The following is a 55,568-nucleotide window of genomic DNA, read 5'->3' on the forward strand; positions in this document are numbered from 1 at the left end:
GTGGAATTCCAACCCGTCCACTGGGCAACGGCCGGATTCGTGTCAATCATGATCCAGAACCAGCCGGTCCCGTCATCGAGTCCGCTGGGGCTGTTCGCCGCCGCCTCCAGGCGAAAGTAGTAGTAAGTATCGTCGTGGGCGATGGTAATCTGCTTGAAATCGCGATCGCCGTCGCCCGTCGGATCGTCCGGGTAGGGCGCGACGCTCGCCCATTCCGACAGATCGCCGTTGATGGTGATGGCGCCGGAGGCCACCGGGTTGGAGAACGACTCCACCATCCCGGTCGGCCGGCTTTCCGGCGGTATTGCCCCGGTGGTCGAGTAGTGGAAGTAGTCCGTACCGCCCGCATAGCCCCCGTCGGGGTAAATGTCCGTGAACGTGCCGCCCGTGTAGCCGTAGCACACGAAGCGAAACTCCGTCGCAGGCGGCGCGGCGGCGTTGGTGTAGTCGGTAGTCAGCGCGGAGCGCAGAACACGGGCCTCGAAGACCGACGGCGACTGCACCGAGGTGGCGACGAACGCGAAGCCGCCCAGGCCGGAGGTGCAGGTGGATGCCCCCGGCGGCCACCGATTGACGCTCACGGCGCTGTTTGAAGTGAACTCGCCGCCGACCGAAAGACTCAGGCTCCCAAGGAGGTTCCTGCCGGTGGCGATGTTCTCGTCGGTGTCCAGGATGACGCGATAGCCGGCGTCAGTCAGCGGCAGGCTGCCCGCCGCCCGCTCGAACCGGAAGAAGAGGTGAGTGTCGTCGTGAGCCATCCAGGCCTGGACCCAGTCATTGGAGCCGGCGACGGCGTCGCCCGCCGGATCGGGAGAAAACGGCACGACCTCCGCCCAGTCGGTGAACGCCCCGTCAATGACGATCGAATCATCGGGAACCGGGTTCGACCGCTGTTCGAGTTCCCCGGCGTACGACCACAGTGCCGGGCAGGCCGCGGCCAGTGTGACGACAGCCAAAGCCACCCAAGAGTTCTTTCCAGACATGTTCAATCCTCCTCAATGGCCAGTGATGACGGACAGACGCTATCCGCTACGCTAACTCGAAGCCCGAATCACCAGCTGGGGCGGGATCACGACCGCCCGGCGATTTGCGGGCACGGTACCCTTATCCAGCATTTCAAACAGCAGTGAGGTCATTGCTCGAGCCAGTTCCTCCACGCGAAGGTCAATTGTCGTCAGGGGCGGATCCACCAGCGTGCTGATGTCCAGATTGTCACAACCCACGACGGCGACGTCCTCGGGCACGCGCCGGCCGCGATGGCGCAGGGCGGCCATGATACGAGCAGCGTAGGCGTCGTTGACGGCTACAATTCCGTCCACTTTCTGGTCGAGGACAAGGTGGTCCACGGCCGCCTGGGCCAGGTCGGGGGTAAACGGATCCATCCATCCGGCAGCGGTTCGCTCGCCGAGCACCCACACCAGCCGCTCATCGTAGTCAAGTCCTCCCGCAGCCAGCGACTCCCGGTAGGATTCGTGCCGCTGGACGGCGTAGGGAAACACCAGGTTGCTCATGACCAGGCCGATGCGCCGGCGGCCCCTTTCAAGCAGGTGCCTGACGCCCGCTCGACCCACTTCTCGGAAATCCGCCTCCACATAACAGGCCCGTTCTGCCTGGGTTCGCTTGAGCACTCCGGGTTTCTCGTAATACACGACGTTCCCGAACCGGGCCAGGGCGGGCTGGACGAATGCGGCGTAGTCCGGGTGGTTGTGGAAGATGCTGATCACGCCGTCCACGCCGCGGGCCCGAAAATCGTCAAGGTAGTCGCGAACGCGCTCGCGCGATCCAATGGCGTGACCGACAATGAAGCGGATCCCGCGGTCGGCCGCCCGTCGTTCCATCCACTGAATGATGCGAACGTCAACCACCGCCTCGGTATTGATGAGCACGCCCACGGCGTTGCTTCGTTTGCCGGCCAGCTGCCGGGCGATGGGGTTTGGGCGGTAGTTCATCCTGCGGGCGGTCGCCAGCACGCGCCGCGCGGTCCGGTCCGAAATGCGATGAGCCTGCCCCCGGCCGTTGAGCACCAGCGAAACGGTGGTCGGGGAGAGCTTCAGCTTGCTGGCAATCTGCTCAGAAGTGACGGACTTGGAATCAGGGTTCCGCACGCCAGGACTCACTTCCCGTCATCGGTTAGCCTTGAAGATGAGCACGGCATTCTGCTAAACCGCTTTTGCATTAAGATATCAGGCGATTGCGAACCTGTCAACAGGTTTTTGCCGTGATCTTGGCGGCGCCTGCCGGCCGGTCCGTGCCGCACGCTAAGTGGCGGAGTATCCATCGCTTATGCCATCGGGGATACGCCGGGGCCATCCACGCGGGTGACTGAATCGACGAGCCGCGTATTCGACGTGGGGTCTCTCCAGGCATGGCGACGGCGAGGCCGGGCCGGGCATCAAGGCGAGTCGTTGGGGAACTAGCTGCGAGCCGGTGCAGCATAGAGGGAAGAGGCGGTAGCCATACGAAAGCCAGGGCGTGGATTCAGGCGTCGGGGAGCTTCTCGTGACGCGTCAGGATGTGGCTGGCCGCCGTCATCCGGCAGTCCACCGGCGGAGTGGCAGTCCAGGCAGCCACTCTCTAAAATGGAGTTCAGCAGGTCTCATCTGGCAGGGTACCATCATGTGCAAGCCCTTCCCCGGAAGCCGCATCGTCCCGAGAAGCCGATTGGATCACGCGAGGTCGCGACGCACATGGGCTGCATGTGGGTTGTTGATCGTACTGACTACCGCCTGCCGGGAGCAGTCCGATCCGTCTCGATCCCGTTCAAGAGCCTCAACATCCACGGCGGCCGGTTCTGCTCACGACACGGCTCCGGCCTTCGATCATGGGGCCACGGCTCGAAAGCCGCCGCCGGGATCGGCCGAGCGGGTCCGCGAGCGGGCCGAGATGGTGGAAACGCAGTTGCGGCAGCCCGTTGACGGTCGAGAAGCCATTCGCGATGAGCGAGTGTTGGAGGCGATGGCGATCGTCCCTCGCCATCTGTTTATCCCCGAACGGATGCGTCGGTCCGCCTATCATGATGGGCCCTTGCCCATCGGCCATGACCAGACCATCTCGCAACCTTATATCGTTGCCTTGATGACGGAAGCCATCGGGTTGCGCTCAGGCGAACGTGTTCTGGAAGTCGGCACGGGTTCGGGCTATCAGGCGGCCGTCTTGGCTCACCTCACATCGGAGGTCTACACGATCGAGATTGTTGAGCCTTTGGCCGAGAGAGCTCGGCGAACACTGCTCGAACAGGGCTACGAAGAAGTCAAATGCCGCGCGGGGGACGGGTACAAGGGCTGGCTCGAAGCGGCACCGTTTGACGCGATTACGATCACCTGTGCCGCGCCGGAGGTGCCCGCTCCGCTCTGGCAACAGCTCAAGACGGGAGGTCGTCTGGTGATGCCCTTGGGCGAAGCCGGCCATGTCCAGCAACTGATCCTTCTGACCAAGCGGGCCGATGGCGGCCGTCACGAGCAGCGGATCATCCCGGTTTCGTTCGTACCCATGACCCGTGAGCGGGGGGCACGCTGATCCCCCGCGGTCTCCCGGTGGTGCTCTGGACCTGGTGTACTTGGGGCTGGGGGCGAGGTGGTCGAGCGGCGACCGGGCTTGTTTTCGGGTCAGCGGGGCGGACCGGTGCTTGGGTTACAGGGACGTTTACCCTGCTACGTGCCGGTCTCGAGTCAGTTCGACCTTCGCTCTCCTGGAAACAACGAGGCATCCGGTCTGTGACGTGGCCGCGGCAGCCAATTGCGGCGGGCCGTGTTTCAGCCCGCGGCGTCGGGTTGGCGGTCTGCGCAGCATGGTGCCGAGGTGCATTGGATTGACGATGTCGGTAGGCTGGTGACCTGGGATGGGGGGAGGTCCGTCTGCCGCGGGATGTGCCACCTCGGGTGGCGACTCTGGCTTTGAAGGACGGTGGGCGAGGAGACGCCTCGCGTGAGGTGACCGCCGGATCACACCGTCGCTCGTGGGCACGCCACAGGTCATGGCAGCATCGAGCAGCAACTCAGCGAAGGTGTTGGCCGAGAACCGCGGCTTCGTGCGGCGTGACGGCCTGCATTTCCTGCTCAACGGGCAGCGGATTCATGTCGCCGGTGCCAACAGCTACTACCAGATGATCCATCGCCGGACCGGTCATGCTGGGGCGGACGAGATACTCGATGAGATGCAGGCTCGCTCGATGACCGTGCTGCGGACCTGGGCGTTCCAGGACGAGGTTGAGCAGGGTGGGTGCCTGCAGTGTGCGCCCCATCGGCGGCTTGGTCGTAGGGAGCGCCCGATCGACTTCATTGACTCGGCCACGCTGATGGCTCTGGATCAGACCCTGGCGGCCGCCGATGCCCGCGGCATCCGGGTGGTGCTCACGCTGGTCAACAACTGGGATGACTACGGCGGTATGAACCGCTACACAGTCTGGCGGTACGGCTCGGTTCGCCACGACGCGTTCTACACGGATTCGACCATCCGCGGCTGGTTCAAGGACTTCATCGCCCTCCTTGTTCATCGTGTGAACACGGTCAACGGCCGGATGTACCGCGACGAACCGACGATCTTCGCATGGCAATTGGCGAACGAGGCCCGTTCGAGTTGGAACCTGGCCGGAGCCCTCAACGACTGGATCGGCGAGATGAGCGCGTACATCAAGAGCGTCGATCCGAACCACATGGTGAGTACTGGCATCGAGGGCTTCTACAACACAGGCCATGCCGAATGCAATACGGACCTTTGGATGTGCGCTTGCGGACAGGACTTCATCGACAACCATCTGCATCCCTCTGTGGACTATGCCAGCTGTCACATCTGGCCCCTGAACTGGGGCTGGGATCCGATCGGCCACACGACATGGGCGATGGCCAAGGCCCGGCAGTTTCTCCAGCAGCGCATCGACCATGCCCACGATGTGCTGGGCAAGCCGCTGATGGTTGACGAGTATGGCGTTCCGCGCGACAACCACGGCACAGGCCCCTCCGGAGGGCCGACCACCGTTCGCGAACGGTTTTTCCAGGATCTCTACTACGCTTCGTGTGAAGCGTCGGCGAGCAGCGGCGGACCATTGGCGGGCACCGCCCTGTGGATGATCCTCGATGACGCTACGGCTTCATGGGATGACGGCAACGGCGTGTTCCTGCCGCAGGATGTCGCTCTGGACGCCATCATCAGCGCTCATGCCCGACGCCTATCCGGGGTGGTGGACCTGGAGTGCGTTTGAACACTCTCGTGAGAGGGCTCTGCGGAACATCCATTTGGCCGAGGCCGGCCGGGTCGGCGAGATGGATCTGCTCAACCCGGCGGTGATCCGAGGGAGGTGATCGTGAAGAACAAGCTGCGTCAGGCGTTGCTCGAGCGCAAGCTGTGTCTTGGAGCATGGATGCAGATTGGCCATCCAGCCTGTGCCGAGGTCTTTGCCCGGGCCGGATTTGACTGGGTCTGCGTTGACCTGGAGCACGGTGCGATCGATTTGGAGACGACGGCGGACATCTTCCGTACTCTTGATGGTTTCGACTGTGTGCCGGTGGCGAGGTTGCCGCTCAATGATCCGGTGTGGATCCATCGCACGCTGGATGCCGGAGCCCGCGGGATCATCATCCCGATGGTCAAGACCGCCGGGGAAGCCGAGGCCGCCATTCGCGAGAGCAAGTACCCGCCCCGCGGGGCCCGCGGTTACGGATACAGCCGGGCCAACATGCATGGAATGGAATTTGTTGAGTACATCGCCTCGGCCAACGATGAGATCGCCATGGTGATGCAGATCGAGCACAGGGACGCGATTGCGAACATCGATGCGATCCTCGGAGTGCCCGGCGTTGACGGGGTATTCATCGGGCCGCTCGATTTAAGCGGTTCGATGGGGATCACCGGCCAGGTCGATCATCCGCAGATGGTCGCCGCGCTGGACACTTACCGTGCCGCCTGCAGGAGTCACCGGATGGCTGCCGGCATGCATATTGTCCGGCCGAACGAGCAGAACGTCCGCAAGGCGATTGATGAGGGTTACACGCTGATCGCCCTCGGCTTGGATAACGTGTTTCTCGATGAAGGCGCGAGGGCAAGCCTGGCGGCTGCGGGAAGGTGAACACGATGCCTGCCGAGTGTTCGCTGGCGAGGGACGAGGTGCCGCGTGGGGCGCCGGTTCTGCCGATCGAGGATCGTGTTGATCGGTTTCGCCGGTTCTACGCCCGGGCGAACGACCGGCCGTTGTTCGGTTTCTTCGTTGGCAGCGAGTATCCCCTCCTTCGTTACTCGGCGGCGCGGTTCCTGCCCGGCGGCCGGCCGCTGACGCCGGAGGACGTCGACGTCGGGCCGTATCTCCATGACTGCGAGCGGCTATATGCCGAACATGAGGCTTGCGGGGGCGACTTCATCTGGAGTGCCACTGCTTATTGGGGCATCCCGTGGCTGGAGGCCGCCATGGGCTGCCCGATTATCGCCGATCACAGCACGGGTTCGATCCGGTCCGAGCCGCCGGCGGGCTTCAACGGGCCGGACAGCGTCCCCCGGTTCGATGCCTCCGCTCCCTGGATGCGCAAGGTTGTGGAGTTCATCGATCGCTTGGCCGCGCGGAGCGCCGGGCGATGGCCGATTGGTACCACGCGGATGAGAGGCATTGCCGATCTGCTCTCGGCCCTCTACGGCGGGGCTGCTTTCATTTACGCCATGATGGATCGTCCGGATGAGATCATCGAGATCGGCCGCCGGCTGACCGATTTCTGGATTGCCTGTGGCCGAATGCAACTCGAGCATGTGCCGCCGTTTCATGGTGGTGTCGGGTCCTTTTATTACCACATGTGGGCTCCTGAAGGTACCATATGGCACCAGGAGGACTCGGCCGCCCTGCTGTCCCCTGGTTTGTACGGCCGATTTATCCGCCAGCACGATCAGCGGATCGCCGAGTCCTTCACCGGCTGTATCATGCACCAGCACCCGACCGCGTTCGTGCCGACGGATTCCTACCTCGACATGCCCTTCACGGCCCTGGAATTGCACGTGGACGAGGGCGGGCCGGATGTCGCGGCACTGGAGCCGGTGCACCGCAGAATCCTCGCTCGCAAGCCGCTCTTGATCTGGGGGCACCTCAGCGACAACGAGCTGGACCGGATCTTCACCCGGCTGCCGAAGGAGGGACTGGCGGTGATGACTTGTGTGGATGGACCGGAGGAGGCTGGACGGTTGTGGCGGCGGTATGTCGGGTGAGGGCGGAGGCCTCGCCCTCTAGGAACTCTGGGCGCGGCCCCGAGATGGAGCTGGCGCGTTGAGGCCTCTCGCAGGAGACTCGCGATGGATGATCGATCGGACCAGGGGATGGACGGATTGCCCAGGCTGGCGTGGTATCAGGGGGTCACTCCGTATCAGTGGTGGGTCTTTGTGGTTGGAGCGATGGCCTGGTTGTTCGACTGCATGGACCAGCGGCTGTTTACCATGGTTCGATCGCCCGCGTTGTCGCAACTGCTCAACTTGCCGGAGAAGAATGCCCTGGTGGTCGACTACGGCACCTATGCCACCGCGGCCACCATGATCGGCTGGGCGGTCGGCGGTTTGTTCTTCGGCGTGGTAGGCGACCGCTGGGGGCGCGTCAGAACGTTGTCGGCGTCGATCCTGGTCTATTCCCTGTTCACCGGTCTTTGCGGCCTTGCGACGACGGGGTGGGATTTCTGTCTCTACCGATTCCTGATGGGCAGCGGCATTGGTGGAGCGTTTGCGGCCGCCGCCACGCTGATTGCTGAAACCATGCCTGATCACTCCCGCTCCACCTGCCTGGGGCTGTTCTCGGCGCTGTCGGTGCTGGGGAACATGATCGGCCTGGCGATCGGCTCGCGGGTCTTCGATCCAGGCAGACTGTATCTGGCCGGACTGTCCGGCAGCGGGGGCATACCTGGCTGGAGACTGGCGTTCTTCGTCGGGGCGCTGCCGGCCCTGCTGGTGGTCTTGGTTCTGCAGACGCTTAAGGAATCCGAGAGGTGGCAAAAAGCCCGACGGACGGCCGCAGAGAACCTGGAACGTCAGCTTGGTGACCTGGGCAGCCTGTTCCGCGATCGCCGGTGGCGGACGAACACGATTGTCGCGGTGAGCATGGCCACGGCGGGTATCGTGGGTGTCTGGGGCGTCGCGTTCTGGTCGCCTGAACTGATCACGTATGCCCTGATGCCCGCGGGAGGCATCGAGAATCTGCCCGCCGCCGAGCGGGCGGCCATGACGGCGAGAATCGGCCAGACCAGGTTCCTGGGCAACCTGTTCCAGGATATCGGTGGCTTTCTGGGTATTCTGAGCTTTGCCCCGGTCGCCAATCGCATCGGCCGGCGGAAGACCTTTGGGGGGGCGTTCATCATCTCATTTGTTCTGATCACCTACGTCTTTCTGACCCTCGACTCGGGCTTGAAGGCTTACATCGTGCTACCGATCATGGGCTTCTTTAGCCTGAGCATCATGGGCGGCTTCGTGGTCTACTTTCCTGAGATCTTTCCCACGCGCCTGCGCTCGACGGGTACCGCCTTCGGGTACAACGTTGCCCGCCTGTCGGCGGCGATCGTGATGCTATCGAGCAACCAGATTCGCGAATGGCTGGCCGCGCTGCAGTTCGAGCATCCCTTCCGCGTTGGTGCCGTGGTTGTGAGCACCGTTTACTTCGCTGGACTGGTGGTGCTGATCTGGGCTCCCGAGACCAAGGGCCAACGCCTGCCGGAGGAGTAGCGGCTATTGGATCGGATGGACCGGTCGGTCAATCCTTTTCGCCGCGCCCTCCCCCGCAGGCACTTCATGGCCCACCTGGAGATGGCGTGCGTCCGGGCGACATCGCCGGGTGACCGACTGCGGGCGGGTATGTCCGAGCCGGCTCTGCAGCGTCAGCGACACCACGCGCGCCTGCCCCACGTGCTGCACGGCGTGATCTCGCCGGGTCGAACAGAAGACCGCTGAGTTCTCCTAACGCCTTGTCCGGCAACAAGTTCAGCTGATTCTGTCTTTCAGACGACGGTTCCGGATGTGGTGACGTGCTGCCGCTGGTGGCACTCCCTTGTGAGCTTGTCGGTGCTTGATCCGAACCAAGATGAGGACGACGCTGGGTTTCTCTGGTCGACAGGTCTCGCGTGGCGGCGGGCCGCTTGCTCGCATGTCGCTCACTGGTGTCCACGCTTGCTTGGCACATGCGCTTTCCCGGCCGGCCTGTGGTAGTATTCGCGTCGTGGTTGGTGGATTGGGGCGACGATCGGCTGACCGCGACGTTCGCTGCGGAGATGTACTGCCCGGAAAGGGAGAAGAGACTCGATGGCGGCGGCTCGGCAGACGCCGGGCGGAGACATTACCCTGACAGGAGTGGCCATGGATTACCGGAAGTTCGTTGAGGATAGGGTCAGTGAGATCAAGGCAACCGTAGGCTCGGCGATTGCGATCAACGCTTTGAGCGGCGGTGTGGACAGTTCCGTCGTTACGGCGCTGGGGCATCGGGCGCTGGGCAATCGGCTGAAGACCGTCTTCGTCGATAACGCCCTCATGCGTCAAGGCGAGCCTGAACGAGTCCTCAAGACCTTTCGGAATATCGGAGTTCCCGTCGAGTCCGTGAACGCCCGTGAGGAGTTCCTGGGAGCCCTGGCGGGCCTCGCGGACCCGGAGGCGAAGCGTGAGGCCATCACGAGCACTTTCTACTCCAAGGTGTTTTCCCGCCTCGTCAAGGAATCGGGGGCGAAATTCCTGTTGCACGGCACGATTCTCACGGACATTGAAGAAACCGTGGCGGGCATCAAACGCCAACACAACATTCTCGAACAGCTCGGGATTTCCACGGAGCGGGCCTATGGATACGCGGTGCTGGAACCACTCAAGACACTCCGGAAGGACGACGTTCGCGAGGTGGCCAAGGTCCTGGGTCTTCCGCCGGAGATCTGGCAACGGATGCCGTTTCCCGGCCCTGCGCTGGCAGCGCGAATCGTGGGAGAGGTTACACGCGAACGCCTGGACGTCGTGCAAGCGGCGACGGCCATCGTGGAAGAGGAGCTTGGCGAATGCGGAGCGTTTCAGTACCTGGCCGTCCTGCTGAACGATCGAGCGACGGGCATCCGTAACAACAAGAGGGAGTACGGGCACATCGTCGTGGTGCGATGCGTGGAGAGCAAGGACGCGCGCGAAGCGGCGGTGACGCGTCTTGGCTGGGAGAAGTTGACACGGATCTGCGAGCGTATTACGGCCATCCCGGGAGTGAACCGCTGCCTGTATGACCTCACGCCGAAACCTCCGGCAACTATCGAGTACGTGTAGTCAACGGCCGCGCGTCGCGACCAGGGAGAAGGTATGCCCTCATTCTCCCTCGCAGTGTGGCTCTGCCCGTATCCTCTTCGCGGATGATCTCGTGGGACGTGCTGGGTCGCTCGGAGGGTGTGAGGGCCGATGTCGACGTGAGCCAGGTGGCCCGGCTGGCAAGCATGAGGCCGAGAACGGACGCAAACCGCTCTGCGGAGCACCATCCACTTCAGGAGGCCACGGGATTGCCCCGGGTGCGCGCGTGGCCGCCGGGTGGCGCCTCGAGCTGGGTGTCCGGCTCGGTGTGTACCTCTGGAGGAGGGGAGAGGGGCTCTCAAACCATCTTGGCATGGCAAAACAGGGGCGTGCGGCCGCACTCACGGGCTCTTGACGTCGCCGACCAGAACGATAGCTTGTGTGTACCCGGTGGTTCGTGGTGGTGGGGACCGGGGAGGAGAAGGCACGTGGCCAGGATTACCCGCCGCATCAGGATCCACAACGACCTTGCCGAGCTGGTTTTCGATCCGGATCTGCCGGGTCGCGGACAGACCCTGTTGCGGATTCACGGGCATACGTACGGCCCGTGTGATCCGGTTGGCCGGGTTCCCGCGTGGGAGCTCGTGGCCTTTGCCGTTCCGGCCGAGGAGCTCTGCACCGGGCGCCGGCCGTACGAGGAGCTGACCGAGCAGGCCGTGTTCTTTGGTGAGGCTCCACCTCCCGCGCCCGCTACGCCTGCAGACTACGCGGACTGGGCAGCCCGCAAGGTGGAGGCCTGGCGGTTCATTGCTCAGTTTCTGGCCCCCATCGATGCCCGTGCCATCGAACGGCTGCGCGCCCAGAGTCGACGCCGGCCTAACGGACGACGCACTGAATCACGTTCAGGATCAGCGAAACGCCGCCAACCATGACCACCACCAGGAACCACATGAGCGGGATTGAGGAAGGCGAGGTTTCCTGGTCCTGACCGGCGGCCGGACGGTTGTCGGGGGCCCGCTCGCCTGTCTCATCTAGCCGGGTCAGCAACTTGGATTTGTCGTGGGTTTGCGCGTGCACGGGAGGGTCGCCTCGAGCCAGGGCCTCGAGATCTTGAATCAAGGCACCCAGCGTGGCGTATCGGTCCGCTCGATCCTTGGCCATCATCGTCTCTATGACTTCTCCGACTCCCGTGGACAGGGAAGGTCGCACGTGATCTGGCGGCACCAATCGCGCGTGGAGGTGCTTGCGCATGATTGTGGCGGGTACAGGCCCATCAAAAGGCACGCGTCCGGTGATCATGTGGTAGAAGGTCCCGCCTAGGCAGTAGATGTCTGCGCGGAAATCGATGTCGCTGTTCGCGCGTATCTGCTCCGGGCTGATGTAGTCGGGCGTACCGTAGACTCGGCCCAGTTCGGCCGTTGCCGCCTTGACATCCGTCGTGCGCCGGGCAAGGCCGAGATCCGCCAGCTTGGCCGTGCGGTCCTTCGTCAGCATGATGTTCGACGGCTTGACGTCCCGGTGGACGAAACCACGAGCCGCGGCATGCTCCAGGGCGCGGGCCACCTGGACGACGATCTCGAGGGCCTCCTTCTCCGCATAGACCTTCCCTGCCGACAACTCCTCTCCCACCGATTTGCCATCAATGTACTCCAGAACAAGGTAATGGTACCCTTCCGTGGTGTCGACATCGATGACCTGCACGATGTTCGGGTGGCTCAGCTTGGCCGCCGCGCGTCCCTCCTCGTGGAAACGCTCAACGAACTCCGGCTTGTCGGCCAGCTTTCGGGTCAGGACCTTAATCGCCACGATGCGATCGAGGCTCAACTGTCTGGCTTTGAATACTCTGGCGGTGGCCCCGGCTCCGAGCTTGGCGAGAACCTGGTAGCCGGGAAAGAACCGTGATTCGTCCGCGATCGGTTCCTCCTGCTCCATACCCAGACGCTGCAATTGACGACGGGTCAGCAGTCCAGCCTTGAGCATTACCTCCGCCAGGCTGACATGGGTAGCACCGCGGGCAAGCTCGTGCTGCTTTTGCAGGCAGGCGTCAAGCTCCCGTTGAGTCATGAGTCTTCGGGTCACGGCCAGCCGGCCGATCTGGGTCTCGCTCATTCGATCTGTCATGATGACTGCTCTCGATCTACGGCCGTCATCGTTGAGGTCGCAGGGAGGGTGTGGCTTCCTGTCGTCCTCCCTGGCCCGCCTAATCTTCGGGCAATCGCGGGGTCGCCTCTTCGGCCGCCGCGCCCGACAGTGCGGTGAGCTCGTCGACCAGTCTCCTCATGCGTTTCGCGGCTTCGATTCCCCGGGTGAGGACAGTTTTGGCCTCCGGGGTCAGCTGTCCTCGGTACCGGGACTGCAGGTCGTGCAGAGTTTCTGTGATCTCCTGGAGCGGAGCCCGGAACTCGACGGCTGCCACGTCCGCAAACTCCCTGATCGTCGCGTTCGTATAGGCGAGTTCCTTCGCCCGATTGGCCAGAACGGCTTCGGTCTGCTTGCGGTCGATCGCGTAACGTATCGATCGTTCGAGGAGGGCCGGGTCAACACGGCCCTTTTCCAGGTAGTCGACGGCCCCGGCCTCCATCGCCTTCATGTCGATGAGCAGATCGCCCTGGCCGGTCAGCAGGATCATCGGCGTCTGGCAGCCCCGGGCAAGGACCTCGCGGATGAACTCGAGGCCGTCGCGGTCGCCCAGGCGGTAGTCGATGAGGCATACGTCGTATTGCCGCTGGGCAATTCGCTCGAGGCCGCGCTCATACCGATCCGCCCAGTCAAAAGCACAACCCATCGCTCGCACGATGTCGCGGATGAGAACGTGATCATCCGGGTCATCGTCGACCAGCAGCACCTTCCAGTCACGTCGGATCATGATCGTTCAGCTCTCCTTCGGATGGCAGTGCGACGATCTCAAACCAGTACCGGCCGATGAAGCGCACGATCTCGACCAGCTTGTCGAACGTCACGGGTTTAGTGATGTAGGAATTGGCTCCCGTGCCGTAGCTGCGGATGATGTCCTCCTCCGCGTGGGACGTGGTGAGCACGATGACCGGAATGGCTCGAAGGGCGGGATCGTTCTTGATCTCTCTGAGGGTTTCGCGGCCGTCCTTCTTCGGCATGTTCAGGTCCAGGAGGATGATGCCGGGGCGTGGTGCCGTCTGTGGGTCGGCGTACTTGCCCCGACGTTTGAGGTAGTCCATCAGCTCTTCGCCGTCGGATACGCACCGCAGGTCGTTGGACAACCGCGCCTCCGCCAGGGCGTCTCGAACCAGCATGACGTCTTCCGGGTCGTCTTCGGCCATCAGGATCGAAATGGGTCTGGCTCCCGTACTCATGTTGAACTCCCTCCGTGCTCGATCGGAAGCGACACGATGAAGGTCGCACCGCGGTCGGGTGCGCCTCGGGCGACGATCTCCCCGCCGTGGCGCTTCACGATCTTCTGGCAAACCGCCAGGCCGATGCCCGTTCCCTCGTATTCGCCCCGTCCGTGCAGTCGCTGGAAGATGCCAAAAATCCGCTCGGCGTACTTCTCCTCGAAACCGATGCCGTTGTCCTCCACGCTGATTCGGGACATGACGCCGACCGACTCGGCCCAGATCCGGATCCGCGGGCTCACCTCCCTCCGGCGAAACTTGAGGGCGTTGCCGACCAGGTTCTGAAACAGCTGCCGCATTTGGGTCGGATCGGCCTGGACGGTCGGAAGGGCACTCACTTCCACCTGGGCTTCAGACTGCTCGATGCGCACCTCGAGGTCGGACAGAACTTCGCCCAGGACTTCGTTCAGGTCGACGGATACGTGCGGCCGGGCCTGGGTTGTCACCCGTGAGAAGGTCAGGAGATCATCAATCAGGGTCTGCATGCGCCGAGCGGCATTGAGCATACGCCCCATGTAGTCGGGCCCCTGACCCGGCAGGCCCTCGGCACAGGTGGCCTTCAGACGGTCACCGAAGGCCAGGATCTTGCGCAGTGGCTCCTGGAGATCGTGGGATGCCACGTAGGCGAACTCTTCCAGCTCAGCGTTGGACCGAGCCAGCGCCGCGACCTGCCTCGCCACCTCACGCTCCGCCTGCTTGAGCCGGGTGACGTCCCGCCACGTGCAGCGGCCGGCGATGATCCTGCCGGAACCGTCCCGGATGGGTGAGGCCTGCACCAGAACCTCCAGAAGGCTCCCGTCAGCCCGGCGCAGCGTCCGCTCCGCGTTGGACACGTGGCCCGTCTGCACAAAGGCCGCAAACGTGTCCGCCGCCGGAGCCCGGCACTCCGGGGTATAGAGGTCCAGAAACGGGCGCCCCACGATGTCTTCCTTGCGGAGCCCCAAGGCCCCGACGAGGGTGGTATTGCATTCTAATACCTGTCCGCTGGGTGCTTCAAGCACAGCCATGAGATCCGGAGCATTTTCAAAAAGGTCTCGGTACCGGGCCTCGGCCTGAGCCAGATCCCGCGCGTGCCGCGCCAACTCCTCGTTGGCGATGGTCAGCTGCGTCGTCCGTTCCTCCACGAGTTCCGCGAGATGCTCGCGGTGTCTCTCCAATTCCCGCTCCGCCCGCCTACGCTCGGCTATGTGTCGCCTGACGCCGCGCAGCACACTGACCCAGATCATCACCACGATGGTCAGGGTGGCCAGCCCGACCACGAAACCCAGGTATAGCTCGCGGCGTCGGCCGTGGAGGCTGGCTGCAGCACGATCCTGCAGGACGGTGGTGATCTCCTTCATGCCCTGGGAGTAGTCCTGCTTCTGATCCTCATACTCCCGGCCGGTGAAGACGGCCGCGGCTTCGTCGCGGCGGCCGTCGCGCACCAGGGAGAAGGCCTTGTTCTCCATCTCGATCAGTCTGAGGTTCGCGGCGTTCGTCCGGCTTACCGCGTCCCTCGTGAGGGCCTCGGAAGCCAGGCGCATTACATCCTTGAGGGCGGCGTCCAGTTGAGGTTCGTATACCCGATAGCGCCTCTCCCACTGCGGATCGCCTGTGGCGGCGGCCATGCGGGCGGACATGGTCAGCACCTCATCGAGATGGACGACCACGCCACTGAGTCGCTGGATGCTGAAATCCTCTTCCAGCGTCTTCTGAACGCCACGATAGGAGGTCCACAAGTGCCAGGCCAGAGCGGCGAAGAGCAGAGCTGTTACCGCCAGACAGGCGATGAGCGATCGAATCGGGAAAGGTGGGATTCGCTGGCTCGGAAGGCGCGCTGCCTCATGGAGTTGAGCTCCCTGAGCGGTGGATTCTTGGACACCGAAGCCCGCCATGACTGGGACTCCTGGCACTCGCCTTCGGGGTCGTCGACGCAGAGCACGAATCTGCGCGTCGCTGCCGATAACTATTTTAATAACAACGACTTAGGGACGGTCAATCCCGCCGGTCCGCCTTTCCCTACGCAGTTGTACGCGAATGACGAGACCTTGTCCATAGTGCTAGAACGGTGGCCATCCCTACCCGCCGAGGCCAAAGAAGCCATCCGGCGGATCGAGGAAAACGAGGTGGAAAATGAGTGACAGCGACGCCACAGGTGTGGGCAGTATTGCCCAACCGTCAACAAGGGCGGTTCACGGCACCGATCGGGATGCGGGCGGAAAATTCCTTCCTGGTAACCGCGTGGCCAAGGGGAACCCTTTCGCAAAAAAGGTTGCGGCCCTTCGGTCGGTGCTCCTGCGAACCGTGAAGGCGTCCGACCTCAAGGAGATGGTGAGGAAGTTGGTCTCGGCAGCGAAGGATGGCGATACCGTCGCGGCGCGCGAGGTTCTCAATCGGCTCTTGGGGCCGGCGATCCAGGTGGATATTCTTCAGCGGTTGGAGGACGTCGAAGCACGGTTAAGCGGAGGTGTCGAGCGTGCCAATTGACCAGCGACTGAGGAAGGTGGAATCCACGCTCGGCGGTGATGGCAACGGCTGTCCCAACTGCCGGAACGCGGCGGTTGTGACGCAGTACATTGTCGGCTTCGAGGGCGACGAGCTTCCCGAACCGCAGGACACCTTCTGCGAAACATGCGGCCGGGTCATTGCCCGAGGGCGAACGTACACGGTGGTACTTGATAGCCCGCACCTTGCGACCGAGAAGACCGAGCGGCGTTCGTGCTCGCGGGCCGGGGGCTGGTGATAAGGAAGTTGCCCGCTCTCGGCTTTCCTGTGGTAAGATGTCGATATTACTTTGTCATACCAAGGGCGGCGATGGAGTAGACCGGTGACTTCAGCAACTGGTCGTTATCCGATGGGCAATTCGCCGAAGACCTGGCAGGTCGCGAGCCCCTGCCCGCACTGCCGAGCCCCTGCGCGGACTGCTACGTGTGTCACGACGCGGCGATTTCGGCCAAGTTTCTCGAAGTCGCGGTGTATGCTCGGCACGAGAGCGGGCTGTCCAGAGACTATGCGACAAAGTTGACCCGGCCCGTCCGGGACGAGGGGGACTGGCCCGAGGTGACGCGGCACGTGTTTCGTTCCCCGGGCGGTTGACTGAACACAGCTTTTCTTGAGAGAATAACAGCGCGGGTTTCGGCGATGGCCGATGACGCTCCCCGGATCGGTGCGACTCACCACTTCGCATTGACCGGGTGAGCAGCCCGCGGAAAGTGGTGACTCTTGGACGCGTGCACATTCACACGGATTGCAGGTCAGATAGCCCGCCTTGGCGATCAAGCCTATTCAGATGCGGAGAAGCTTTGGCAACTGCAGGCGCTGCAGCCGGTTTGTGCGCGGCGATGTCTGCCTCACGGCAGGGAGCCGAACCCTGATATGGGCAAAGCGTGGGGGAGCGGAGAGTGATTGTCCTGCAAGTGTACTTGCTGGGTGTGAACTGCGCCACATTGGCGTGCTATGGGTACGACAAGGCCATGGCTCGCACCGGGGGGCGTCGCGTTCGCGAGTCCGTGCTGCACCTGCTGGCAGCGGTAGGCGGCACTCCCGGGGCGCTGGTCGCCCAGCAGCTGTTGCGACACAAGACCCGCGATCGGGCGTTCCGGCGGGTGTTCTGGACGATCGCCGTCGTCCAGGCGGCCGCGCTGATCGGCATCATCGTGATGAGGAACCACTGAGCAGCCGCGGCTTCCAGCCGGACCCACGTGGGCAGAGGCAAACGGCGGTCCGTACTCTTCACGGTGGGCCGGATCGCCGGTGGGCTGGACTTGGGATGGCCATCCGTGTAGACTGCCGTTGGTTGGTTCGTCGAAAGAGCCGGATACGATCGTTTTCGCACCCTTCTCGTTCGCCTTCCTCCCTGGGGCTGAATGTCGGCCCCTTTCTCGTTCGACCCGGAGATTGAAATACGGGTCGCGATGCCCTCGGATAGGAGACTCACCATGGGCAAGAAACTCTATGTCGGAAACCTGACCTATGACATGACTGCTTCATCGCTTGAGGCGCTGTTCACGGCGCACGGAACGGTCCAGAGCGCGGAAGTGATCATGGATCGCACGACGGGCAGAAGCAAGGGTTTCGGTTTTGTCGAAATGGCTTCGGATCAGGAGGCCCAGGCGGCCATCTCGGCGCTCGATGGCCAGGATCAGGGTGGACGTGCCTTAAAGGTCAATGAAGCCAAGCCCCGCGAGACCCGCAGCGGCGGCGGTCGTGGCGGCTACGGCGGCGGTGGGGGCCGGCGTTACTGATCCGCTAGACTGTGGGACACGAGAAGGCCACGGCAGTGGCCTTTTCTTTGGGAACTCGCGGGGCATCTTCGGGTCATCTGTGGAGGATGCTACTTCTTTTTCGGTTCGCGGAAGATCGGCGACTCGGCCAGAGTGAGGAGTACGACCTCCTCGCCCGTTACGGTGCTGATGTCGCGATGCAGGCTCACGACCTTCACGCCGGTGATCTCCTGGACCATCGCCTCCAACACCGGCCGCGCTGTCTCGATCAACTGGATCCGGACCTGTTTGAGCAGGTCCCTGCCCTTCTCGGCGGGAAGCGACTTGGCCAGTTGCTGCTCGGCCGCAGTCAGAACCCCCTGAAGACGGACGACGAGGAGATCATTGATCAGGTGAGTGCGGATCTCCCTGGGCCCCCGGCCCATGTACTCCTGCTCAAAGCGGCTGATTCCATCGCATATCGCTGCTTCGATCTCGCCTTGCGTTTTCATCCTAAACCTCGAACGCGTCTCACACTTCGGTTAGGGGGCCACAGCGGGAACACCCTGTGCACGGCGACAGAACGGATCATCGGGCTCCCGGCGATCCGTGAAACATGGTATCAGATGCGCGGGGAAATTCAAAAAGTCGAATCCTCTTGCTTTCCCCGCGCGGTTCTGTATGCTGAGGGCATGTTGGGGCTGGCACGGCACTGATCATGACGTGAGTTGCAGTCGTCGGATGACTGGATGAAGGGCAACCCGGTAAGGGCCGGGCGGCCCGGCGAAGAGTAAGCCGACGTGGCTGAGCACCTCGGGGTGTTCTACCACGTCGGCTTTTTTCGTGCGGTGACGCGGCTCGCTCGCCGCCATCAGGAATGACCCGATGGACGAGTCCGGACCGACCATGGCGAGGCAGATTGCCGAAGTGGCGGTCGCCTTCGAGAGACAGAGGACGGGCCACGCACCCAAGGCGGTGAACGTCATTCTTGGCCAGGATACGCTGGTCATCACCCTGCGCGGTGCCTTGTCGTCGGCCGAGAAGGCCCTGGCCGCAAACCCGACGGGCGCCGCTCAGCTACGGGAGCTTCACCGGCAGCTGTTTGCCGCCGCATTCGAACCGCTGCGGACGGAGATTGAGCGAATCACCGGCGTTCGTGTTTGCGACGCGACCGCCGAGATCGAGACGGCGGCGGGAACGGTGGTGGAAGTGTTCATGACCGGGACGGTGGTTCAGGTATTCCTGCTCGCGGAACCGGTCGCGGCGGAGGTGTGGAGTGAGGGAGTGGCCCCTGGGTAAGCTGATTCTCCACGGGAAGCGGTCTTCCTGTAGATCAGGATGGAGACCGTCATGACAGGGCAGAACGCCTTCTCTCGAAGGAGTGTGTAGTCTGCAACAGAGTGCTTTGCTGGAGGATAGTCCAATGCTGACCGTAACGCCTGCCGCACGCGAGCGCTTGACGCGGAAGCTGACGCGCAAGAAAGCCGGCAAGAACGAGGCGATGAGATTCACGCGCAAGCCGGGCGGCTGGAGGCTCTCCGTGGATCGCGCTGAGGCCAACGACACGGCCATCGTTCACGATGGCAAGATCCTGCTGCTCCTCGATGAAGCGGTGTCGCGAGCGATGACGAACGCCACGCTCGATGTCCAGGATACCGATGCAGGCCCAAGACTGAGACTGCGCTGAGTGCAAGGAGGCATTATGGAACTACCGCGCCGCGAACGCGGTGACGTGTACCTGCCGGATGGAGCCTTTCAGGGCAAGATCGATACCATTCGCCAGTATACTGATGCACGCGACCTGGCCGTCGGGATCTTCTACGCCTTCGATTCCCGCACACACATGCTACCGTTCTGGTACGCCGACAAGCGCATGGCGCCGTGTTCCGTCCGGCTGCTAGCTGACGTGCTGCATGCGGCTCACTTCACCAATCTCCGTATCGTGTTGCAGCAATGGTCGCCGCGGGTTGTTCCCAGCCTGATGCGGCTGAACGGCAGGCCGTTGGACATCCTCATGGTGTCGTCCATGCAGGTGCATGCCGAGCGGGCGTACACTCTGGTTCGCGATGCATACCGGATGGGCGACGCCCGGCCGCTCATTCTGGCCGGCGGTCCCAAAGCCGTTTACGAACCCGCGGATTTCTTCGAGCTCGGTCCCGAGCCGGGTATCGGTGCCGATTGCGTGGTGACCGGCGAGGCGTTCGTGCTCCTGGATCTGCTGCACGCCATTCTCGCGGTTCGTCATGCCGGCGAGAGCCCGCGCGAGGCCTACCAGCGGGCTCGGCTGGCCGGCCTGCTGACGAAGGTGCCGGGGTTGGTCTACCTCTCCCCGGATGCGTCTCCGCAGAAGCCCGTAGCCGTGAACACCGGTGTGCAGCGGCTCCTGCGCGACTTGGACGAACTGCCTATGCCCGACGCGGGCTACCGGATGCTCGAGCCACCGCACCGCCATCGGACGGCCTCTCCGGATCCGTGTGCACCGGAACGGGTCGGCAAGTTCTCACCCATCGCCTCAGTCATCTCGACCCAAGGTTGCCGCTTCAACTGTCCCTACTGCTGTATCCCTGCGGCGAATCAACGCACCTGGCGACACAAGAGTCCCAAGCGCCTGGCGGCGGAGATCGCCCACATCTACGAGCGCTTCGGCATTGCCATCTTCTTCAGCACCGACGACAATTTCTTCAATGACCGTCAGACCGTGATCGACCTCATGACAGAGCTAGCCCGCACCCGCATCGCCGGACAGCCGCTATCGACCCGCATCCGGTTCAACACCGAGGCTACCGAGTTCGACGTTTACAGGAATCGCGACCTGCTTCCGCTGGCCCGTGCGGGAGGCTTGGCCGCCATTTGGTTCGGTATCGAAGACATCACCGCGGCACTGGTGAACAAGGGCCAGACCGCCAACAAGACCGCCGACCTCTTCGCCCTGATGCACCAGCTGGATATCGAACCGATGACGATGATGATCCACAACGACACCCAGCCGCTGCACTCCCGAAACGGCGATCTATCGGGGCTGCTCGACCAGGCCCGCTACCTGTTCGATCAGGGGGCCATATCCTACCAATGCACCTATCTGGGGCCCGCCGTCGGGACACGCGATATCGAACCTGCGGCCAAGACCGGGACGATCTTCAAGCGGGTCGGAGATCGGGACATTCCGCAGGCGTATCAGGACGGCAATCACGTGCTCGCCTCGCGGCATGCTCGGCCCTGGCGACAACAGATCAACATCCTGCAGGCGTATGCCGCCTTCTACAACCCGTGGAATACGCTGCGCGCTTTTCTGAGCATGCGCAGGAGCCCGCTTGGACCGAAGCGGGTGGTCTTCCAGCTCATCGGACAGATCGGGCTCATTCTTACCATTCCCAGATTGCTCGCATGGGCGCGGCGGCTGAAGCGTGGTCCGATCGAAGTGTATCCGGGCCTGGAGACGGCCCGTATCCCGATGGTCGACGCCGCGAACGGCGAGGAGATCAATTGGGCGATCGAGCATGTTCCATCGCTCTCAAACGCCCGCCGCATCCGCACAGCATGCTGCCCGGCCCCGGTGGCGACCTGAGTCTGCCGCGAACGGCTGCCGCAACACTGACCGCCAGGCCAGTCAGGCTTCCAGCCAAGGGTGATGCCCGACTGCATCCGGGGGCCGAGACTACTTCCGGGGATCGACCAGCCTTCTTCAGATGCCTGCTTGGCCGGGAGCTCATTCGGCCTGTCGGCAAACGCGGCGTCGGAAGCCGGCGCGTCCGTCAGCGGCCACGAGCGGGACGTGACCGAGGGTCCATCGCGCATGATCGCATGGCGCCGGGGCGATCATGGCGTCACGGATCGATGAACACCCCCGACAGTACCACATTCTCGCCCGCCGCATTGCGGATGCGGAAACGGACCGGTCCTGTGACCATCCAGGTCAGGTAGGCGCCCTTCGCCATCTGATCCGTGCTCACCTGGCGCGCATCCAGCGGTTCGCCCAGGGAACCGGCCAGCGATATCTCCGCGGCGCGCTGTCTTCGGTCGTAATCCACCAGATAGAGGGTGAGTCGATAGGGCTGACTGCCGAAGGTGGCGATGTCGCCGTCAATTTCCCGTGTGTCGAACCAGCAGGCCGCAGTCCGCTTCCGGTCATCCACGCCGGGCGCCCGGGGATCATCGGTGGCGGCCGCCCAGGTGAATCTCGTGCCTCGACCCATGTTCAGCGTGAATCCGCCCTGCTGCGGCTGATCGACGGAGGGTGTACCGGCCACCCAGGCCGCGGTGGAGCCGAACGTCTTGAGCCAGTTCCCGCCCCGCTCGGCATCCACCGCCTGCCATGCGGCCGTGGCGCCGATGTACTGCACCCATACGAGCGGGAGGATCAGTTCTCGGGACGAACTGCCTGGATCTTCCGCTGCGTCGAGCTGCCAAGTGGCGAACTGCCGGCTGCCGTCCGCGGTCCGAGCACTCAGGCAGACGTGCCTGGGCAGGTACCAGAATCCGCTGGCCCCCGCGCGGATACGCACCACTGGGCGGGCCGTGTCCCGCAGTGAGCAGGGGAAGATGCCCACGTTCTCGTTAAGTTCTCCGACCGGCGTGTCATTGAGCAGCACGGAGAAGGTCCCCGGATGGAGCATGATGCCGTCAAGGCTGAGCACCGCCTCGGTAACGGCACCAGCCGGGGCCTCGGTCGCAGGTTCCATCGTGTCCCTGGCCACGGGAAACTGCGCGTCTCGCAAGGCGATAAGGCGGGGGCTGTCGTCCTGCGTCGGCTTCGGCGCGTCGCCCCGGCCCATGACCACGATGGTGGCTGCGGCATGATCGGGCACGCTCACCACGGCCTTGCCGTTGTCGGCTTGAACGGCCGCCATGCTCGGACAGCCGCCCAAGGGGATGATTTGAGCCCAGTTCAGCTGCCCGGCATCCGGCGTCGTGATGGTCACCTGCGCCGGTCTCACGGCGCGATCCCCGCGAGTCAGGAAGCGAGTTCGGGACGTCACTGGCACCACGTAGCGGCCCTGGGCGTCGGTGAAAAGGCTCACGTCGTTGGCGCCGCTGACGGCCACGCAGTGCGGCCTCAACACCTGCCGCTTTCCGGCGAAAGTCTTGAAGAGCGGGGCGAACAGTTCCATGAGATCGGCGGCGCGCCCATCCGCGGGCTGCTGAGAGATAGGAAACCGGTGGGCGATCATCTGCGGCAGCAGGGCGATCTGCAGCCGCTGCTTGAGGTGGGCCTCGACGAAGGTCAGATCGCGCCGGCCCACATAGTCGCCGCCGCTGCCCGCCGTATGCCATGCGGCCGCCGGGCGGAGGGGTGTCAGGTAGCCCTGGGTGAGCATATCGCATTCATTGCAGGTACCGTCGACGTCGCGCATGATCTCCACGCGGTAGAACTGGTTGACGATCACCCGTTTGCCGGCCGCATGGGAGAGCCGGCACACTTCTTGCACGGCCTCGGCCACCGTCCCGGCCATGTTGTCGACCGATCGATCCCCGATCATGGTCAGGCCGTCGTCGTGGGCATAGTCGTACCGGCTGGCCCAGTCAAGCCGATCGATGGCGAAGCCCGCGAAGTCCGGCAGCCGTTCGAGGTGGCGGCGGACCTGCTCCTGTAGGAAGGGGAACAGGGCATATTGACGGCGGGGGTTCATGACCATGGCGCCTTCCCAGGTGCGGATAGGCGCGTTGTCCTCGCGTTTCACCAGGGCATCGGCGAATCGTTCCCGGAGCTCGCGTGACGCCTGGGTGCTGTCACCCCCCTTGCCGCCGTTCCCGCCGTATTCAGTGACGTTGAAGTAGGCGAAGGTGCCAATGCGGTTCCGGCGCATCTTGCCGACGAAATCGTTGATCTTCACGTCGCTCATGGTCTGGCCCAGCTTCCACCACTTGGCGTAGGTGTAGGGGTACCATTCCCTCTCCACGGGCAGGAACTCGCCGAGATAGGTGAACCAGAACGACGACCAGATGTAGCGCACGTTCTGACGTTCCATCTCCTCGAAGCCGGGATGGTCCTGGATGTGGTGGTACCAGAAGGCCCCCTCCAGATCACAATCGCGCGGCAGGGGGGGCTCGAAGTAGGTCGGATACCGGGCGACGTATGCGGCCATGGCGGCGCGGTAGTCCGCCTGGTGGGTCGCGAACAGAAGGCGCAGCAACGACGGCTTGCCGCCGCCCATCCCACGATGTCCGAGGGTCAGGCGCACGGTACGGGCGTCGCCCCATTCGACCTGGAGGTGGGGGATCAAGGCATCGGCGGGCAGGGCGATGGTGAGGGCCTGATTCTCCGCCGGGTCAAACACGCTGACCAGGGGCAGGACGTAGGTCCGGCCATAGTGCTCGTCGTAAACGCCGTAGGAGGGCGGCCTGCAGGTGGGCAGGATGGACAGGTCCGCGACCCCTTGGTCGGTCGGCGTGAAGATGCGCAAGGCCGACGACAGCACCGGCAGTTCGAGGATGACCTCGTGGCCGGAGCGCGGCTCTTGGCCGATGAACTCCAGATCCCACACCAACCACTCCTTCTCCTGCGACCAGCGTGAAGACAGGGCCAGGCCGAGGGGTGGCAGCGATGCCTGGGCCTCGGCCAAACCGACCGGAGCGACTGAGGTCCCGGACGTTTCCCGCCGGATGCTCAGCGCGGCCGGCGCCTTGAGCCAGCACTTCGGCCCTGTCTCGATATCAACGGGTACGCCGGTCCATGCCTCGTAGGTCACACGCAGGTCGCCGGTCTGCACCTGGCTTTGTTCGGCGCCGGATGCACCGACGAATGTCCAGCACAGCACCAGCAGGACTGCGTGCTGGCTGTATCTTCTTCTATTGCCGGTCCTTGCCGTCTCCATCGTGGTACTTCGTTTCATAGCGGCCATAGTTCCTTTCTTGATGGCATCCAATCACCCTTCCCTGGCCATGGCCCGCGCCTTGCCTCGTGCCGTTCGAGCGCCGAGCAGGTCGGTTGCCTGGGATTCTACCCTGCCTGCTTCTCTGTCGCGTCCCCCGCCGTCCCTTGTCTCAACCACCGAGGAGGCTCGGATAGGGGGGAGCAAACGCGGCTGCGGCTCGGACCGAGTTGTGACGTCGAAAAACGCGAAACGGGTGCACGGGTGCACAACATCTTCCTCTTTAAAACTCCTATGCGCCATAGTCGCGAAGGTTGCTCGCGGGTTCTTGGTCTGGGGGCGGATCCGAACCAACGACCTTCGTCGTGATTTGTCGTTCACCGCGACCTAACGGTTCTGCACGTAGTCGTTCCTGAGCCTCTGTTGGCCTTGAGCGAGGAAACGGGTGGGTCCAGACGCTAACGGCGGCCTAACTGATCGCCGCAGACTACCCAGGAGCGGGGGGCGTCCCTTCCACCATCAAACGATGCCTGCCGTTATGGGCCAAGGAGTTATGATTGCCCGTGGGAGCGGTTGAAGTCTCTTTGGCAACGTGTCCCCTTGTGGCGGTCGTACTCGCGAGTGGTTGCGGCGTCATTGGGGGTCCGTCGTAGAGCAGGCGACCTACCCGCCAGCGTCAAGCGGCTAGTTAGCGTGTTGGCCCGCAAGACCGCACAACTCTAGACTATTGACAGCCATCGGCGGCTGCGTTAGGCTATTTTGGTCTGTGTGCTTGTCGGCTGAGTCAGGCGGGGTACAAAACTCGTTCAAGTTGCGGAGGTCGAAAGATGAGAATATCAATCCTAATTGCTGTTGCAGCGCTGGGTTTCCTTTCCTCGGCAGCGCCAGCCGGCCCAAGTACTGATTTGGACTCTTACGTTCTTTTCGCCACAGGCGAAGGGCTCGCTGACAACACCGCGCCTTTGACGTTCAAAGGGGGCAACGCGGCGGGCAGAGGCTACGTCCTCGGTGGCAATGTGGGTGTGAACCGAGCGGATGGGAACCTTGGTAACGGTACTCAGATGATCAACGTCGGGGCGAATGGCCGCTTCGTCATGTCTGAAGGAACGCTACTGGTCGGCGATTCAATTCAGCTTGGGCCTGAGGCTCTCGTCTACGACGTCTACACCAACCAGCAGGCGGGCTCCGGCTGGTCAAATCCGAACCCGGGCTACGGCGTGCAAGGAACGGTGTCGGTTTTCACGTCGCCGCTGTTCAATCCGATGCCGTCGCTCTTCGATCCCTTCACTACCACGAGCACTCTCGATGTGACGGTTGCCAAGAACACGACGTACAACGGCGGAACCCCTCTTGATCCTGGAGAATACCGGGATTTGCAGGTCATGGATGGCGCGTCCATCTATCTGACGGAGGGTACCTATACCTTCAGGCGGCTCAACACGGGCCAAAGCTTCAACCTCTTCACCGTTCCCGGAACAGTCATTCAGATCACCGGCGATAGCGACCCCAACTCACTTGACCTTCAGTTCAATGGGAACGGGAGCTTCGTCGGCTCGGCGGATTCGAACGTCGAGAGCGTTGCCTTGTTCCGCTACCTTGGTACGGACGTGAACTTCAGCGACAGCAGTACTTTCTGGGGCGTGATCCTCGCTCCGAACGCCGATATCGGTTTGGGTAGGGGTATGACCCACTACGGCCGATTCGTCTCTCGGCAGATTCACTCTGATTTCAATGACAATATCTACTACCGTCAGTTCACCCCGGGAGTCGTGGTCCCGGCCCCCGGCGCCGTGATTCTGGCGGCTCTCGGAATCGGCTTGGTGGGCTGGGTCAAACGGCACGCGGCGGGGTGATTGCCCCACGGAGCCTTGGCCACCGGGCTACGGCAGTGCGGAGGAAGATTCGCCTCCCGAAGCATGTGGAATAACGGAGGGGGCACCAGGTGCGCGGGCAGGGGCGGCCGATCAGGTTGTTCAGGTCTCGAACAACCCGTGCATTCGGAGCCCTGGCGTTGAGCCTGGTTGATGGAGGGTGCGACGGACCGGTAGTTCCGTTGCAGGTTGCGTTGGTGCTCTCAGGCAGCGGTACAACTGCGCACAGGGCATCAAGTTGTCGGCCGACCGGCTCCTTCCCGGTTCGATAGCTCATCAGCTTGAGGTCTTCGTCATGGACACCGCCCACGGTCCGCGCATAGGCCTTGTAGTCCCGTTCGCCGGGTTCCCGAGGCGCGGTCTCCTCGACCTTTAGGCAGTTCATGGAGGTTTATGCTGGTGGCTGAAGAGTTACGTCATCAGCGATATGCTCGGCTTGATCCTTGGCGTTCGGTGCGATCTCCTGGCAATACCGTGACCCCAACAGAATCGTTCCGGGCCTGACGAGTTCGGCCCTGGAATCCTCCTCGTCGGCCTGCCATGCCCCCGCGTGCTTGACGACTTTGCCGTCCTCGTACTCATCGACCTCTGTGCCAAAGCAGGACACGTTCGCGGTGCTCCGTGTAGAGGGCAAAGCGGTTCTCCGAACGAGGCGTCCTGTTTCGGTCTCCCGGTAAATCCGGTAGAGTCTATGTCATGGCGACGATCGTTGTGCGATACCCTGACGGACAGGAATTGGGCCTGGCCCTTGATTGCGACGTACTGGCGTTCGGGAAGGCGGACGGCAACGACCTGGTGCTGAACGCCCGCGGGGTCTCTCGGGAACACGGCCGGTTCTTCCGTGACCGCGACGGCCGGTGGTGGATCGAGGATCGTGACAGCAGCAACGGCACCATCGTCCAGGGGCGGCGCATCAAGAAGCGTTGTCTTGAAGACGGCGACGTGATTGTTGTCGGCCAGGTGCGCATCGTTTTCGCTGCCGACCAGCCGGAGCTGCCGCCCGAGCGGGGCAGCGTTATCAGCTTCAGTGACACCCCGGAAACTCCCGGCTCCACCGTGGCACGGCAAGCCAGCGACTTGATGGTACGCGATAGCGCCAGGCTGTCTGCGCTGTATGAGTTCGCCAGGCGGCTGATGGGGCGGCATGATGTGTCGGGCTTGATTGACGAGGCGTCGGCGACGCTCATGTCGGCACTGCACGCGCAGATGGTGGTGCTCGGGCTCACCTGCGACCCGGAGCACGAGAGCGACCGCGTTCTGGTTCGCCCCGCGGGTGCAGCGGCCGCTGAGGTGATGATCAGTCGATCTGTCCTGCGACGGACCATCGCGGGACACCAGGCGGTTCTCATTGCCGACACGAGCGCCGACCTCGACGCCCGGCAGTACGAGAGCGTTATCGCGGGCGGCATCCGGTCGGTGCTCTCCGTACCGATGGTTCGAGATGACGAGGTCATCGGATTCATCTACATGGACAATCGCCAATACGGGAGGACCTACACGGAGAGCGATCTGGAATTTGCCTGTGCGATGGGTGCAATGGTCGCCACTGCCGTTGAGAACGCCCGCTTGATCGAAGCGAAGATGGTCAAGCAACGGCTTGAGGCCGAACTGGCCGGCGCCCGGCGGGTTCAGCAGGCGATCCTGCCGTCGGTGTGGCCGCGACTGGACGGTTGGGATATTCACGGTGCCCACTTCACGTGCCGCGAGGTGGGCGGCGACTATTACGACGCCATCGTGACGGAGGACGGCCATCTCTGGCTGCTGATGGCGGATGTCTCGGGCAAAGGGGCGCCGGCCGCGCTGCTGGCCAGCCGCATGCATGCCATGACCCAGGGGGTTCTCGAGCAGTGTAATTCGCCCGGGCAGTTGCTCGCTTCGCTCAACGACTTGTTGTTGCGGCGTTCGCTGGAAGGGCTGTTCGTGACCTGCCAGGTGGTGCGGCTGTCGCCGGATACGGGTGATGCGCTGATCGCCTCCGCCGGCCACCCGTATCCGATCTACGTCGGTTCGGGAGGAGATGCTCGCTTATTGTGCGTGGACAACGGCTGTCCGCTGGGCATTCTGCACGGCACGGTCTATGGCGAGACGAGTTGGCGGTTCCCGACCGGTGAAGGAGCGATCCTGCTCTACACCGACGGCGTAACCGAAGCGTTCGGGGGTAACCTGGAGCAGTTCGGAGAAGAGCGGTTGGTGGCCGCGGCGGCATCGTGTGCCGGTCACGTGGCCCGGAAAGCGGTAGAGAATGTGCGGCGGGAGGTCGAGACATTCTGTGTCGGCCATCCGCCGAGCGACGATTTCACGCTGCTGGCCTGCCGGAAGGTGGCGGCGGTGGGCAGCTGATATTCACTTAACTGACCGCGCAGTGGAGTTGGCCAGGTCTCTGATCTCGACCTTGCGATAGCGGACGGTCCCGAGATAGGCCTCAAAGCCGATTCGACCCGGCCCGGGAGGGAGTATTGGGTACTTGAGTCCATTCCTTGACATCTTATCGAGGTCAGTATCGAGTACCACCCGGTTATTCACCGTGACGCGCAACAGACTCCCGCGCAACAGGATCACCATCCGGTTCCACTCTCCGACCGCCAAGAGTACCGCGGGGTGGTCGATGGCCAAGCCGTAGAGAGCGCCTGTCTGCCACTCGAGCGGCGTGCTTGCGTAACGCGGATCGTGATCTTCTCTGACCTGGATCTGCGGGTGCGCGGGGTCGCCGGGATTCGCGCGCAAGGCGACACCGCTGTCCGCGCCGATGGTCAGCTGAAACTCGAAGCTCAGTTCAAAGTCGGTGTACTCGCGGCGGGTCATGAGCCAGTTGAATCCCTGCGGCTGGTGGGCGGTGCCGACGAGCACGCCGTCATCCATGGACCACGCCGATGAATCGCCACTGGCCGCGAACCAGCCGGAGAGATCCTTGCCGTTGAATGCAGCGTGCAGGCGCGATGGGCCGTTCGCCTCATCCGGAATCGGGTCACTTCTTGGAAATTGAGCTCCGTTCCCCGAGGGGCTTGCCACGGCGGCAGGCTCGCTGACCACGCGCAGCCCAGATCCCCAGTTCCGGAAACTGGCTGGGAAATCAAACCGGGCGGCGACCCTGTAGACGGCCGGGGGATCGTCCCAGGCGCCCCCGCGGATCACTCGGCTCGAAGAGCTCGAGTCGTCCAGCCATGCGGACCCATCCGCGGGCGCGCCTGCGTAGTTCTCGTGATAGTGGTCCTCACACCACTCCGCAACGTTCCCAATCATGTCGTGGAGGCCGAACCCGTTCTCGCGGTAGCTGCCGACCGGGGCCGTGGTTGCGTGGCCGTCACTCCTGCTCGTGCTCGATGACCAACTCGGGTACGCCTGCCTGGGAGCCTGGTCGGCGACATTGGCCATGCGGCCCGACTGATCCATGTCGTCACCCCACCAGAATTCGGTGTCGGTACCCGCGCGGCAGGCGTACTCCCACTCGGCCTCGGTCGGCAGGCGGTACACGCGACCTTCCTTTTTGCCCAGCCATGCACAGAACGCCTTGGCATCGTTCCAACTGATGAAGGTAACCGGATGGTCATTCGTTTGCGTGAAGCCCGGCTTGCGCCAGGATGCGTCCTCGGACCAGGAGGAGTCCCCATCGGAGTTCAGTGTGTCTCCGCCCTTTCTCCCCGCCGCGAAGGAGAGCGCGCCTCCTTCGGCGTCGGTGACATAGTGCGTGTCTTCGACGAATCTTCGAAACTGGCCGACGGTGACCTCGTGGATCGCCATGTAAAAGGGAGTCCTGATTCGGACTTTGTGGTAGGGGATTTGGGTTGCGGGCCGGTTCCATTGGTCTTTCCCCCCAAATCGATCGATCAGTTCCGGAACGCTCGCTTTGCTGCCCATCATGAACTCGCCGGCCGGAATCCGCTTCAGGGACATGCCGATCGAGTTCTTGAGGGTCGTTGGCACAGCGGGTGGACTCGGCGGCACGGCCGCGGAGGGTGCGGGCTCAACCGCCGAGGGGCCGACCATCCGGAGCATATACACGTGCGTCTCATAGGCGGCGAACGGATCCGTGAAAGCTGAGTCCTTGAGCGTGAGGGTCCTCGTCTCGCCAAGCAAATCGACCGTTGGGGTTGTCCGCACGTTGAAGCGCAACCTCGGACTGACCGGCTGGTTTGAGGTGTTGATCGCGACGACGTAGAGCCGATCACCTTGGGCGTAAGCCTTGTAGTCGATCGGGTCAGTGACACCGGATGTATCCTCGACCTTCACTGCATCGAAGACCGCTCCCGTCAGAATCGCCGGGGCCAACCGTTTGAGTTCGCCGGCAATGCGGATGGACTCCTTGCGCAAATCGGCCAAGCGTGCGTCGCCCATCCCAAGGACCGCACGGAATCTGGGGTCATCGGTGTCACCCTCATAGAGCAGCGACTTGAAGCCGTCGATCAGGACACCGCCCGCGCCGCGATTGATGACCAGATAGGTCATCGCACGAATCTGAGCTGGCGTAGGACGCCCGTCGTTCCCTTGATGGGCGGGGATTAGCGCCCAGACGGGTTTCCCCCTGCCGAGTGAGACAGCCTGTTCCGTCCAGTAAGGGAGAAGGAGTATCCGGTCGCGATAGTCGAACTTCTGATATCGGAGATACGCCTCTGTGAAAGGGTTGGCCTCGATCGCCAGGATATCGCAATACTCGACGTAGTCCGGTAGCCTTGGCCATCGGTCTGGCACTGGGCATTCGAGCAGTTCCGCCGGGTGGGTGCCGTCAGCGGAGTGTATTGTGTCGTATACACGCTTGATGTCGGCTTTGGGGATTTCCCAGATGAGGGGATCCGCAGGCATGATCCATGCCAGCAGCGTGGGATCGCCACGACAGGCGCGGAGGCTGGCCTGTAAGGCATCCCAATCCGGTTTCTGACGGGTATAGCCGATCGCGCGCAACCCGTGCCGCTTGGCCTCCTCCAGGTACGGCTCGGCCTTGTCGTGGTAGACGTACGAGACGGTGTTGAAGCCCGCCCGGGCGACTTCGGCGAAGTCTGGCGGGTCGATGGATCTTGCCGCGATGACGAAGAACGGCTTGTCGTCGACTTGGATGGCGGCCGGCGGGCTGGCATGCTGGAGTGCCGGTACCGGTGCGGGCGGGGCAGCCTGCCGGCCCTTGTCAGCGGGAAGCCCCTGGGATGGTGTGACCGGCCGCGGCACTCCGTTTCCATCCGACTGAGCGATGGGTGTGGATGCCGTCGGCGGTGGCGTGATCGCCACCGGAGGCCTCCTGAGCATCGAATGCACCAGCAAGCCGACGAGGACTCCCAGCACAATCACGCTTGCCAGCACGGGGATCACGATCTGCAGGATGAGCTTCCGTCGCCACAGTGAGGCTTCCAGCTTCTTGGCGGCTTTCTTGGCTGCGACTTTCTCGCGGCGTTTCGCGATTCGGTCAATCAGATTCTGGTACTTGCCCGAACGCGATTCCGCCTCATCCAGCAAACGGCCGGCCTCGATCATCTCCCCCTGGTCGATCGCTCGGTCCGCATCCGTGATCCGCTGCAGGGCCTCGGCAAGATCCAGCGCCTGGGTGAGCTTCGCTCGCTCTCGATGATCCTCCGGAACCAGCTCCAGGGCCTCCCGCAGCAGCAGGATGGCCGCCGAATAATCCTTTCGGTCAAACAACTTGAAGCCGGCGCGGATCTTGTCTCGTCCCATTCTGGTCCGGGCGGCGCGGATGGCCTTGCGGATCGCCTGGGCTTCGGCGTTCTCAGTGTCCAGGGCCAAGGCCGCCTGGCACTTGGTTTCGGCATCAGCGAAGCGATGGGCATCGAGGTGCCGGCGAGCTTCGCCGAGTTCCGCGGCCAGCTTCCCGTTGCGGATCTCGTCTTCGGCCTTGGCGAGTTGCTCGATGGCCTCGACGTCACCGGGGGCCGAGTCGAGGATGCGCTGCCATGCCACCGCCGCCGACTCCCAGTGGCCTTCGTTTGCCGCGCTATTCGCTTCCTGTCGCCAGCCTCGGATACTCTCGATCCGCGAACGGATCAGCTCCACCTGCTTGCCGGCCCAGGCATGCTGCCCGTCGATCCGCAGAACCTGCTCGTAGCGATGAAGGGCTCCTTCCAGGTCGCCGGCCTTGAAACGCGCGTCCGCTCGACGGATCAGGGTCTCCACATCTCCGACCTTCGCTTGGGCCAGCGCTTCGCTGAAGGCGTTGATCGTCTGGTATCGTTGGCCGCGATCGGCCGACATCGCCTTCAGGACCGACTCCCGGAGCTCCTCGGGAATCTTGCTCTCCTGAACCATGCGGGGACTGATGCCCGTCAACATCTCGTAGAGTGTTGCGCCCAGCGAGTAGATGTCGGTGCGGTGATCGACATTCTTGGTGTCCTGGAGCTGCTCGGGGCTGGCGTAATCGACCGTGCCCATCATCACGCCGGTCACCGTCAGATCCTGGTCCGCGATGCCTCGTGCGAGGCCGAAGTCCACCAGCTTAGGCGTTCCCTGGGCGGTGACGAGAATGTTGCCCGGCTTGATGTCGCGGTGAATGATCCCGCGGCCGTGGGCGTAGCTCAGCGCGTTGCAGAGTTGCCGCGTGATCTCGACGGCGCGCTCCGGGTCGATTCGGCCGTCACGGGCGATCTTGCTCTTGAGATCCTCTCCTTCGATGTACTCCATCGAGATGAAGTAGCCGTCGGAGTCCTTGTCGATATCGTAGATCTGTACGATATTGTAGTGGTTGAGTACGGCGACCGATCTCGCTTCCGCCAGGAAGCGTTCCAGGGCCGAGGAGGAACCGGCGATGTTGGAGCTGATTCGCTTGATGGCCACGACTCGGCCAAGGCGGCGGTCGCGGGCCTTGAACACGATTCCCATGCCGCCCTTGCCCAGCGGTTTCAGGACCTCGTAGCGGGCCAACTCGCCGGCGGCGGGTTCTCCCGCCTCCGCGGCCAAGCCCCGCCCAAGCGAGTCGAGCAGCGACGCTCCGGCATGGGCGATGGCCGCATCCTCGCCCAGAGCGGACAGAATGGTCGTTTCGTCTTCAGCGTCGCCGGGTGGCAACTTCGAGGATGTGGCGTCCGGGGTGACCTGTGCCCCCTGATCGAGCGTCTCCGGATTGCAGGACGACGATGGTTGCTGATCGGGTGTCAACTGGCCCATAGAACTGCTCGTATTCTCCGACTGGTCGTCCCGTTACCGTTTGAGGACCATCCGTTCAGGATTGGCGGTTTCTGCCTGTCGTCGTTATACCCGCTCGTCAGGCCATCTGCTACTCGTGTGGCCGGCGCGCTCTCCGTGTGGATCATAACCAGGAATAGTGGCGAGCGCACGTAGTACCGATCGATTACCCGCGAAGGTCGGCGTGGTCGTGGAACCGGCGGATATTGAGAAAGCCGTCCTTGCCCCAGCCCACCTGGTCCGCCCGTACCCGAAGCCCTCGTCGTTCAACGCGCTCCACTACCTTTGTCTTGACCGCTAATCATCCTCCCGCTGGTTGTGATGATCTTCCAGCGGCTTGGCAGCCCGAGGATCGTCGATCTCGCGCAGTACTTTGGCGGCAGCCTGGCGCACATCTGGACTGGCATGCTTGAGCATCCCGATGAGCGGCTCCACTGCCGCAGGGTCGCCGAGGTGAGCCAGTGCCTCGGCAACGGGCCACCGCATCTCCCGGTCTTCCCTCTGGAGCACCGAGATGAGTGGCTTAACGGCACGGGTGTCGCCGAGTTGGCCCAACGCCTTGGCGGCGATTTCGCGAATCCGCAGAGGCCCATCCTGGAGAACTGCAATGAGTGGCTCGACGGCGCGAGAGTCGCCGATCTGGCCCAGCGACTTGGCGGCGAGACAGGTCAAATTCGGGTGCCCATCCTGGAGAAGCCCAATGAGCGGCTCCACGGCGCGAGAATCGCCGATCTGGCCCAGCGCGTCGGCAGCGAGACGGCGCAAATGCAGGTCGCCATCCTGGAGCGCCGCCATGAGCGGCTCGACGGCGCGAGAGTCGCCGATCTGGCCCAGGGCGTTCGCAGCAAGACGGCGCACGTTCGGGTTTCCGCGCTCGATCACCGCAGTGAGTTGGTCAACGGCAGGGGCGCCGATTCTGACGAGCGCCTGGACATCTCCGATTTTGATGAGTGATTCGATAGCGACCTGGCGCATCTCCGCATCCTGACTCGCTGCAATCAGTGGATCGACGGCGCGGAGATCGCGGATCTCGCCTAGCCCTTCGGCAGCGGCCCTGCGCGCATCCGGACCAGCATGCCGGAGCACTGCGACGAGAGAGGCGACGGATGGCGCGCCGATTTTGACGAGCGCCTTGGCGGCAGCCTCGCGCACATCCGGAGGCCCATCGCGGAGCACCGCAATGAGCGGTTCGACAGATGCCGAACCGATTCTGACGAGGGCTTTGGCGGCGGCGGTGCACAGATTCGGGTCCTTCCTGTATGCCAACGATTTGGCCAGACCTTTGACATCATGCCTGGCGAACATCTTCTCAATATCAGGTGGTCCGAACAGCCACATGTCGCGTCATCCTTTCTAGGGCAGGAGAAGCGGGATCAGAGGGTCAGGTTGGATTCTGCTACAACCTCCAGCCTTCTCTCCGTCACTTGCCCCGGTGCAGGCTCTGTCGAAGCCAGACCGCATCCCAGCCTCACCGCCCAACATGGTCCATCGTACCCAAAGACCGCTCCGGGCACCATCCAATCCGGCTGAAAGCTGATCATTGAAGACCGCATCTGCAACGCCCCCGAACAGAAGAAGGGAGTGGAGGAGTGGGTCACCGGCGGCGTCCTCGATCCGCTGAGCTGCTACCTACTCATCCGCGGGCTCAAGACCTCGGACTTGCGGATGGAGCGGTTGAACGGCGTGGTCATGAGGGCGTTTCAGTGGCGGGAGAGACCCCCCAGGTCAGACGCGTCTACTAACCCGGGCTACCCAGCCACCGGCGCCACGGGATCGCCCGCCGCCAGATGAGGGGCTTCGGGGTCCAGTTCCTTTGTTCACACTCATCCAGAATTGTGTTAGGTTTGTCTTCTTGGTCCACAGGCTTGATGCAGAAGTGTGGTCCTGGTGCCGAAGTGGAAGGTGGGATCGTGAAGCCTACGACGAAACCGAGCACCACACCCACGCGGGCGAGGGAATGACCATGATCAGACAGCCTTGAGGCATGAGATCATCGACGTTGGCAGTGGGTGTGAAAAAACGCGGAGGTGAGGAGCATGGTTGAACAAGACGTATCAGAGCAGTCGGCTGCGGTGATGCAAAAGCTTGACGCAGACTGGGAGCGGCGGAAAGCGGCAGCTTTACGGTCGCTCGTTGAGTCGCCGTTGGACCGCTGGTTGCGAAGGCGAAGGTGATGGGGGCATTGACGGAGAATCCTCGCTTCCCCGTCAGGTGCGCCGGCCAAAGCGTATCCTCTTGGGATGCTCGACGATCGGAGCTATCAGCGTGGCCAGCATCGTTCCGGCATCCTTGCCAATGTCCTTACAGCTTTCAGCGAGCTTGCCCCCCTGGCGTGCCTCACCAATCTCGCGGCACCGCAATGGCCGTTTCTTCTTCCACTCTTCGGTAAATGCCTTGCGGAGCGGATTGGCCACCGACCTCCCGTCCGGCCGGCCGGCGCAGGTTAACCCAATGGTCATCAGCCCACCGCAGTAGTAGCCGCAGTGGTCGCCCATTCCCATCCCGCCGCCGAAGAGTGCAGCCACGCATACCAGTTCCGGGGGTTCGTCGAGGTATTCAAGGCCGGCGGCCAACATTGCCTCGGCGCAATTCTTGCCGCCTGCGCCAAGATTCGTCGCTGCGAGTTCGCCAAGGTCGGGTCGCTTCGTTGGTTGGCTCGACGGCCCCGTTGTAGCGTTCTGGGATGCCGACACCTCGCCTGCATGCAGAGCCGACAGGGACCCGAGGACTGCGCCGGCGGTTCCCAGGAACGTTCGTCGATTGCAGCGCTTGTTCACGGCGTTCTCCTTTGCAGATACGTCTCGCATGCCACTATGCTAACGGGAGGTGGCCAAGAGCGAGAACTTACCCGCCTGCGTATGCTGACCGCCAATTCGCCCGCCAGGACATCGCCGCACGGCCCCAAGGCCGGACTCATCCACGTTGGTGTCGTGGCCGAGGTCCGGCGGCTCACTGCAACGGCTGGGATCGCGGCTACTTCCGGGTGATTTCCAGCACGCTCCAGAGGCCCATCTCCGGAATGGTCAGCGCATCCTGCGTGATCGGCAGGATCCGTGGCTGGGTATCCGGCGCGAACCATCGGGCCTCAGCGGCTCCGGTCACGCCGAGCGCCGCCAGGTCCGCCCGCAACCGGACGTTCTTCAGGGGCCTAACGCCGTCTGACCCGGCGTCGTAGTCCCGGTTGACCAGATGAACGACGGCGGCACCCGGTTTCACCCGTGGCAGAATGCGAAGCGGCCCCGGCGATTCGCAGCGTACGGCGGGCATAACCTTTGCGATGGCCGCATCAAGGTCCTTGAGTCTTTTTGACGGATCCACGGCGGTCAAGGTCCTTTGATCGGCCGGGGTGAAATCTCGGGGCTCCAACACCAGCAGGTAAGCGGCCGAAGCCAACTCCGCGGCAGGCAGCGGATGACCCACCACCTCGTCGCTGCCCAACGCCAGCCGGTACGAGATGTTGGCGGCCGACAGACGCTGACACGGGCTGGTCAGCTTGCGGGAGTCCCGGTCGAAGGTCCGGTGCGACAACGCCACGGTGAGGTCCGCGTGGTTCTGGAACTCATCGAAGAGGAACGCGTTCTGACGCACGAAGCGATAGAGCGGGGCGAATTTCTCCTTCGGCCCTTCGTACCAGTGCGTGCCCTTCTCGGCCGTGTGGCACCACTGCCGATGAGGGGCCATGAGGCAGTGGCCCGCGGCATACCCCATCACAATCCAGCCCTGAACCAGCCCGGGCAGGTTCCGCTCCTTGATGAAGGCCCAATCTTCGCCGCTCGCGGTAGCGGCCAGGGGGCGGCCGACGGCATCGGCCAGCCGGTAGGCCACCAAGGGGTCGTCGCTGAACCGCCGGGTTTCGGCGTGGTGCAGGATTTCAGCACTGAACAGGTCGAGGCTCTGGTAGTCGTTCAGATGGTGCGGCCAGAGCAGGCCCGCGTTGGCCCCCATCGGCACCGGCCGTCCGGCGGTCTTGGCGGCCAGAGCGCGGAGTTCGGCCATGAATGAGGCCGCACCCCGCAACTGGTAGACACACAAGTGATTCCAGAGCGGGTGTTGCTGGACGGTTCGGCCTGCCTTCTCGGCGACCCACGCCCGGAGCATGTTGCGGCAGTTGAAGCTGCCGGCATCCTTCACACCCAGGCGACCAAGTTCTTCCGGGGGCAGGCTCTTCAGGTAAGCGGGGAATTCCTCGACGCAGCGGTCGCAGAAGCAGCCGCCTTGCCAGAGGCCGCCGGCCGTGCCCAGATGATCGTCGATGTGCACGCCGTTGGCGCCTGCCTTGACCGTGGCGGCCACTCGTTCCGAGAGATACTGCCGGAACAGCGGCTGGCGCGTGCAGCACCACCAGAAGGGCACGCCTTTGTGCTGGAGGTCCACCAACCACGGCACCTTGTAGGGTTTACCCTCAATGTCCCGGCAGAGGCCCTGTTCATACGTTTGTGGAAAACGCTCGTAGTAACGGCCGAACTCGGTAACCATGCCGACGCTGCCGAAGAAGCGCAGCCCCCGGGCCTCGGCCAGCGACTGCGGCGTCGGCTCTCCGCCCCAGGCCAAGAACGTGGCGCCATAGTCCTCGTACGTCTGCCGCGACGCCTGGTACATGAATACGACGTCAGACCGTTTCAGAATCTGGATCTGCGCTTGCGCGGTGTCCACGCAAGTCCACAAGATGCCCAGGACGGCCGCGATCGATGCTCTCATGCGCTCACCCCACGCAAGAACCGGACCGAATCCGCCAATGACATGATTGGCAGTACCGGCGGTGAGCCTATCGAGTTGGCAGACCATTCGCAATCCGCAGGCAGGAGAGCACGCGGCCATCATCAGGGACGCGATCAACTTCCCCCAAGGCGAGACTCGAAGCGCCGTCATCAAGGTCCAGCACAACTGCACATCGGATCGAAGGCAGTTCAGGAAACTCGATGACGTGCCAAAAGGAAAGCCAGTGTCCAGCAGGTGCGTCCTCTCCGGAGGAATGCTGCAAGCCTTGCTCGAGCTCAGTTCTTGGTGCGTCTACAAGGCGTCGTCCAGGCAACGCAGAATGGGGAAGTTGGGGTGAGAGAAGAGTTCTGTCTTCCGCCGGGAGAGGGGGAGCAGAAAACTCGTCGGAGGGGGATGGCCGCTGGCCGGCGTTTGGCGTACACTGGGGCATCATAGGGATGGGTTGAGCTGAGGGCCCACGGGTCATGGACAACGCTCAGGCGGCGCTCAGGACGCAGGATGAATGGCTCAAGGTTCTGGCATAGTACCAGCAGCTCGGCTGGGGCACGCACTATCCGCGGGAACGCAGAACACGGAAGCGAGCGCAGCTTCGGGCGGTGGCGCGGCTGACGCATCTGGGCGACGACGGGCGGGAGGAACAGGTCGACAACGTGACCCATCAGGTGCTCGACGTCTCAGACGGCAGCGTGGCGATTCACAGCTATCGCAAGATCGTGCCGGGGACGCGGCTTGCCGTCGACATGAACGTCGGCGACCGCAGATTGAGGCTGTTGGGCAAGGTGATTCGTTGCGCGGGCAACCTGGGCACCGTTCGCGTGGGGATCGCCCTGGAGTTCGGCGCCAGCGATGACAAAGAGGCGGCCGATGGCGGATGATCGGCGCCTCCAGACATCCCCCGCGGTTTCGAGATCCGCCGGCGGGTGCACGTCGGGTTGCGTTTCATCGCTATCCCGTCGTCCCCCCCAGTAGGCCGGCCTGGATCGCGGTTGTCAGGACCGAGATCAGGCCAGGCACGACCTCGGTCTTCAGTTGATTCATCACCTCTTCGTTGCAGCCGGCCGAGGTCAACAACAGCATGCCGCCGAACGACACCATCATGCCGAACCGATACAGGCTGTTCCGGATCATCGAACGCTCCTTTTCGATACTGCTCGATACAGTGTCATGTACCGACCCCGTGATCGGCACCAGCGACGGTTTTGGGTATGCCGGTCGCCAACGATCAACGCGACAAAGAAGACGGCAACCCGCAGCGCCGGGTAATTGAGAATAGAGAAGTGAGAATTGACCAAGCTGGGCACTCCATCGGACTGCCCCAAGCTTGTCGGCGGTGATTGCCGGAAGGCGACGGTTCTCGCCGAGCGACGCCCGAGTTGCCCGGTCCAGTTGTGGATTCTGTAGGCTACGGGTGCAACTTGCTGCATTCCTTCAGGAAAGGCCGTTTCTGGCCAGGATCGAAGGGGGGAGAATCGGCTTGTGTTTCGGTATGGCGGTTCATCGGTATCATGGTGTGGTTGCTGACGTGTGGCCAACGGTGATGTCACGACGGACGGGCCGAGCCTAGCCGTGGGGCGTACACATGAGCGAGGGGCCTATCCCGTCGTCGAGAGCGAGGCGAGTCAGTCAACGGTTCTCAGGATCGCAGGAGTCAGGCATGAGCGTGCATCTTGGCGGGACTGTGCGTCGGGTTCTGTACGGCTTCGCCCTCGGTTTGTGTTCCTGTGCGGTCGGGCGAGCGCAGGTCAAGGCGTGGGAAGAGCCGATGGTGATTCCCACGTACGAGATTGGGGCGCCGGACCCCGATCCGATGTTCTATGCCCAGGACGCGTATCAGGGGGCGCAGAAGCGGATCTATCCCTACCCGGTTCAGGACCAGCTCACGCACGACCGGGTGGACAAGACGTACACGGCCCTCAACCTGGAGAACGAGTACATCACGCTGATCGTGCTACCGGAGATCGGCGGGCGCTTGTTCGCGGCGACGGACAAGACCAACGGCTACGATTTCATATACCGCCAGCACGTGATCAAGCCCGCGCTCATTGGCATGCTGGGGGCGTGGATCTCCGGCGGCATCGAGTGGTGCGCTTTTCACCATCACCGCAACACCACTTTTCTGCCGGTGGACTACACGCTGGCCGAGAACGCCGACGGCAGCCGAACGATCTGGTTCGGCGAGACTGAGCGGCGGCACCGCATGCGCTGGTTGGTCGGGCTGACGCTTTACCCCGACAAGTCGTATGTGGAGGCGACGGTCAAGTTCTTCAACCGCACGCCCCAGGCGCATTCGATTCTCTACTGGGCCAACGTGGCCGTACGGGTCAACGATGACTACCAGATCATCTTTCCGCCGAGCGTGCAGGTCGCGACCTACCACTCGAAGATCGATTTCACACCGTGGCCAATCGGGCGTGGCCGATATCGGGGGAGTGAATACACCGGCCTGGACATCAGTTGGTGGAAGAATTCGGTCGAGCAGAATTCGTTCTTTGCGTGGAACCTGCGCGAGGACTTCATGGGCGGGTACGACCATGGCCGTCAGGCGGGGATCGTGCACGTTGCCGACCACCATCTTGTGTGCGGAGCCAAGTTGTGGGAGTGGGGCACGGGGCCGGGCGGGCGAGCCTGGGACAAGATCCTGACCGATACCGATGGTCCGTACGCCGAGCTGATGGTTGGGGCGTGGTCGGACAACCAGCCGGACTACAGTTGGATCAAGCCGTACGAGACGAAGGTCATCAAGCAGTACTGGTATCCGGTGCGCGGGATCGACGGTTTCAAGAACGCGAATCTCAACGCGGCGGTCAACCTGGAGCTGAAACCGGGGAACACGGTGGCGGTGGGCTTCCATGCAACGTCGCCGCGCATCGGCAGGGTTGAACTGACCGCCGGCGGCAAGAGCCTGCTCGGAGAAGAGATCACGATTTCGCCCGATCGTCCTTTCACACGCGAGATCGCCGTGCCTGAGGGCACCAAAGCGAGCGATTTGCGGGCTGCATTGCGAGACCGAGACGGTACGGTGCTGGTGTCGTATCAGCCCGTCGAGCGTGAGCCGGTTAAGGAGCTGCCCCGGCCGGTCACACCGCCGCCGAAGCCACAGGACATCAAGACGACGGAGGAGCTGTACCTCACCGGGCTGCGGGTCGAGCAGATTCACAGCCCAAGCCTCGATCCGCTGAGCTACTATGAGGAGGCGCTCAAACGGGACCCGGGCGACGTGCGATCGAACATCATGCTGGGCATCAACTGCAACAAGCGCGGCCTGTACATGGACGCGGAGAAGTACTTGCGGAAGGCGATCGAGCGCCTCGCGGCTGAATACACCCGGCCGGGCAATACTGAGGCGTACTACCAACTCGGGTTGGCCTTGCGGGCTCAGGGCAAGTTGGACGAGGCGTACGAGACTTTCTACGGGGCAACCTGGGATCAGGCCTTTGTGTCGGCGGCGTATCATCAGCTCGCGGAGCTGTCCTGCTGCCGGCGGCAGTTCGACAAGGCCCTTGAGCAGATCAACGATTGCCTGGCCGCCAATGCGATGGACACGCGGGCTTGCTGTCTGAAGGCGGCGATTCTGCGCCAGACGGGCCATGCCGAAGAACGAAGAAATGAGATGGCGGCCGTTCTCAAGGACGATCCGCTGAATTTCCGAGCGGCGAATGAACTGATATCGGCGAACGACGCGCTGGCGGGTCTTCACGATGGCGATCCCTTGCCGGCCGAGCCGCGTGCGAAGCTGCGCCGGCTGATGCGCGACGACATACAGGCATACTTGGAGCTGGCGGCAGACTACATGAGTTGCGGGATGCGGGAGAACGCTCTGGAGATTCTGTCGCGCCCGGTTGAGCAGAAGATCCCTTTCGTCAGCACCTACCCACTGCTGCACTATTACCTGGGCTACCTGTGCGAGCAGCAAGGGGCGAAGGACGAGGCTCGCCGGCATTACGCAAAGGCGTCGAAGATGCCGAGCGACTACTGCTTCCCGTTCCGACTGGAGGATCTGGACGTGCTCAATGCGGCCATCGTGGCAGACCCGTCCGACGCCCGCGCACACTACTATCTGGGCAACCTGCTGTACGAACTTCAACCGGAGCGGGCGATTCCCTGCTGGGAAAAGGCGCGGGAATTGGACGGCGGGTTTGCGATGGTTCACCGCAATCTGGGCTGGGCGTACCACCGGGTCCAGAAGAACATGGCCGCCGCGATCGAGAGCTACGAGAAGGCGATCGGCTGCAACCGGCTGGACCCCCGGCTGTTCTATGAGCTCGATGTGCTCTACGAGATGGACAACGCCAATCCAGCCAGACGTCTGAAGGCTTTGGAGCAGAATCATGAGACCGTGCGCCGCCGGCAGGACGCGCTGCTCCGCGAGATCATGGTCTTGGTGTTGACCGGCAACTACGACTGGGCGATCGAGTATCTGGCCAACAATCGGTTCCACGCACGCGAAGGGGCTGAGAGCATTCGCGATGTGTACGCCGATGCTCACTTGCTCAAGGGACTGGAGTTCATGAAGGCGAAGAACCCGGCCGAGGCTCTGGCCGAGTTTCGGAAGGGAGGCGAGTATCCGGAGAATCTCGCCGTGGGCCGCCCGCGACATGACCGGCGAGGCCCGCAGGTGGCGTATCTGATGGGCACCGCCGAGGACGCGCTTGGCGAGGCCGCCAAGGCGAAAGATTGTTACGGACGAGCGGCCGATCAACAGGGTGTGTCCGACTGGCCGGAGGCCCGATACTACCAAGCGTTGTCGCTGGCCAAGCTGGGCAAGGAGAGAGCGGCCCGAGAGGCGTTTGCGGCGTTGGTGGAAGACGGCAGAAAGAGACTGACCCGGGTGGAGGATACCGATTTCTTCGCGAAATTCGGCGAGCAGGAGACCAAGCGGGTTCGCACGGCCGACGCCTATTACGCCATCGGACTGGGATTGCTTGGCCAGGGTGAGGCTGACAGCGCCCGGCGGGAGTTCGAACAGGCGGTCAAACTCAACGCGAGCCACGTGTGGGCGCGGTATCAGTTGGCCGGACGATGAGAACGGGGGAGTCCTGCATGGATGACGAGATGATCGGGTTTCGAGAATCGCCGACGCGGCGAGCAGTCTTACAGCGTGCTTCGCTTCTGGCCGCCGGCGCGGCGGGTGTGACGTGGCCGGGGTGTTCTCACCCGCACCGCGATGACACGTCGCGTCGAGGTCCGTTGCGAATCGGTCTGGTGGCCGACGTTCACTATGCCGACAAGGACTCCGCGGGAAACCGGCACTACCGAGACAGCATCGCGCGGTTGTCCGCGGCCGTGGTGCATTTCAACGAGTTGAAGGTGGATCTCGTCGTCGAACTCGGTGACTTCATCGACGGGGCCGATTCGGTGGAGCAGGAGCTGGGCTATCTGGGGCGAATCGAGTCGGTCTTCGCACAGGCTCGCTGCCCGCGACATCATGTTCTGGGCAACCATTGCGTCCACACGCTGACGAAGCGGCAGTTCCTGGCACAATGCGGGCAACGCCGGTCGTACTATTCGTTCGACGTCGGCGGATTCCACTTCGTGATCCTGGACGCTTGTTTCCGGGAGGATGGCGAGCCCTACGGTGACGGCCACTCCATCTGGACCGATTCCAACATTCCGCCGGCCGAGCTTGAATGGTTGACGCAAGACCTGGCCGCGGCAAGGTATCCGGTCTTCGTCTTCGTCCACCAGCGTCTGGATGTCGACGATAACTACGGCATTCGGCAGCGAGCCGAAGTGCGCAGGCGACTGGAGGCGTCGGGCAAAGTGCGGGCGGCGTTCCAGGGGCACAACCACAAGAACGATTTCAGGATGATCAACGGTATCCACTACTGCACGCTGCCGGCCATGGTCGAAAGTGACGGCAACGCTTACGGCCTGTTGACGCTTGAAGTAGGCGGGGCCATGCGCATCGACGGCTTCGGTCGGCAGGAGAGCCGAGACTTCGAGCCGTCGCAGGCGTAACGACGCGTGTGTGGGACCGGGGCTGCGAAGGCAGAACCCGCCGGTGATGCCCGGCGAGATTCCATCGGCGCGGGCCCTGAGCGAGTGCCGGCAATGCCAAGTCAATTCGGTTTGCTGGCCTGCTGATTTTTTGCGGCCACCACCGTGACCGGTGCAATCTGCTCCAGATCCTTGAGGAGCTCAGCGGCCGGGCCGACGACCACGATGGCCAGCTTGGAGACGTCGATCCTGCTCGCCACCACGCGGGTGGCGGGGAGCATTTCGTAATCCTTGCTCATCCGCCGGTGTCGGCCCAGCCAGCCGAGCGTACGCTCGACGATCCATCGTTTCGGCAGCACCGCGAAGCCTGCAACATCGTCGCTGCGCTTGACGATCTCCAGCACCCAGCCGCCGAACTTCCTGGTCTACTCCACCAGCTTGCCCGCGTAGCCGCCGTCGGCCCAGATCAGCTTCAACCGCGGGTACACGCCGCGGATCTTGCGAATCGCCAACTTGGCTCCGTCGCGATCCTGAATGCTGGCCGCGTGCACCACCATTGTTCACCCATCTGATTCTTCATTCTGAGTGGTTGCCTGTGGTCGCCCCAAGATGCTTCCGACGCACTTCACGGGCGCGATCCAGGTACGAATCGAGTGTTTCGATCTCGAACTCCCGGATCATGTCCTGGATCGACCTCTCAGGGTGGAGCGAGAACAGGAGGAAGACCGCTTCGGGGCTGGCCGTATCTGCGCTGGCCAACGGGCCGTATTTCTCCTTCATCCGCCGAACGCGGTCGGCATTGTAGTCGATGTGGACGATCTGGCTATCGAGATTGACCCGGGTGAAGATGATTCGCCCGTATTGGCTGGACTCGGCCAAGGTGCGGCCCAGCGGGTCAACAATAACGCCGTTCTCATTGGGTACGGCGCTGGCGATGAAGCACTGGTTCCGCATCGCCGCCGCCGGGATCAATCTGCCGCCCCGAAACGCCGACAGGAAACAGAGCAGCTTCGTGCCGCGCTGCTTGTATTCCGCGAGCAATTCCGGGAAGTTCAGGTCGAAGCAGATCAAGGCTCCGATTCGACCGAAATCCGTGTCGAAGACCACCGCCCCCCGACCGGGAAGCACACCATCCTCCATTTCGCCAATCGTGGGAAACGCCTTGTCATAGCAGCCCGCGACCTTACCCTGCCGGTCAACCAGCACGGCGCTGTTGTACCGACCCTGGCCTTTCGGCCCTTTGCGCCAGTAGCTGCCCATAATGTACGCCCGGTGTTGTTTGGCCTTGCGAGCGAGGAACTGCGTGATAGGTCCGGGCTCAGGCAGCGGCTCCGACTGGGCGTCTTTCTCAGTGCGGCTGGCGGAAGGGGCCGAGTTCTGCATGCAGCCTTCGGTCAGCAGGATCAGGTCCGGCCGGTCAAGCGCCGCAGCGTCGATCAGCTTGTCCATCTCAGCGATGCTCCGACCAGCCGGGTGGCAGATGCACGAAACGCCTACCCGGCGAGAGTGGGACGGTTCGCCTTTCTGATCGTCCTTGGCGGGCTGGGTCTCCGCGCCATGGGCCGCCAGACCAAGGCCAAGGATCATCACCGCAACCGCCATCCGACCACATTCACCTTTGCACCATGCCATGATGAAGATCTCCGGCTTTCTGTCACTTGGACCGCCTAATCTGAGCCAAGCGAGACTATCGCGTGTGTGGAACGGTGCTGAAGCACGCGCTTAGAAAGTCACTCGACCAGGAGGAGCCCGTAGTAGTTCTGCTTGCAGTGTCGACTGGTCACGACCTCGATGGGAAATCCGGCCGCCCTTGCCGTCCCAAACACGTCGATTCCGCAAGCCTCCATTGCTGGTCTCGCCTGATCAGGATGCCGACATCCCTTCTCGAACGCGCAGGTCGGGCAGAGCTGGCAGGGACCGCAGGCAAAACCGAAAGCCTTGTAGAGCCCGCCCAGAAAGGCCGTTCGCTCAAGCCGGGCGACCAGGGGCCGCACATCTGTATACGCATCACAGTGGATCAGGATCGCCCGCTTGTATTCGTCGAGCACTCGGCGGGTTTCTTCCGGAACGGGTGAATGAGGCGGACAGAGAAGACTGGCCCCGTAGCCGTCGCAGCCGAAGCGGCACTTCCACCGGACCCAGGCACTGGTGAAGACCTTCCGGGTCGAGATCACCTTGGCATCCAGCGCCCCGAGTGAGACTGCCTGCTTGCGGAGCGAGTCAAGGGGGCTTTTCCGCTTCGGTTTGCTCCTTGCTCTCGCCATTGCAGCAACTCCTGACCAGGCGGCTCTCACGCCGCCGTATACCGGCTTCCTTGAGTCCCCTTGATCTCCTCCCTTTTCAGCTTCTTCTGCTTGGACAGTTGGCTCAGCGTGGTGTCTGCGGTCGCCCCACGTCCTTCCGACTTCCACTGCTTGTTGATCTCGGCAGACGTGGCACCCAACTTGCCCTTGCCTTTCACGAAGTCGAGGACGGACTGAATACCGCTCTTTGCGAAAGTGCCGCCCTTCCAGCGTCGTCCCTTGCAACCAGCAGCCGCCGGTCTTCCGGGTTTACGCCCTGGCTTCCGTCCCGGAGGGCGACCACGACGCTTCCGTTCTGGGAGCTGGATGCCGTACTTCTCGAACAGAGCATCGATCTTGGCGATGGCATCCACATGCTCCCGTCGCTGGGCTTGGAGCTTGTCGATCATCGCAACAAGCGCGGCTGCAAGACCGTCACTGGCCGTTCCCCTCACCTTTTTCGTCGGTCTTGCCTTGGCGGCGGGCGGCGTTTTCGACTGGCCGTGGATGGTGGTCATGTGCCGGCCGAGGTGCATGGCCATCTTGAACGCCTTACCGCACTCGGAACATCTGAACCCGGTTTTCTTGCGGGGCATGTGGGGGCTCCTGATCGACATAAACGGGATTCTAACCTCCCGAACAGGCATGAGCACGCTTAACCCAGGCGCGGCTCTTCGAGGGGAACAGGGCATACCTCGTGGCGACGGCAGGACGGGCACAGCCGCCCCTCCCACAAGGCGTTGAAGTGCTCAAGGACGGCATCGATGAGGGCCGACGCATGGGTCCAAACGCCGATCTCGAAGTTGCGTTTGCCTTCACCCTTTGCGCCAAGGCCCGCTCCGGTGAGATTGGCGCTGCCCAGGTACATCGAACGACAATCGATGATGACCGCCTTGGCATGCAGGCGCGGACACCGCCGGATCATGACCCCGCCCGGCAACTGCCGGCGGAGTCCCTGGAGCGCGGCGCTGCTGGGTATGCCACCATGAAGGAGGCGGATCTCCACGCCCTTGCCGGCCAGATGGCAGAAGATGTCGATGATGGACTTCGCCCGCCGGCCCCTGGCCGTCGGCACGAGCATGGCTTTGAAATCCGCTGTGGCGATGTCCAGGCTGGTTCTTGCTTTCAGGATCCCCTCGCGTACGACACGGTCGAGATGATCCGCATCGAAGACCAGTTCGGCTTCACCGCCCAGCACGTCGGGAGGGCGGAATCCATGCCGCAATAGGACATCCGGGTGAGACATAACCGTACATCGGCCATCCGGTGCCGCGGGTATGAGTGCAGGGACTGCGGTGAGGAACCATGATGCTAGCAGGCTGCTTCGGGCCAGCCGATGCCGGGGGTATGCGTGTTGCTTGCCCGTGACGATGAAGAAGGAAGGCCAAGTCGTTCAGGGCTCGGAAGCAGGGCCGGGGGGTGGACAGGTCCAGCTGTTTGTGGCGCAGCGGCACCTTCCGCTCCCGAGCCAGTTCGGTCAGCAGCTTGAGAAAGAAGCTGATGGTCATGGTCTTGCCCGTGCCGGTCTTGCCCCAGATACCCAGGTGTACCGGGTGGTCGCCCCGGAAGATGGGGGCAAAGTGGCAGCTGATCTCGCGGATCTCGCGGTCGCGGACGTTGGCGTTGAAAACCTCCTCCAGCACCGCCAGCTGCTCCGAGCGGATAAGCTGCTCACCTGATGAGCCGGCCAACGGAACGGCTATTCAAATGACAAGGGATCTGTCAGCCGAAAAGGTGGCGTCGAGACCATGAAGAGCAGCCATCTCCAAAGGCCTTTCTGGCGTAGGAACACCCCCGTTGAGCACGGTTCGGTCGCGACAGAATGGCTGATTCCGTTGACACTGTAATTCGTCTTGTTTTTATTTTGGCGCCGAGCTGGGGGAGCGCGGTACAATGACGGCATACTGCTCGACGGCACTGCCGAGCAAGGTCGCATGGGAAGAGGGGCAAGAACGCGCTCTCATTCCGGAGGCCGCCGCCCGTGTGGTCGCGGCGTCGCACCTAACTAGCGTTAAGGGGGGCGTGAAGAGGAGCAAGCCGTGCCGGGGAGACTCTACCTCCGCCTTGTCATGTTCGCGATCGCCATTGTCATTTCGGCCCCTTGGGCATCCGCCGCTGGCGGCTTCACCTACCCGGGCCGGGTCACGAATGGCGACGCACCGATCACGGGCTCGTGCGATCTCACGTTCACGCTCTGGGATACCGCGGGTTCAGGGAGCCCGTCGACCGGCGGGAACCCGATCGGCTACCTCGGCTCGAACGCGATGACGTTCCGTGTCAACGGCTCGGAGCGGATACGGATCGCCTCGGACGGATCGCTGGGCGTCGGTATCAGCAGCCCGAATACGAAGGTCTCCTGGCAGGTAAACGGCATCCGGCAGGACCCCTGGGCGAACGCGAACCGCATCCCGGCCGACGAGGCCAAGCCGGCCGACGAAAGGGGCGCCTATATGCACCCCGAGGCGTACGGCCAGCCCGAATCGAAGGGCATCGAAGCGAGGCACATGCCCGATCGTGCGGCTCACAAGCCGCAGGATGCGTCACGGAAGTAGAAACATCACCCGCTGAGTGTTCGCATGGCGGAAGAGGAGAATGATCATGAAACGCCGAGTGAGAATCGTGAGTTCTGTTGTAGCAGCGACGAGCGCCTTGGCCGCCGCCGCGATCGCGCAGGCCGCGACCCCCGTGGGCAGCGCGTTCACGTACCAGGGCCAGCTGAAGAAGGACGGCGTGCCCGTCAACGAGAACGCGGAGTTCCAGTTCTCGCTGTGGGATGCGTGGACGGGCGGCACGCAGATCGGGTTGACATTGACCCGGACCGATCCGGTGACCAATGGGCTGTTCAGCAGCTGGCTGGACTTCGGAAAGTCGGCACTCGACGGGAACAACCGCTACCTCGAGATCGCCGTGCGGGTTCCTCCCGGGAGCGGTAGTTGGACCACGCTGAGTTCGCGACAGCCGCTCCTGGCCACTCCGTACGCGCAGTACACACTGAAGGCCGAGGACCTCGTTTTGCCCTTTTCGGGCAGCACGGCCGAATGGGACGATGCCTTCACGGTCACGCATACGCGGGCGAGCAGTGACGCGGCCGCGATCGTCGGAACCCATGATACGACCGTTCACCGAGGAGTCGGTGTGAAGGGGATCGGGGGAATGACGGGTGTGGCTGGCGTATGCTACGCTGGGAACGACAGTCCGCTCGCCCTGTACTACGGCGTGTCCGCCTCCTGCACCGGTGGAAACGCAAATAACTATGCGGTCAACGCCTTGTCCCGATCGTCGAACACGGCTCTCGGTGTCTTTGCCGACGCTGACGCGGACACCGACGAGGCTGCCGGCGGCTATCTCATCGGCCGCAGCTCGGGCGCGGCGTCCGTGTATGGCGTCCACGGCGTGGCCCTGGCCGGCGGCACCGGAAACCGGTACGGCGTCTGCGGCGAGGCCGACGGCAGCGCCGTCGTGTACGGCGGCTACTTCACCGGAGAAAGCTCGAGTGACCGCACCTACGGCATTCGCGCCAGTGCCGCCGGCACCGGGAGCGGCATCAACTACGGCGCCGTGGCCCGGGCCGAAGGAGCCGGCACCGGGACCAAGTACGGCCTCTATGCGATTGCGACCGGGGACGGTACGGAAACCAAGTACGGGGTATACGGCGACGTCAGCGGCGGCGGCACGAAGTACGCGGGTTACTTCAAGGGCAATCTGACGGCCACCGGCACCAAGTCATTCCAGATCGATCACCCCCTCGACCCGGAGAACTCCCTTCTCAACCACTACTGCGCCGAGGGCCCCGAACCCCTGAACGTGTACGGCGGCACGATCGTGCTGGACGCGGGGGGCACCGCGCAGGTGAAGTTGCCGGCCTACTTCGAAGCGATCAACCGCGACTTTCGCTACCAGTTGACGCCGATCGGCGCGCCGATGCCGAACCTGCACGTCGCGAGCGAGATCGAGAAGAACAGCTTCACGATCGGCGGCGGTAAGCCGGATGGGAAGGTCTCGTGGGAGGTCAAGGGCGTTCGCAACGACGCCTACGTGCGCCAACGCGGCACCCTCGTGGAGCAGGCCAAGCCCCCGGGGCAGCGCGGCAAGTACCTGCACCCCGAACTCCTCGGCAAGTCGCCGCGGGAGGCGATCCACCCGATCTCGGAGCCCACGGATTGAAGCCCTGATGACCCGCGAGTTTCGTTACCGCAAGCGAAGTCGGCGCGCGAAGAACGGAATCGGCGAGGAGAAACAACCATGCAATGGGACTCTGGTGCGTTGCGTTCTCGGACAACACAGAAGTGGCTGATCGCGTGCGTCGTCGCATCCACGGCGGCGCCGGTCCTCGCCCAGGTCGGCGTCGGGTTCGACCTGACGTGGAACACGTTCGACGGCGGCGGCGTCATGTGGAGCGTCGGGGGAACCTACTCGCTGGGTGGTACGATCGGCCAGCCCGATGCCGCACTCCTACCCATGACCGGCGGAAGCTTCTCATTGTCCGGCGGATTCTGGCAAAGCCCAGGTCCGGCGTGCAGCAGTTTCGCGCCGGCGGACTTCGACCAGGACTGCGATGTGGACAGCGACGACCTTACCGCCTTGGCAGCCTGTGTCTCAGGACCAGCGCTTGGGTCATCATCAGGGTGTACGGGTAAGGACCTCGACCACGATACCGATGTGGACCAAGCCGATTTCGGCTTGTTCCAGCGGTGCTACACGGGTGCAGGCATCCCAGCCAATCCAAACTGCGCCAATTGACGATTTTGGGTATCGAAAAGGCTGAGTGGCTCACCAAAGACAGTGGCTGACAGCAGCGCTCTGCCGATGGAGCGGGCGTTCAAATGACAAAACGCAACGCGGGGCGGCGGTGTGGCCCCAGTGATGGGGGGGTCGAGTTCCGGGGCAGGCGGCTTCACATGGCCTTATAGCGTGGGCCACCGCCGCCCTCGGGCGCGGTCCAGTGGATGTTGTCCAGGGGGCACTTGCGCTGGCAGGTCTTGCAGTGCAGGCAGTTAGAGGCATTGACGGGCGAAAGGTGGCCCTGGATGCACTCGTAGACGCCGGCCGGGCAGAAGGTGACGCAGGGCTGGCCGAACTCGGGGCGGCATCGGTTCGCGCAGAGCGAGGCGTCGCGGATCCGGAGGTGGCAGGGCTGGTCCTCGCGGTGGTGGGTGTGCGCCAGGGCGATGAAGGTCATCTTGTCAAATTCCTTGTTGCCCTTATAGCGGTAGTGCTTGCCGGTCATGGTCTGGCTGTCGCGTTCGATCTGGTACTCGGGCAGCTTGCTCGAGAAGACGGACAGGGGCAGGCCCAGGGTGTTGCCAAAGCGGGAGATGGTGTGGCGGAAGTTGCGGGCCAGCTTCATCTCGCGGAAGACGGGCGACTCGCCGACCATCTCGGTGTACTTCTGGGCGGTCTTGTCGGGGGTTTTGAGCGACTGGGCAGCAGCCTGGCCGGCGAGGATGCCGGTGTCGATGGCGTTGTGCAGGCCCTTGATCTTGAGCATGTTGACGAAGCCGGCGGAGTCGCCCACGACGAGCACGTTCGACTTGCCGATGGAGCCCGTGGCCGGATCGCGCGGGATGGCGCGGTCGCCGCCCTCGGGGATCATCTTGGCGCCGGCCTCGATGACCTTGCCGTCCTTGATGTACTTGTGGATGGCGGGGTGGTTCTTGAAGTGGGTCAGGGCGTCCTGGGGATTGAAGTCCTTTTCGCGCCAGTCGAGGCCGACGATCATGCCCACGGCGATGGAGTTGTCGCCGAAGGAGTAGGCGATGCCGCCGCCGAACATGCTGGGGCCGACCAACGGTGTCCAGAGGGGGTAGCCCATGGCGTGGATGACGCGGTGATCGCCGAAGCGGGCGTACTGATCGGGCGAGACGCGGATGAGTTCCTTGACGCCGACGGAGTAGAGGGGCACGCCGGCGCGCTGGAGGCCGGCGAGCTGGACGAACTGCTCGGTGAGGAGTCCATCGCAGCCCTCGGCCAGGATGATGACGTCAGCCTCGACCGTTTCCTCGGGGAGGTAGTTGGGCTGGGGGTGTCCCTCGCGGTCGAGGCCCAGGGCGATGAGGCGGACGCCGGTCGCGCGAGCCTTCGCGGCATCCCAATCGATGCCGACGGCGGCGAAGCCGTTGTAGACCTCGATGCCCAGCTCGCGGGCGATCCGACCCAGCCAGCGCGTCAGCTTGGAGACGGAGATGATGTAGTCGCCCTGGTGGGACATCTGGGCCAGGCTCAGGTTGAGCGCCTTGGCCAGCCGGATGAAGGCGGTGATGGGCAACGTCAGGTGCCGGCCGCTGAGGAACAGGATCTGGTCGTGGTCGATGCGGTGGGTCAGGAGCTGGTCGGCCTCGGGCATTTCTCTCCAGTTGAGGCCGGTCATGTTGAGCAGCCGGTGGACGGCCTGGGCCTCGATGACGGCGCCGGAGAGGTTGTGGTTGCCCAGCTCAGCGGCCTTGTCGATCACGCAGACGTCGGTCTCGGGCCGGGCCTTTTTGAGGGCGATGGCGGCGGCGAGGCCCGCGGGGCCGGCACCCACGATGAGCACCGGGGTCTTGTGGAAGCCGTTGTTGCCACTCATTTCGAGGCCCCTTCCAGTACCGAGACGAGATCGGGAACCACGTGCTCGACGTTGCCAATGACGTAGTAATCGCACTGCTTGAGGATCGGTGCGTTGGGATCGTTGTTGACGGCGATGATCGTCTCGGTGTTGGCGACGCCGATCATGTGCTGGATGGCGCCGCTGATACCCAGGGCGATGTAGAGGCGGGGGCTGACGGCGGTGCCGGTCTGGCCGACTTGGCGGCCGCGTTCGGCGAAGCCGCGCTCGACGGCGGAGCGGGTGGCGCCCTCCTCGACGCGGGTGCCGAGCCGAGTTGCCAGGGCATCGCGGAGCGAGTCCAGGAGCTGGTGGTAGCTATCGCGGTTCTGGAGGCCGCGGCCGCCACTGACGATAACGTCGACGCCCAGGTCGACGCTCTCGGACGCGTACTCGGTCCTGAGGACGTCCATGCCGATATCCTCGGGGACGATCTCGACGTCTTCCCGGACGACCTCGCCCGGGCGGTTGGGATCGCGGGGAAGCTGCATGGCGACGCCCGGGCGCATGGTGGCCATCTGGACGCGGGAGTCCTTGGTGCAGATGGTGGCCATGACGTTGCCGCCCAGGGCGGGCCGCGTCTGGAGCAGGATGGCGATCTCACCCTTGCGGGTGCGATCGCGGATATCGAGCGAGGTGCAGTCGGCCGTCAGGCCGCAGCGTAGGCGGTACGAGACCATGGGTGCCAGCACACGGCCGGCCGGGGTCGCCGCGAACAGCACGATCTGGGGCCAGTGCCGCTCGACGAGTGCCGAGACCGCCTTGCGGTAAGCCAGGGGGTCGAACTGTTCGAGTAGGTCGTGCTCGGCTAGGTAGACGCGGTCGGCCCCAGCCTCGAACAGTTCATGTGCGAGCGGAGCGATGTTCGTGCCCACCAGGGCCACGCCGACCTTCTGTTCGAGCGATTCGGCGAGGTCGCGGGCCTTGCCCACGAGCTCGAAGGTGGCGGGAAGGAGCTTGCCCTGGCTGTGCTCGGCGACCACCCAGACCTCGCCCTGGTAGCTGGGCTGGAAGCTCCTCAGGCCCTCGATCAGCTCGTCCATCGACTTACCGGGCAGCCGGTCGGAGAGGTCGGAGGCGATTCTCTCGCGGGTCTCGTCGTCCATGTCGTAGAGGTCCTTGATGCCACGGGTCTCCATCGCATTGGAGAGCAGGCGGAAGCTCTCGACGTCGGCGGCGACGGCCTCGTAGGAGCGGTCGAACGGCGAGGGCCGCCTGCCGGGCAGCAGGTAGTGCCGGGCGCTGGAGCGCTGGGCGCCGTCGTGGCCGTCGCCCTGGCCCATGGACTCGACGATCACGCGGGCGAGATCGCGGACCTCGGTCAAGTGCTGGCACTTGCGGCTGGTCTTGCCCGGCGGGAACACGCGGGTGACCTGGGTCTTGGATCCCTTGCCGCCGATGAGGCTGGCCTTGACGTCGCTGGCGCCCCAGCGGGTGACCGGGACGCGACTGGCCCCCCGCGTGGCCGCGAAGCCCGCGTACAGCGGGTACTCGTACTTCGCCACGGTGAGCACGACGGGCAGCCCCCGGGCGGTGACCACTTGGTTGCCGCCGCTGAGGATCCGGGTGAACTGGAACCGGCCGTCCCCGTACTCGGCGTGGGTCAGGTAGGGGATGCAGCCGATGCCGAGCTCCTCGGCGATCTGGGCCGGCACCTGGGCCGTGTCGCCGTCGACGGACTGCATTCCGGCCACGATGAAGTAGTCGCGGCTGCCCTGGAGGACCTCCGATTCGATCCGGCGGATAGCGAAGGCGAGAGGGTTGGCCGTCGCGACGGTATCGGCACCGCTCAGGGCGCGGTCGGTGAGCAGGATTGCCAGGTCCGCGCGACGACTCAGAGCATACCTGAGGATCTCCTCGGCCATCGGTGGCCCCATGGTGAGCACGATGACGCGGCCCTTCTCGTCGTTGCTCATTCGCTTCATGTGCGCGGCGAAGCCCAGCGCCTGGGCGTCGAGCTCATTGATGACGTTCTCGAGACGGCTGCGCACCAGGGTGCCTGTCTCCGGGTTGAACGCGTTGTCGGTGATCTGGGAGATGTCCGGAACCTGCTTGACGAGGACGATGTAATCACTCATGGGGCTGACCCAGCTCTCGAAACGTGATCTGAGCGCAGACTGAGCAACGCTCGCTGAATTCCGAGCACACGTCGCTCGGTATCCTGGTGTCTCTTAGGGGACACCCTGGAGAACAGAGGGGCGGGATCATGAACCACGGTGCTCTTCTCGCACCCCTGACCTGGTATTGAAACGGAGCGGCCGACCGAGGTCAACTGATAGACTGATAGGAAAACTGATTCCTCGAGGGGCGGCGTGGCCCCCGGGGGGGGCCAGGGCCAGCGCGCATAGATAGGTAAGCTGGGAGGTCTGGCGCGATCGATTGGCATCGTGTATACCTTTCGCAAGTACGCCGTATGGAGCGGCGAGAGTCTCTTGCGAAAGGAGTCTGCCGATGGCCGAGAGAAGACGGGGTGTGGATTCGAGTGTTGCGGTGTCGAGGCAATCGCCA

At 63.4% G+C, this 55,568-nt stretch carries 44 protein-coding genes; 23 read left to right on the forward strand and 21 right to left on the reverse strand.

Annotated elements, in window-relative coordinates; genetic code table 11:
- Positions 1–983 (reverse strand): hypothetical protein (locus KA354_16900; GenBank protein MBP7936320.1); only part of this gene is annotated, 983 nt, incomplete at its 3' end.
- A gap of 51 nt (positions 984–1,034) precedes the next feature.
- Entirely contained in the window at positions 1,035–2,105 is a 1,071-nt protein-coding gene (locus KA354_16905) for a LacI family DNA-binding transcriptional regulator (protein ID MBP7936321.1), read from the reverse strand.
- Positions 2,106–2,616: 511 nt separating this feature from the next.
- Here KA354_16905 and KA354_16910 point away from each other — a divergent pair.
- The 7 genes from KA354_16910 (at position 2,617) to KA354_16940 (ending at position 11,123) form a co-directional block, all read left to right on the forward strand.
- Positions 2,617–3,516 (forward strand): protein-L-isoaspartate(D-aspartate) O-methyltransferase, encoded by a 900-nt coding sequence (locus KA354_16910; protein ID MBP7936322.1) that lies wholly within the window; start codon positions 2,617–2,619, stop codon positions 3,514–3,516.
- Positions 3,517–3,973: 457 nt separating this feature from the next.
- The gene (locus tag KA354_16915) at positions 3,974–5,197 is read left to right on the forward strand and encodes a cellulase family glycosylhydrolase (protein ID MBP7936323.1); all 1,224 of its coding nucleotides are present in this window, start codon (positions 3,974–3,976) and stop codon (positions 5,195–5,197) included.
- A gap of 102 nt (positions 5,198–5,299) precedes the next feature.
- Positions 5,300–6,061 carry a 2,4-dihydroxyhept-2-ene-1,7-dioic acid aldolase gene (locus KA354_16920; GenBank protein ID MBP7936324.1) on the forward strand — a complete coding sequence of 254 codons (762 nt, stop codon included), beginning with the start codon at positions 5,300–5,302 and terminating at the stop codon, positions 6,059–6,061.
- 5 nt (positions 6,062–6,066) lie between these two features.
- Positions 6,067–7,179, forward strand: coding sequence for a hypothetical protein (locus KA354_16925; protein ID MBP7936325.1), 1,113 nt, complete (start codon positions 6,067–6,069; stop codon positions 7,177–7,179).
- A gap of 84 nt (positions 7,180–7,263) precedes the next feature.
- On the forward strand, positions 7,264–8,673 hold the full coding sequence (locus tag KA354_16930; protein ID MBP7936326.1) for an MFS transporter: 1,410 nt from the start codon (positions 7,264–7,266) through the stop codon (positions 8,671–8,673).
- A 627-nt stretch (positions 8,674–9,300) separates the two neighbouring features.
- Positions 9,301–10,233, forward strand: a complete 933-nt coding sequence (locus KA354_16935) for an ExsB family transcriptional regulator (protein MBP7936327.1) — start codon at positions 9,301–9,303, stop codon at positions 10,231–10,233.
- A 446-nt stretch (positions 10,234–10,679) separates the two neighbouring features.
- The gene (locus KA354_16940) at positions 10,680–11,123 is read left to right on the forward strand and encodes a hypothetical protein (GenBank protein MBP7936328.1); all 444 of its coding nucleotides are present in this window, start codon (positions 10,680–10,682) and stop codon (positions 11,121–11,123) included.
- Here KA354_16940 and KA354_16945 read toward each other — a convergent pair.
- The 4 genes from KA354_16945 to KA354_16960 form a co-directional block, all read right to left on the reverse strand.
- A complete protein-coding gene (locus KA354_16945; GenBank protein MBP7936329.1) occupies positions 11,068–12,312 on the reverse strand; it encodes a serine/threonine protein kinase in 1,245 nt (414 codons plus the stop codon). The two genes, KA354_16940 and KA354_16945, sit on opposite strands and share 56 nt — an antisense overlap.
- 79 nt (positions 12,313–12,391) lie before the next feature.
- Positions 12,392–13,057 (reverse strand): response regulator, encoded by a 666-nt coding sequence (locus tag KA354_16950; GenBank protein MBP7936330.1) that lies wholly within the window; start codon positions 13,055–13,057, stop codon positions 12,392–12,394.
- Complete coding sequence (locus tag KA354_16955) at positions 13,044–13,487, reverse strand: response regulator (protein ID MBP7936331.1); 444 nt, start codon at positions 13,485–13,487, stop codon at positions 13,044–13,046. The genes KA354_16950 and KA354_16955 overlap by 14 nt, the downstream gene beginning before the upstream one ends.
- A gap of 29 nt (positions 13,488–13,516) precedes the next feature.
- The gene (locus KA354_16960) at positions 13,517–15,433 is read right to left on the reverse strand and encodes a PAS domain S-box protein (protein ID MBP7936332.1); all 1,917 of its coding nucleotides are present in this window, start codon (positions 15,431–15,433) and stop codon (positions 13,517–13,519) included.
- Positions 15,434–15,671: 238 nt separating this feature from the next.
- Here KA354_16960 and KA354_16965 point away from each other — a divergent pair, with 238 nt between their 5' ends.
- From KA354_16965 to KA354_16980, 4 genes are all read left to right on the forward strand, one after another.
- Positions 15,672–16,025: a hypothetical protein gene (locus KA354_16965; GenBank protein ID MBP7936333.1), complete on the forward strand. Its 354-nt coding sequence runs from the start codon at positions 15,672–15,674 to the stop codon at positions 16,023–16,025.
- On the forward strand, positions 16,015–16,281 hold the full coding sequence (locus KA354_16970; GenBank protein ID MBP7936334.1) for a hypothetical protein: 267 nt from the start codon (positions 16,015–16,017) through the stop codon (positions 16,279–16,281). Before KA354_16965 ends, KA354_16970 begins: the two co-directional genes overlap by 11 nt.
- Before the next feature lie 730 nt (positions 16,282–17,011).
- Entirely contained in the window at positions 17,012–17,212 is a 201-nt protein-coding gene (locus KA354_16975; GenBank protein ID MBP7936335.1) for a DUF1294 domain-containing protein, read from the forward strand.
- Positions 17,213–17,476: 264 nt separating this feature from the next.
- Positions 17,477–17,782, forward strand: coding sequence for an RNA-binding protein (locus tag KA354_16980; GenBank protein MBP7936336.1), 306 nt, complete (start codon positions 17,477–17,479; stop codon positions 17,780–17,782).
- Between the two features lie 89 nt (positions 17,783–17,871).
- On the opposite strand, the gene KA354_16985 is transcribed toward KA354_16980, so the two are convergent.
- A complete protein-coding gene (locus KA354_16985) occupies positions 17,872–18,252 on the reverse strand; it encodes a DUF2294 domain-containing protein (GenBank protein MBP7936337.1) in 381 nt (126 codons plus the stop codon).
- A gap of 373 nt (positions 18,253–18,625) precedes the next feature.
- Here KA354_16985 and KA354_16990 point away from each other — a divergent pair, with 373 nt between their 5' ends.
- From KA354_16990 to KA354_17000, 3 genes are all read left to right on the forward strand, one after another.
- Positions 18,626–19,039, forward strand: a complete 414-nt coding sequence (locus KA354_16990; protein MBP7936338.1) for a DUF2294 domain-containing protein — start codon at positions 18,626–18,628, stop codon at positions 19,037–19,039.
- A gap of 124 nt (positions 19,040–19,163) precedes the next feature.
- Positions 19,164–19,427: a hypothetical protein gene (locus KA354_16995; protein ID MBP7936339.1), complete on the forward strand. Its 264-nt coding sequence runs from the start codon at positions 19,164–19,166 to the stop codon at positions 19,425–19,427.
- A gap of 15 nt (positions 19,428–19,442) precedes the next feature.
- Positions 19,443–21,305 carry a radical SAM protein gene (locus tag KA354_17000; protein MBP7936340.1) on the forward strand — a complete coding sequence of 621 codons (1,863 nt, stop codon included), beginning with the start codon at positions 19,443–19,445 and terminating at the stop codon, positions 21,303–21,305.
- Between the two features lie 259 nt (positions 21,306–21,564).
- On the opposite strand, the gene KA354_17005 is transcribed toward KA354_17000, so the two are convergent.
- Positions 21,565–24,570, reverse strand: a complete 3,006-nt coding sequence (locus tag KA354_17005; GenBank protein ID MBP7936341.1) for a hypothetical protein — start codon at positions 24,568–24,570, stop codon at positions 21,565–21,567.
- A gap of 806 nt (positions 24,571–25,376) precedes the next feature.
- On the opposite strand from KA354_17005, the gene KA354_17010 reads away from it, so the two are divergent.
- Positions 25,377–26,402, forward strand: coding sequence for a hypothetical protein (locus KA354_17010; protein MBP7936342.1), 1,026 nt, complete (start codon positions 25,377–25,379; stop codon positions 26,400–26,402).
- Positions 26,403–27,116: 714 nt separating this feature from the next.
- Positions 27,117–28,760, forward strand: coding sequence for a SpoIIE family protein phosphatase (locus KA354_17015; protein MBP7936343.1), 1,644 nt, complete (start codon positions 27,117–27,119; stop codon positions 28,758–28,760).
- A gap of 3 nt (positions 28,761–28,763) precedes the next feature.
- Here the strand turns inward: KA354_17015 and KA354_17020 are convergent, their stop codons facing one another.
- Both KA354_17020 and KA354_17025 read right to left on the reverse strand, forming a co-directional pair.
- A complete protein-coding gene (locus KA354_17020; GenBank protein ID MBP7936344.1) occupies positions 28,764–33,521 on the reverse strand; it encodes an SUMF1/EgtB/PvdO family nonheme iron enzyme in 4,758 nt (1,585 codons plus the stop codon).
- Between the two features lie 315 nt (positions 33,522–33,836).
- Complete coding sequence (locus KA354_17025; GenBank protein MBP7936345.1) at positions 33,837–34,877, reverse strand: HEAT repeat domain-containing protein; 1,041 nt, start codon at positions 34,875–34,877, stop codon at positions 33,837–33,839.
- A 243-nt stretch (positions 34,878–35,120) separates the two neighbouring features.
- On the opposite strand from KA354_17025, the gene KA354_17030 reads away from it, so the two are divergent.
- The gene (locus KA354_17030) at positions 35,121–35,330 is read left to right on the forward strand and encodes a PLP-dependent transferase (protein ID MBP7936346.1); all 210 of its coding nucleotides are present in this window, start codon (positions 35,121–35,123) and stop codon (positions 35,328–35,330) included.
- Positions 35,331–35,746: 416 nt separating this feature from the next.
- Here the strand turns inward: KA354_17030 and KA354_17035 are convergent, their stop codons facing one another.
- Positions 35,747–36,316 (reverse strand): C_GCAxxG_C_C family protein, encoded by a 570-nt coding sequence (locus KA354_17035; protein MBP7936347.1) that lies wholly within the window; start codon positions 36,314–36,316, stop codon positions 35,747–35,749.
- A gap of 196 nt (positions 36,317–36,512) precedes the next feature.
- On the reverse strand, positions 36,513–38,237 hold the full coding sequence (locus KA354_17040; GenBank protein ID MBP7936348.1) for a hypothetical protein: 1,725 nt from the start codon (positions 38,235–38,237) through the stop codon (positions 36,513–36,515).
- 617 nt (positions 38,238–38,854) lie between these two features.
- Between KA354_17040 and KA354_17045 the strand changes: the two genes are divergently transcribed.
- Positions 38,855–39,133: a PilZ domain-containing protein gene (locus KA354_17045; GenBank protein ID MBP7936349.1), complete on the forward strand. Its 279-nt coding sequence runs from the start codon at positions 38,855–38,857 to the stop codon at positions 39,131–39,133.
- A gap of 70 nt (positions 39,134–39,203) precedes the next feature.
- On the opposite strand, the gene KA354_17050 is transcribed toward KA354_17045, so the two are convergent.
- Positions 39,204–39,386, reverse strand: coding sequence for a hypothetical protein (locus KA354_17050; GenBank protein ID MBP7936350.1), 183 nt, complete (start codon positions 39,384–39,386; stop codon positions 39,204–39,206).
- A gap of 526 nt (positions 39,387–39,912) precedes the next feature.
- Here KA354_17050 and KA354_17055 point away from each other — a divergent pair.
- The gene (locus KA354_17055; protein ID MBP7936351.1) at positions 39,913–43,281 is read left to right on the forward strand and encodes a DUF5107 domain-containing protein; all 3,369 of its coding nucleotides are present in this window, start codon (positions 39,913–39,915) and stop codon (positions 43,279–43,281) included.
- Positions 43,282–43,298: 17 nt separating this feature from the next.
- Positions 43,299–44,216, forward strand: coding sequence for a metallophosphoesterase (locus KA354_17060; protein MBP7936352.1), 918 nt, complete (start codon positions 43,299–43,301; stop codon positions 44,214–44,216).
- A gap of 101 nt (positions 44,217–44,317) precedes the next feature.
- On the opposite strand, the gene KA354_17065 is transcribed toward KA354_17060, so the two are convergent.
- The 6 genes from KA354_17065 to KA354_17090 form a co-directional block, all read right to left on the reverse strand.
- Entirely contained in the window at positions 44,318–44,599 is a 282-nt protein-coding gene (locus tag KA354_17065) for a transposase (GenBank protein MBP7936353.1), read from the reverse strand.
- 172 nt (positions 44,600–44,771) lie between these two features.
- Positions 44,772–45,827 (reverse strand): carbon-nitrogen hydrolase family protein, encoded by a 1,056-nt coding sequence (locus KA354_17070; GenBank protein ID MBP7936354.1) that lies wholly within the window; start codon positions 45,825–45,827, stop codon positions 44,772–44,774.
- Positions 45,828–45,925: 98 nt separating this feature from the next.
- Entirely contained in the window at positions 45,926–46,459 is a 534-nt protein-coding gene (locus tag KA354_17075; protein MBP7936355.1) for a DUF2284 domain-containing protein, read from the reverse strand.
- A gap of 26 nt (positions 46,460–46,485) precedes the next feature.
- Positions 46,486–47,073 carry a C2H2-type zinc finger protein gene (locus KA354_17080; GenBank protein MBP7936356.1) on the reverse strand — a complete coding sequence of 196 codons (588 nt, stop codon included), beginning with the start codon at positions 47,071–47,073 and terminating at the stop codon, positions 46,486–46,488.
- A gap of 59 nt (positions 47,074–47,132) precedes the next feature.
- Positions 47,133–47,675, reverse strand: coding sequence for a phospholipase D family protein (locus tag KA354_17085; protein MBP7936357.1), 543 nt, complete (start codon positions 47,673–47,675; stop codon positions 47,133–47,135).
- Positions 47,662–48,168: a hypothetical protein gene (locus KA354_17090; protein ID MBP7936358.1), complete on the reverse strand. Its 507-nt coding sequence runs from the start codon at positions 48,166–48,168 to the stop codon at positions 47,662–47,664. The genes KA354_17085 and KA354_17090 overlap by 14 nt, the downstream gene beginning before the upstream one ends.
- Positions 48,169–48,516: 348 nt before the next feature.
- Here KA354_17090 and KA354_17095 point away from each other — a divergent pair, with 348 nt between their 5' ends.
- The 3 genes from KA354_17095 to KA354_17105 all read left to right on the forward strand — a co-directional run bounded on the left by KA354_17095 (position 48,517) and on the right by KA354_17105 (position 51,217).
- Entirely contained in the window at positions 48,517–49,029 is a 513-nt protein-coding gene (locus tag KA354_17095; GenBank protein ID MBP7936359.1) for a hypothetical protein, read from the forward strand.
- Positions 49,030–49,075: 46 nt separating this feature from the next.
- A complete protein-coding gene (locus KA354_17100; GenBank protein ID MBP7936360.1) occupies positions 49,076–50,641 on the forward strand; it encodes a hypothetical protein in 1,566 nt (521 codons plus the stop codon).
- A gap of 78 nt (positions 50,642–50,719) precedes the next feature.
- Entirely contained in the window at positions 50,720–51,217 is a 498-nt protein-coding gene (locus KA354_17105; GenBank protein ID MBP7936361.1) for a hypothetical protein, read from the forward strand.
- 154 nt (positions 51,218–51,371) lie between these two features.
- Here the strand turns inward: KA354_17105 and KA354_17110 are convergent, their stop codons facing one another.
- Together KA354_17110 and KA354_17115 are read right to left on the reverse strand one after the other, a co-directional pair.
- On the reverse strand, positions 51,372–53,042 hold the full coding sequence (locus tag KA354_17110) for an FAD-dependent oxidoreductase (protein MBP7936362.1): 1,671 nt from the start codon (positions 53,040–53,042) through the stop codon (positions 51,372–51,374).
- Positions 53,039–55,138 (reverse strand): FAD-binding protein, encoded by a 2,100-nt coding sequence (locus tag KA354_17115; GenBank protein MBP7936363.1) that lies wholly within the window; start codon positions 55,136–55,138, stop codon positions 53,039–53,041. The genes KA354_17110 and KA354_17115 overlap by 4 nt, the downstream gene beginning before the upstream one ends.
- Between the last annotated feature and the right edge of the window lie 430 nt (positions 55,139–55,568).

The organism is Phycisphaerae bacterium (assembly GCA_018003015.1).
In the GTDB taxonomy this organism is placed as follows: Bacteria; Planctomycetota; Phycisphaerae; order UBA1845; family PWPN01; genus JAGNEZ01.

Coding starts and splice junctions, on each gene's coding strand:
- KA354_16910 (MBP7936322.1), top strand. CDS start 2,617: ATGTGCAAGCCCTTCCCCGGAAGCCGCATCGTCCCGAGAAGCCGATTG.
- KA354_16915 (MBP7936323.1), top strand. CDS start 3,974: ATGGCAGCATCGAGCAGCAACTCAGCGAAGGTGTTGGCCGAGAACCGC.
- KA354_16925 (MBP7936325.1), top strand. CDS start 6,067: ATGCCTGCCGAGTGTTCGCTGGCGAGGGACGAGGTGCCGCGTGGGGCG.
- KA354_16930 (MBP7936326.1), top strand. CDS start 7,264: ATGGATGATCGATCGGACCAGGGGATGGACGGATTGCCCAGGCTGGCG.
- KA354_16935 (MBP7936327.1), top strand. CDS start 9,301: ATGGATTACCGGAAGTTCGTTGAGGATAGGGTCAGTGAGATCAAGGCA.
- KA354_16945 (MBP7936329.1), bottom strand. CDS start 12,312: ATGACAGATCGAATGAGCGAGACCCAGATCGGCCGGCTGGCCGTGACC.
- KA354_16950 (MBP7936330.1), bottom strand. CDS start 13,057: ATGATCCGACGTGACTGGAAGGTGCTGCTGGTCGACGATGACCCGGAT.
- KA354_16955 (MBP7936331.1), bottom strand. CDS start 13,487: ATGGCCGAAGACGACCCGGAAGACGTCATGCTGGTTCGAGACGCCCTG.
- KA354_16960 (MBP7936332.1), bottom strand. CDS start 15,433: ATGGCGGGCTTCGGTGTCCAAGAATCCACCGCTCAGGGAGCTCAACTC.
- KA354_16965 (MBP7936333.1), top strand. CDS start 15,672: ATGAGTGACAGCGACGCCACAGGTGTGGGCAGTATTGCCCAACCGTCA.
- KA354_16975 (MBP7936335.1), top strand. CDS start 17,012: ATGGCTCGCACCGGGGGGCGTCGCGTTCGCGAGTCCGTGCTGCACCTG.
- KA354_16980 (MBP7936336.1), top strand. CDS start 17,477: ATGGGCAAGAAACTCTATGTCGGAAACCTGACCTATGACATGACTGCT.
- KA354_16985 (MBP7936337.1), bottom strand. CDS start 18,252: ATGAAAACGCAAGGCGAGATCGAAGCAGCGATATGCGATGGAATCAGC.
- KA354_16990 (MBP7936338.1), top strand. CDS start 18,626: ATGGACGAGTCCGGACCGACCATGGCGAGGCAGATTGCCGAAGTGGCG.
- KA354_16995 (MBP7936339.1), top strand. CDS start 19,164: ATGCTGACCGTAACGCCTGCCGCACGCGAGCGCTTGACGCGGAAGCTG.
- KA354_17000 (MBP7936340.1), top strand. CDS start 19,443: ATGGAACTACCGCGCCGCGAACGCGGTGACGTGTACCTGCCGGATGGA.
- KA354_17005 (MBP7936341.1), bottom strand. CDS start 24,570: ATGAAACGAAGTACCACGATGGAGACGGCAAGGACCGGCAATAGAAGA.
- KA354_17010 (MBP7936342.1), top strand. CDS start 25,377: ATGAGAATATCAATCCTAATTGCTGTTGCAGCGCTGGGTTTCCTTTCC.
- KA354_17015 (MBP7936343.1), top strand. CDS start 27,117: ATGGCGACGATCGTTGTGCGATACCCTGACGGACAGGAATTGGGCCTG.
- KA354_17020 (MBP7936344.1), bottom strand. CDS start 33,521: ATGGGCCAGTTGACACCCGATCAGCAACCATCGTCGTCCTGCAATCCG.
- KA354_17025 (MBP7936345.1), bottom strand. CDS start 34,877: ATGTGGCTGTTCGGACCACCTGATATTGAGAAGATGTTCGCCAGGCAT.
- KA354_17040 (MBP7936348.1), bottom strand. CDS start 38,237: ATGAGAGCATCGATCGCGGCCGTCCTGGGCATCTTGTGGACTTGCGTG.
- KA354_17050 (MBP7936350.1), bottom strand. CDS start 39,386: ATGATCCGGAACAGCCTGTATCGGTTCGGCATGATGGTGTCGTTCGGC.
- KA354_17055 (MBP7936351.1), top strand. CDS start 39,913: ATGAGCGTGCATCTTGGCGGGACTGTGCGTCGGGTTCTGTACGGCTTC.
- KA354_17060 (MBP7936352.1), top strand. CDS start 43,299: ATGGATGACGAGATGATCGGGTTTCGAGAATCGCCGACGCGGCGAGCA.
- KA354_17070 (MBP7936354.1), bottom strand. CDS start 45,827: ATGGCATGGTGCAAAGGTGAATGTGGTCGGATGGCGGTTGCGGTGATG.
- KA354_17075 (MBP7936355.1), bottom strand. CDS start 46,459: ATGGCGAGAGCAAGGAGCAAACCGAAGCGGAAAAGCCCCCTTGACTCG.
- KA354_17080 (MBP7936356.1), bottom strand. CDS start 47,073: ATGCCCCGCAAGAAAACCGGGTTCAGATGTTCCGAGTGCGGTAAGGCG.
- KA354_17100 (MBP7936360.1), top strand. CDS start 49,076: ATGAAACGCCGAGTGAGAATCGTGAGTTCTGTTGTAGCAGCGACGAGC.
- KA354_17105 (MBP7936361.1), top strand. CDS start 50,720: ATGCAATGGGACTCTGGTGCGTTGCGTTCTCGGACAACACAGAAGTGG.
- KA354_17110 (MBP7936362.1), bottom strand. CDS start 53,042: ATGAGTGGCAACAACGGCTTCCACAAGACCCCGGTGCTCATCGTGGGT.
- KA354_17115 (MBP7936363.1), bottom strand. CDS start 55,138: ATGAGTGATTACATCGTCCTCGTCAAGCAGGTTCCGGACATCTCCCAG.